Here is a 48,382-nt window from a genome sequence, read left to right as displayed (position 1 = left end):
GCGACCGGCAACGGAAGCGGCACGGCAAACCCCACCGGGAGCAAGACCAAATAGGGGCGACACGCCGGGCAACCGGCAGCGGTGTTTCCGCGTCGTCGCCCGGGTCGGTCGCGCGAGGCGTTCGGCAACGGACGTCCCAGAGGAATGGCCATCCATCGTCCCCGGCTTGCCGGGGGCGAGGACAGAACCCGGCTTACAGGCCGTCTGACCCGCATTTGTTGCCCGAATAGGGCAAATTCTCAACCTATTGTGGTTTTTAACCATCAGTGCACAATAGATATTGTGGCTAAGCTCTTCAGATTCCTCACCGAATCCCGCTTTTCGACATTGCTTCCCTGATTATCCCATGATATCCCATACTATCCCGTAAGCAGGGAACCGCAGGGGCGTGGGGCACCTGTCGTGGATTTAGGGGGACAGGGTCGTGGCCTTTCGGTCCGAAATCCTGATCAAGCTCGACAAAAAAGGCCGGGTCTTGTTGCCCGCCGCCTTCCGCGACGAGCTGCCGGCCGACGACCGCGGGGCTTTCGTCCTCTACCACTCACCCAACGTGCCGGGCGTCGTGAACGGAAACTCGCGCCTGGGCTTCGACGCCATGCTCGACCGGCTTCGCGTCGAGGCGCTGGGCCCCAAGGGCTCGCTCAAGGTGGCGCTCGACGACGAGGCCTTCGATCCCGCCGGCTATCTCTCGGCCAGTGCCCGCACCATTGCCATGGAGCCGGACGGCCGCTTCTCGATGCCGGCCGAATTCTCCCAAGCGCTCGGAGTCGACGACGGCGTCATGCTGGTCGGCAAGGGCGACAAGTTCCAGATGTGGAATCCCAAGCGCTGGCAGGCCCGCCGCGACGGCGATCGCGACAAGATGGCAGCCTTCGTGCGCGGCCTCGGTGGAGGCGACGCGTGAGCGGCGCCGGTGGCCATGTGCCCGTCCTCGCGCGCGAGGTGGTCGACGCACTTCAGCCGCGTGACGGCGGCCGCTATGTCGACGGCACCTTCGGCGCCGGCGGCTATACCGCTGCCATGCTCGATCGCGCCGACTGCCAGGTGATCGCCATCGACCGCGACCCCGACGCCATCGCCGCTGGCCAGGCAATGGCCGCGCGCTATGCGCCGCGGTTGCGCCTGATCGAAGGCCGCTTCGGCGACATGGCCGAGCTCTTGTCCGCGGAAGGCGTCGACGATGTCGATGGCGTGGCGCTCGATCTCGGCGTCTCGTCGATGCAGTTCGATCGTGCCGAACGCGGCTTCTCCTTCCGTGGTGACGGTCCCCTCGACATGCGCATGGAAAAGCGCGGCCCATCGGCGGCGGATCTGGTGAACGAGGCCGACGAGGCCGAGCTCGCCGACATCTTCTGGCGCTATGGCGAGGAGCGGCGCAGCCGCCGGGTCGCGCGCGCCATCGTCGAGGCGCGCAAGGTCAAGCGAATCGAGACGACCGGCGAACTGGCGGAGATCGTCCGCCGCGCCGTCGGTCCCTCGGCGAAGGACGAGAGCGACCCCGCGACGCGGGCCTTCCAGGCGCTGCGCATCGCAGTGAACGACGAATTGGGCGAGCTGGAGCGCGGCCTCGCCGCGGCCGACTCCGTGCTGGCGCCGGGCGGCCGCCTGGCCGTGGTGTCGTTTCATTCGCTGGAAGACCGCGCCGTCAAGGAATACGTACGCGCCCGCGCTGGCCGCACGCCCAGCCCGTCGCGCCACGCGCCGCCGCGCGCCGTCGAAGCCGAGGTTACGCTGCGCGACCTCACGCGCAAGCCGGTGCTGCCGACGGCGTCGGAAGTGGCCGCCAATCCGCGCGCCCGCTCGGCCCGCCTGCGCGTCGCCGAGAAGCTCGGCGTTCCCGGGGGGCGCGCATGATCCACCGCGGACTCGTCTTCTGGTCGATTGCCGCCGTCGCCACGGCGGTGGGCCTGTTCACCGTGAAGTACAAGGTGCAGGACCTCGAGGAGCGGATCGACCGCACCAACCACAAGATTGTGGAGAGCCAGCAGGCCACGCACATCCTGCGGGTCGAATGGGCTCACCTCAACGAGGCCGAGCGCGTCGAGAAGCTCGCCCAGAAATATCTCAAGCTCGAGCCGGCCTCGATCAAGCAGGTCATCCGGCTCGACTCGCTCAAACCCGAATCTGTCCCCCCGCGGCGCGATCCACCACTCCCTTCCCCCCCACGTACGGGCAACGACGTCCCCTCGTCGACTTTGCCCGGTGGTGGTCGCGTCGCAGCGGAGGCCGGCAGCCCCTCGCCGGCCTCCGCACCCCTTTCAGCACGTTCCACCGGACCCACGACGCCCCCTCGACCGGCCATAATCCAAGAGCCGGCTACATCGGGTCCGGTAGGCGACACCCAGGGTGTCGCAGCCTCGATCGACGAAATCCTCTCGCGAAATGATGGAGGACGCCGGTGAGGCTGTGGCGCAAGTCTGGCTCGCCCGAACCGGCCGCCGCGGCAAACGCGGCGGCCGGCGCGCGTTACGGCTCGCCGCAGGACCGCCTCAAGGGCGACGCCCAGGAGACGGCACGGCAGCGTCTTGTCATCGCCTCGGCGATCTTCGTGATTGCCTTCGTCGCCGTCGGCCTGCGGATGGGCTACGTCTCGCTGCTGCGCGACGGGGCCGAGCCGACCCAGCGTGTCGCGGCGCGCGGCGGCTCGATCCAGTCGGAGCGCGCCGACATCGTCGATCGCAACGGCGCCGTGCTCGCCACGTCGGTCCCGGTGATGTCGGCCTTCGTCAATCCGCGGCTGCTGCTCGAGCCCCAGGACGCCGCGCGCAAGATCGTCGGCGCCCTGCCGGAGCTGAAATACGACGACGTCCGGGAAAAGCTCGAGGGCGACAAGACCTTCGTCTGGATCAAGCGCGGTCTGAGCCCGCGCGAGCACAACCTCGTCAACCGTCTCGGCATTCCCGGCCTCGAATTCCAGGCCGAGGAGCGGCGCATCTACCCGCAGGGTTCGGCCGCGGCGCACATCATGGGCTATGCCAGCGTCGACAACGCCGGGCTCGCCGGCGTCGAGCGCTTCTTCGACCAGCAGCTTCAGAGCGGCGAGACCGTGCAGCTGTCGATCGATCTCCGCCTGCAGCGCATGGTCGAGCGCGAGATCGCGCGAGCCGCCCAGAAGTTCTCGGCGATCGGTGCCACCGCGATCGTCATGGACGCGACCAATGGCGAGGTCCTCGCCATGGCGTCGCTGCCGACGTTCGATCCCAACAGCACCAAAACCCTCACCAACGAGGCGCTGTTCAACCGCGCCACCCTGGGCGTCTACGAGCAGGGATCGACCTTCAAGATCTTCAATACCGCTATGGCGCTCGATACCGGCCGGGTGACGATGAGCAGCGTCTTCGACGCCTCGTCACCCATCAAGATCGACCGCTTCACGATCAACGACGACCATGCCCAGCGGCGTCCGCTGTCGGTGCCGGAAATCTTCAAGTATTCGTCCAACATCGCCTCGGCCAAGATGGCCGTCGAGATGGGGCCGGAGACCCAGCGCGCCTTCTTCGACAGGATCGGTTTCCTGAAGCCGCTGTCGACCCAGCTGCCCGAGGTGGCCAGCCCGCTCTATCCGCGGCACTGGATGAAGATCAACACCATGACCATCGCCTTCGGGCACGGCATTTCGGTGACGCCGCTGCACCTGGCGACAGGGTCGGCGGCCGTGGTGAACGGCGGCATCCTTTATCAGCCCAGCCTTGTGAAGCGGACCGCGGCGAGCGACCCGGGCCGGCGCGTGATCCAGACCAAGACGTCGCTCAGCCTGCGCCAACTCCTGCGGCTGAACGTCGTCGAGGGCACGGGCAAGAACTCGAACGTCGTGGGATATGAGGTTGGCGGCAAGACCGGTACCGCGGAGAAGCCGGCCCGCGGCGGCTACCGCCAAAAAGCCCTGATCAGTTCGTACGTTGGCATGTTTCCCATGAACGATCCGAAATTCGTCATTCTCGTCTCGCTCGACGAGCCCAAGGGGCTTCCGGAAACCGGCGGCTACGCCACGGCCGGCTGGGTGGCCGCGCCGTCGGTCAAGAACATCATCGAAGGCATCGTGTCGTTGTATGGCGTCCTGCCGGGCGACCTCAAGGAGGGTCTGCCGCCCCTCGAGATCGCCTCGACGCCGGTGCCTGCACCGGTGGTGCCGCCGCAGTTCGTGCCGGCGAATGCGCGTCATCGCGGCTCCGAGCAACGCAAAGCCTTGCCGGCGCGGCCCGGCACGGCGCAGACCGCAGCGGCACCCGCAGCGGGAGTGCGTCGCGTTGCGGCTGAGTGAGCTCATGCGCCGCAGCGCACATGACACCGCGTCCCTTCCCGCGCTGCCGCGCGATCCCGTTCTCGCCGGCCTGACCCTCGATTCGCGAAAGGTCCGGCCGGGCTATCTGTTCGCGGCATTGCCCGGCGCGAAACACGATGGTGCTGCTTTCGTTGCCGATGCGGTGGGCCGCGGCGCCACGACCATCCTCGCGGCTTCCGACGCGCCGTTGCCGGCGCTCGATCCCGGCATCGTCGTCGTCCGCGATGCCAATCCGCGCCGCCGTGTGGCGTTGATGGCGGCAGCGTTCGCCGGCCTCCAGCCTGCCACCATCGTCGCCGTCACCGGCACCAACGGCAAGTCTTCTACCGTCCATTTCGTGCGCCAGATCTGGGAGGCGCTCGGCTTCAAGGCCGCGAGCGTCGGCACGCTCGGCATCGTCTCGCCGGGGCTGACGCGCGAGGCCGGCCTCACGACTCCCGATCCGGTCCAGCTCCACGAGGATCTGGCGACGCTCGCCCGCGAGGGTGTCGCCCATCTGGCGATCGAGGCGTCGAGCCACGGCCTCGATCAGCATCGCCTCGACGGCGTCCGGCTCGCGGCGGCGGCCTTCACCAATCTCACGCACGAGCACCTCGACTACCATTCGTCGATGGATGCCTACTTCGCGGCCAAAGCACGGCTGTTCGACAGCCTGTTGCCGGATGGCGGTACAGCTATCGTCAATGCCGACAGCGACCGTGCCGAGGCGTTGGCCGCGATCTGCCGACGTCGCGGCATTCGCTTCTGGACCTACGGCGCCAGGGGACGAGAAATCCGCCTGGTCCGCGACGATCCGACCTCGACCGGCCAGCGTCTTGCGATCGAGGTTCTGGGCGCGCGCCATGAAATCGACCTGCCGCTGGTCGGCGGCTTCCAGGCCTCCAATGCGCTTGCGGCGCTCGGCCTCGTCGTGGCGACCGGTGGCGATCCCGCCCGGGCCGCGGCGGCGCTGGCGAAGCTCACCGGGGCACCCGGCCGCCTGCAGCTCGTCGCGCGCCATCGCTCCGGCGCGCCGATCTATGTCGATTACGCCCACAAGCCCGAGGCGCTGGAGACCGTGTTGCGCACGCTTCGCCCGTTCGCGCGCGGCAAGCTGGTCGTGGTGTTCGGCTGCGGCGGCGATCGCGATCGCGCCAAGCGGCCGGTCATGGGCGAGATCGCGACCCGGCTTGCCGACCTCGCGATCGTCACCGACGATAATCCGCGCAGCGAGGAGCCCGCGGCGATTCGCGCCGAGATCCTGCGCGGCATCGCAGCCGATCGCAGGAATTGGATCGAGGCCGCCGACGGACGTCACGCTGCCATCGAAGCGGGCATGGCCGCCCTCGGCAGCGCCGACGATCTGTTGCTGATCGCCGGCAAGGGCCACGAGACGGGACAGACCATCAAGGGCGTCACTCACCATTTCGACGATGCGGAGGTTGCCCGCGAGCTGGCGGGCGTTTCCGGGCCTGGGAAGGCGTTGACATGACCGCCCTCTGGACCTCCGATGAAGTGAGCAAGGCGTTGTCGCCGATCGTGGCCGTCGCACCCTTCGAGGCGGACGGCGTGACGTTCGACAGCCGCGCCGTCGGCAAGGGCGACCTCTTCTTTGCCCTCGGTGGCGAGACCACTGACGGTCACGGCTTCGTGGCCGATGCGCTCGCGCGCGGTGCCGCCGCAGCCGTCGTCTCGCGCGACGTCGAGGGTGCGCGCGGCACGTTGATCCGCGTGCCCGACACCATGAAGGCACTGGTCGACCTCGGTCGCGCCGGCCGCCGCCGCAGCAAGGCACGCATCGCCAGCGTCACCGGCTCGGTCGGCAAGACCAGCACCAAGGACGCCTTGCGCGCGATGCTGTCGGCCCAGGCGCCGACCTCGGCCAGCGTGGCGAGCTACAACAATCACGTCGGCGTTCCGATCAGCCTGGCGCGCCTGCCGCGCGAGGCGCGCTACGGCGTCTTCGAGATCGGCATGAACCATCCCGGCGAGATCGAACCGCTCGCCCGCCAGGTCGAGGCGCATGTCGGCGTCGTGACCAATGTGGGGCCTGCTCATATCGGTCACATGGGCAGCGAGGAGGCGATCGCCGACGAGAAGGGCTGCCTGTTTGCCGGCATGGCTGAAGGTGCAGTGGCCGTGCTCAATTGCGACAATCGGCACTATGCGCGACTGGTCGAGAAAGCCCGTCAATTTGGCGTTTCGCGCATCGTTGGCTTCGGTCGCAGCGACATTGCCGCCGCGCGGCTTGTCTCGTGTGACCTGCAGGATTCGGGCAGCGACGTTGCCGCCTTGATCCATGGGCGTCGGATCGAGTATCGGCTAGGCGCGGCAGGCGAGCATTGGGTGCTGAACAGTGTGGCGGCGCTCGCCGTCGCTGAGGCGCTCGGCGCGGATGTCACCAAGGCTGCGGCGACACTGGCCGAGCTGAAGGCGTCGCCCGGCCGCGGCGCGCGTCGCCAGCTGCAGTTCGGCACGGGCACGATCGAGCTGCTCGACGAGAGCTACAACGGCAATCCGGTATCGGTGCGGGCCATGCTGGCCGTGCTGGCGCGGACCGAGCCGAAGGCGGGCGGGCGGCGGATGCTGGCGCTGGGCGACATGCGAGAGTTGGGCGAGCAGGCCGATGTGCTGCACGCCGGTCTTGCCGACGCTGTGGCGTCGAGTGGCGCCGCGCAGGTGTTCCTGTGTGGGCCGCACATGCAGGCGCTCTGGCAGAAGCTGGCGCCGGCGCAGCGTGGCGCGCACAGGCCGGATTCGGTCGCGCTGGCAGGAGAATTCGCAGCGGCGCTCCACGCCGGCGATGTGGTCGCGGTGAAGGGTTCGCTGGGGTCGAAAATGAAGATCGTCGTAGACGCCATCGTGGCGGCAAGCGGCGGCGAGGTGGGACGCTAGGGATGTTCTATAACCTTCTCTATCCGCTGGCGGACGTCTTCAGTCCGTTCAATCTGTTCCGCTACCTGACGTTCCGGTCGATCGGCGCGTTCCTGACCGCGCTGGTGCTGAGTTTCCTGATCGGCGGCGTCCTGATCCGCTGGCTGCGCAGCAAGCAGCAGCAGGGTCAGCCGATCCGCGACGACGGGCCCGCCAGCCACCTCATGACCAAGAAGGGCACGCCGACGATGGGCGGCCTCCTGATCCTGATCACGCTCGCCGTCGCCACGCTGCTGTGGGCCGACCTCACCAACCGATACGTCTGGATCGTGCTCGGCGTCACCTTGGCGTTCGGCGCGATCGGCCTGTGGGACGATTTCCTCAAGGTGACGAAGCGCAATTCCAAGGGTGTACCGGGCAAGGTAAAGCTCGCCCTGTCGATCGTGGTTGCCGCCATTGCCACTTACCTCATCGCGCAACTCTCGCCGACACCGCTCCGGTACATGCTGGCGTTTCCGTTCCTGAAGGACGTGCTGCTGCCCCTGGGTATCGTAGGCTTTGTGGCCTTCGGTGGTCTCGTGATGGTCGGAGCCTCCAATGCGGTCAACCTGACCGATGGGCTCGACGGTCTGGCGATCGGCCCGGTTATCATGGCGTCGGCGGTGTTCGGCCTGATCACCTATGTGGTCGGCAACATCATCCTCACAAACTATCTCTATCTTCATCATGTCCCGCGTTCGGGCGAACTGGCGGTGCTGCTGGCGGCGCTGATTGGCGCCGGGCTCGGCTTCCTCTGGTTCAACGCACCGCCTGCAATGGTGTTCATGGGCGATACGGGGTCGCTCGCCATCGGTGGCGCGCTGGGCGCCGTGGCCGTCGTCACCAAGCACGAGATCGTGCTGGCGATCGTGGGCGGACTGTTCGTCCTCGAGACCGTCTCGGTGATCGTCCAGGTCCTGTCCTACAAATGGACGGGGCGCCGCGTCTTTCGCATGGCGCCGCTGCATCATCATTTCGAGCAGAAGGGGTGGGCTGAGCCCACCATCGTCTTCCGCTTCTGGATCATCGCCGCCATCCTGGCGATGGCCGGCCTCGCCACGCTGAAGCTGAGGTGATCGGATGATCGATCTCGCCGTCCTCAAGGGCTCGTCCTTCGTCGTGCTGGGGCTCGCGCGCTCCGGCCTGGCGACGGCGCGGGCGCTGACGGCGGCGGGCGTGGGCTGTGTCGCCTGGGACGACAACGCAGCGTCGCGCGCGGCCGCGGCGGCGGCCGGTGTGTCCGTGACGGATCCGGCATCGATCGACTGGCCGCGCACGGCGGCCCTGATCATCAGCCCGGGAATCCCGAGCCACCTGCCCGCACCGCATCCCGTGGCGGCGGCAGCGCGGGCGGCGGGCAAGAAGATCATCTGCGACGTCGAGCTGCTGGCCCGCGCCGCGCCCAAGGCGTGCTTCGTGGCCATCACCGGGACCAATGGCAAGTCGACGACCACGGCGCTGATCGGCCACATCCTGGCCCAGGCCGGCGTTCGTTGCGAAGTCGGCGGCAACATCGGCCGTGGCGCCCTCGACCTTGCGCCGCTGGGCGAGGGCGACGTCTATGTCCTCGAGCTCTCGTCGTATCAGCTCGAGCTGCTCGAAACCTTCCGCGCCAATGTCGCGGTTTGGCTGAACGTCACGCCCGACCATATCGACCGCCACGGCGACATGGCGGGCTATGTCGCGGCAAAGGAGAACATCTTCGCCCGCCAGAAAGTCGGCGACTGCGCGGTGATCGGCATCGACGACGAACCGTCGCGCGCAGTCCATGGCAGGATATCGTCGCGGCCGGGCATTGCTGCCGTACCGGTGGCATTCGACCGCCCGGTCGCCGGCGGTGTGTCGTTCCGCGCCGGCCGCCTGATCGACGCTGATGGTTATGCGGTCGACTTCTCCGATGTGCCGACCCTGCCGGGTGACCACAACGCGCAGAACGCGGCCTGCGCCTGGGCCGCCTGTCGCTGGCTCGACGTGCCGCGCGAGAAGATCGTCGAGGGCCTGCGCAGCTATCCCGGCCTGCCGCACCGCCAGGAGCGGGTCGCCGCCGTCGGCAATGTCGTCTACGTCAACGACAGCAAGGCGACCAACGCCGACGCCACGGCGCGGGCGCTCTCGAGCTATCGCGACATCTACTGGATCCTCGGCGGTCAGGCGAAGGAGGGTGGCGTGGCGCCGCTCGCCGCCTACTTCGACCGCATCCGCCATGCCTTCCTGATCGGTGAGGCGACCGACCTGTTTGCCGGCCAGCTCGAGGGCAAGCTGCCCTACAGCCGCTGCGGCGACCTGCAGTCGGCGCTCGATGCTGCGCACGTGCGCGCGCAACGTGAGGTTCCGGGACTTGGGGGAGGGCCGGCCGTGGTCCTGCTCTCGCCGGCCTGCGCGTCGTGGGACCAGTGGAAGAGTTACGAGCATCGCGGTGATGCGTTTCGCGCCATGGCGCGGGCGCTGCCGGGTGCCCAGCGTTTGGGGAAAGCGGCATGATCCAGGTTCCACGCGACGACCGCAGTGTCATCGGTCAATGGTGGTGGACCGTCGACCGCTGGTCGCTGGGCGCGATCCTGGCGATCATGGCCTTCGGCGTGCTGTTGACCCTCGCGGCGTCGCCGCCGGCGGCCGAGCGCATCGGTGCCGACTCCTTCATGTTCGCCAAGCGCCAGTTCATCTTCCTGCCGATGGCGCTCCTGGTGATGCTGGCGATTTCGCTGGCCTCGCCGCGCCACGTCCGGCGGCTCGCCCTGCTTGTATTCTGCGGCAGCGTGGTGCTGCTGGCCGCCACCTTCGTCATCGGCGTCGAGATCAAGGGCGCCCGGCGATGGATCTCCGTGCCCGGCCTCTCCAGCCTGCAACCCTCGGAATTCGCCAAGCCCAGCCTCGCGGTGATCTCGGCCTGGCTGCTGGCGCAGAGCCGCACCGAACGCCGGGCACCGGGCTACTTCCTCTCGACCCTGCTGGTGGGCGCGGTTCTCGCGCTGCTGATCCTGCAGCCCGACCTCGGCATGAGCATCGTCGTGGCCGCGGTATGGGGTGCGCAGCTTTTCGTCGTCGGCCTGCCGATGTGGATCGCCGGCTTCGGTGCGGTCGCCGCCGGCGGTGCCCTGGTCGGCAGTTACTTCATGTTCAGTCACGTCCGCAGCCGTTTCGACCGCTTCCTCGACCCATCGTCGGGCGACAACTACCAGGTCAACACCTCGCTCGAGGCCTTCATGAACGGCTCGCTGTTCGGGCGCGGCCCGGGCGAAGGCACGGTCAAGGCTCAGCTTCCGGATGCCCATACCGATTTCGTGATGGCCGTCGCCGGCGAGGAATTCGGCCTCGTCGTTTGCCTGCTGATCCTGGGCCTGTTCGCCTTCGTGACGCTGCGCTCGATGTCGCGCGCGTCGAAGGAGACCAGCCTGTTCATCACGCTGGCGGCCACCGGGCTTGCCGTGCAGTTCGGCCTGCAGGCCGCCATCAACATGGCCTCGACCATCCAGCTCATTCCCGCCAAGGGCATGACGCTGCCGTTCATCTCCTATGGCGGCTCCTCGGCGTTGGCCATGGCGATCTGTCTCGGCATGTTGCTGTCGCTGACGCGCGAACATGCCGGCCTCAGGGAGGCGGTGTGATGGCCGAGGCCCACATACCCCTGGGTCCCGTGGTGCTGGCGACCGGCGGCACCGGCGGCCACGTGTTCCCGGCCGAGGCGCTGGCCGGCGAACTCGAGGCGCGCGGCCTGCCGTTTGCTTTGGTGACCGATTCGCGCGGCCGTCAATGGCAGGGGGCGCTGTCGCGGCGGCCGATCCACTACATCCATTCCGCGAGCCCCACTGGCTCGCTGCGCCGACGTCTGGCGGCGCTTTTTGCGCTCGGCCTCGGTCTGTTCGACGCCTGGCGCGCACTGGGCCGCATCGGTCCGTCCGCCGTCGTGGGTTTCGGTGGCTATGCCTCGGTGCCGACCTTGATCGCGGCCCGACTGCGCAGGTTGCCGGCGATGCTTCATGAGCAGAACGCGGTCCTCGGCAAGGCAAACCGCCTCGTCCTGGGAGGTGCCGCGCGCGTGGCGACGTCCTTCGCCCGGACACAATATCTTGCGGACGACGATCGGCGCGCCTGCCTCGTCGGCAATCCGGTGCGTGAGCCGGTGCGTGCGCTGCGCAGCTCGCCCTACCGCGCGCCGGCTGAGGGCCGCGTCATCGACCTCCTCGTATTTGGCGGCAGCCAGGGCGCCGCGTCGTTCAGCCAGGTCGTTCCCGAGGCGATTCTGTCGTTGCCTGCGGCGTTGCGCGCGCGCGTCCGCCTGGTGCAGCAGTGTCGGCCGGAAGATATCGAGCGCGTGCGCGCACGCTATGCCGCAGCCGGCGTCGTGGCCGAGCTGGCACCTTTTTTCGCCGACCTGCCGGCCCGGTTGGCCGCCGCACACCTCGTGATCGGCCGCTCCGGTGCCTCGACCGTGGCCGAGCTGGCGACCATCGGCCGGCCATCCATCCTGATTCCCTATCCCCACGCGGCCGACGATCACCAGAGCGCGAACGCGCGCGCATTCGAGGCAACCGGCGCCTGTATCGTCATGCCCCATGTCTCGTTCACCGAGGCCGCGCTTGCGTCCCAGCTGACCGCGTTGTTCGAGTCGCCGCAGCGCCTGGCGGCGATGGCCGCCGCCGCTCACGCCGCGGGGCGACCCGACGCGACGGCGCGTCTTGCCGACCTGGTCATCGAGATGACCGGATTCTCTCTTTCCCCGTCAGGAGTCGCCGCATGAGGGCGCTGCCGCTGGATATCGGTCTCATCCACTTCGTCGGTATCGGCGGCATCGGCATGTCCGGCATCGCCGAGGTCCTGCACAACCTCGGCTACCGGGTGCAGGGCAGCGACATTTCCGAGAGCGCGAACACGCGGCGGCTGAACGAACTCGGTATCAAAGTGGCGATCGGCCACCGTGCCGACAACATCTCGAGCGCCCAGGTCGTCGTCGTCTCGAGCGCGGTCAAGAAGGACAATCCCGAGGTTCTGGCGGCGCGTGCGCGTCTCCTGCCGGTCGTGCGGCGTGCCGAGATGCTGGGCGAGCTGATGCGCCTCAAATGGTCGATCGCCGTTGGCGGCACCCACGGCAAGACCACGACGACGTCGCTGGTGGCTGCCATGCTCGATACCGGCGGACTGGATCCCACGGTGATCAACGGCGGCATCATCAACGCCTACGGCACCAACGCGAGGCTGGGCGCCGGTGACTGGATGGTCGTCGAGTCGGACGAGTCGGACGGCTCGTTCCTGCGCCTGCCGGCCACCATCGCGGTCGTGACCAATGTCGATCCCGAGCATCTGGATCACTACGGCACCTTCGACGCGCTGCGCGAGGCGTTCGTACGTTTCGTCGAGAACATCCCGTTCTACGGCTTTGCCGTGCTGTGCTCCGACCATCCCGAGGTCCAGGCGCTGATCCCGCGCGTCGCCGACCGGCGCATCATCACCTACGGCATCGGCGCCAACGCCGACGTGCGGGCGATCAATCTGAAGCTCGACCGCAGCGGCGCCGATTTCGATGTCACGATCGAGCACCGCACCACCAACGAATCGCGGACCATCAGCGGCCTGCGCCTGCCGATGTTCGGCCAGCACAACGTCCAGAACGCCCTTGCCGCGATCGCGGTGGCGCAGGAGATGGGCCTGTCGGACGACACCATCCGCCGCGCGCTGAGCACCTTCGCCGGCGTCAAGCGGCGCTTCACCAAGACCGGCGAGGCGCATGGCATCACCATCATCGACGACTATGGCCATCACCCTGTTGAGATTGCCGCCGTCCTGCGCGCGGCCCGCCAGGCCTATGGCGGATCCGGCCGGGTCATCGCCGTCATGCAGCCGCACCGCTATTCGCGGCTCGCCTCACTCAAGGCCGAATTCGCCTCCTGCTTCACCGATGCCGACGCGGTGATCATCGCCGACGTCTACGCCGCAGGCGAAGCACCGATCGAGGGCGTCAACCGCGACATGCTGGTCAGCCTGGTAAGCCGCGCCGGACACCGCGACGTCACGCCGCTCGGTGCGCCGGGCGATCTGCCGACTTTGATCTGGCAGGCGGCGCGGCCCGGCGACGTCGTGGTCTGCCTGGGCGCCGGCAACATCACCGCCTGGGCGCATGCCTTGCCCGGCCAGATCCAGCAACTCGCCGCCGAGCAGGCCGGCCCGCGCGCCATCGCCAACGCCAATGACCCAGGCTCGGCGGCATGATGGCGCTCGCAACCACCCACCCCCACCTGATCGACCGGCTGCCGAAGCCGCGCGGCCGGCTCGTGGCCGACGCGCCGCTCGGTCCGCAGACCTGGTTCCGTACCGGCGGCCCGGCGGAGGTGCTGTTCCGTCCGGCCGATGTCGAGGATCTGGCGTCGTTTCTGGCAGCACTTCCGGCCGACGTCGCGGTCACAGTGCTGGGCGTCGGTTCGAACCTTCTGGTGCGCGACGGTGGCGTGAAGGGCGTGGTGATCCGGCTGATGCGCGGCTTTACCGGCATTGCTGTCGAAGGCCATGAGCTGGTGAGCGGGGCCGGCGCGCTCGATCTCAACGTCGCTTTGACCGCGCGCGACCATGCCCTGGCCGGGCTCGAATTCCTGAGCGGCATTCCCGGAACGATCGGTGGCGCCGTCGCCATGAACGGTGGCGCCTATGGCGGTGAACTTTCGCACGTTCTGGTCTCGGCCGAGGCGGTCGACCGCAGCGGCACCGTCCATCGTGTCGGCGCCGCCGACCTGGGCTTCAGCTATCGTCACAGCACGGCGCCGGCCGACTGGATCTTCACGTCGGCGCGGTTGCGCGCTACGCCGGGTGACCAGCTTGCGATTGCGCGGCGCATCGCCGAGATCGACGCTGCCCGTACCGAATCCCAGCCGCGCAGCCGCACCGGTGGCTCGACCTTCGTCAATCCCGAAGGCCACAAGGCATGGGAACTGATCGACGCAGCCGGCTGTCGCGGCCTGCGCGTCGGCGAGGCGCAAGTCTCGGAAAAGCACTGCAACTTCCTGATCAATCTCGGCACGGCGACGGCGGCCGACATCGAGGCGCTGGGCGAGGAGGTGCGCCGGCGCGTCCTCGCGCACAGCGGCGTGCAGTTGGAATGGGAGATCAGGCGCATCGGGGTGCCCGCATGAAAAGGACGGTCGCTGTCCTGATGGGCGGCTGGTCGCCCGAGCGCGAGGTCTCGCTGGTGAGTGGCAAGGCTTGCGCCGAGGGACTGCGCGAAGGTGGCCACAAGGTCATCGAATACGACGTGAAGCGCGACCTGCGCGCATTGGTCGAATTCCTGCGGCCGGCTGCAGGGGGCGGTCCTGACGTCGTCTTCAACGCCCTACATGGCCGCTATGGCGAGGATGGCTGCGTCCAGGGCGTGCTCGAGATCATGGCCGTGCCCTATACCCATTCGGGTGTGCTGGCCTCGGCAATTGCCATGGACAAGCCGATGGCGCGCCACGTCTTCACGTCGCTCGGCCTGCGCGTCGCGGATGGCAAGGTGATCGAGCGCAGGGCGCTCGCCGCAGGCGATCCGATGCCGCGGCCCTATGTCGTGAAGCCGATCGACCAAGGTTCCAGCGTCGGCGTTCACATCGTGCGCGACGGCGATAATCTTGCTGCCGTCGAGGCCGCTGAAGCCACCTTCGGTGAGCGCGTGCTGATCGAGAAGTTCGTGCCCGGCCGCGAACTCACGGTGGCGGTGATGGGCGATCGCGCCGTGGCCGTGACGGAACTGCGCCCGCGGACGCGCTTTTACGACTACGAGGCCAAGTACACTGACGGCATCACCGAGCATCTCGTGCCGGCGCCGGTGCCGGCCGAGATCTACGATCTCGCCAAGGAATGGGCGCTCATGGCGCATCAGGCGCTCGGCTGCGACGGCCTCACCCGCACCGACCTGCGCTGGGACGATTCGCAGCCGGGAACCTCCGGCCTGGTTGTCCTCGAACTCAATACCCAGCCCGGCATGACGCCGCTGTCGCTGGCGCCGGAGCAGGCGAAGTGGGCCGGCATCTCGTGGTCCGACCTCATGACCTGGATGGTCGATCATGCGAGGCACCCGTCGTGAGTGCCGCGCCGAAGAAAGCGACAGCCAATGCGGCGGCCCCCCGGCGCGACTACGACCGCCGCAAGAAGCGCGGCCCCATCCGCCGGACCGGCCGGCCGCTGTGGCGGCAGCCCATGCTGCTCGGCCTCGCCGTGCTGCTCCTGGGCGGCGGTGCCGGCGGCGGCTGGTGGGCGTGGCGCGAGGGCTGGCTGGTCGAGGTCCAGAACCGGATCGATGCGGCTTCGCGCAGCATCGTCGGCGCCATCACGCCCTTCAAGCTTGCCGATGTTACCGTCGAGGGCCGCGACTATGTCGAGCGCAGCGCCATCCTGGCGGCGCTCAACGTCAAGCCGGGCGATTCGCTGCTGGGCGTCGATCTCCAGGCATCCCGTCAGCGCCTCGAGGCTATCGACTGGGTGGCCGGCGCCACTGTCGAACGGCGCCTCCCGGACACGCTGTATGTGACGCTGCGGGAACGCCGCGCCGTCGCCCTGTGGCAGAACGGCCAGGAATACACGTTGATCGACAGGAACGGCCGGACCGTGCGCGCCAGCCGCATGCCGCCTGGCGCCGAGTCGCTGCTGTTGCTGGGCGGAGCGGGCGCTCCCGAGCATGTCGGCGAACTGCTGCTGCTGCTTGCCTACGAGCCGGCACTCACCCGCCAGCTGCGCGCCGCCGTCTGGGTCGGCCAGCGGCGCTGGAACTTGGTGCTGAACAACGGCGTGGAGATCTGGCTGCCCGAGGAGGACGCGGTCGCCGCCCTCCAGCAGCTGGCCAAGCTCGAGGAGCGGCACAAGCTGCTGTCGCGCGAGTACGGCGTCGTCGATCTCAGGCTGCCGGACAAGCTCTATCTCAGGAAGCGTGGTCCGGGCGATGCGTCATCCGGGCCGGTGTGACGTCCAATGAAACCTAAAGTGTACGCGTAGAGACGGGGGACATCGTGGCGAAGGCAAGAAATGGCGTCATTGCGGCGCTCGACATCGGAACCAGCAAGGTCGTCTGCTTCGTGGCGCGAGTCGACGGGCAGGGGCTGCGGGTCGTCGGCATCGGCCACCAGGCCGCCCAGGGCATGCGCTCCGGCAATATCATCGACATGGAGGCCGCTACCCGCGCGATCTCCTCGGCGGTGTCGACGGCCGAGGAGATGTGCGGCGAGCACGTACGCGAGGTGATCGTGGGCGTGAGCGGCGGCTCGGCCGCCTCGCACAACCAGAGCCTCGAGGTCGCGATCGGCCATCACGAGATCGGCGAGCGCGACGTTCGCCGGGTGCAGACCCACATTCATCTGCCGGCCGAGACCGCCGACCGCGACATCATCCATTCCGAGGCAATCGGCTACAGTGTCGACGGCATCCCGGTGCGCGATGCCCGCGGCATGTTCGGCGAGCGCCTGGGCGTCGATGTGCATCTGGTCACGGCGACCAGTGGTGCCATGCGCAACCTTCAGGTCTGCGTGCGGCGCGCCCATCTCGAGATCGCCGAGCGTGTGGTGGCCGCGCACGCCGCCGGCCTCAGTTCGCTGGTGTCCGACGAGCGCGATCTCGGCGTCACGCTGATCGACATGGGTGGCGGCACGACCTCGATCGCCGTCTTCTATGAAGGTCATTTGGTCCATGTCGACTCGATCCCGGTCGGCGGCGAGCATGTCACCCGCGATATCGCTCGCGGGCTTTCGACTCCGCTCGCCCATGCCGAGCGCATGAAGACCCAGATCGGCCGCGCCGTCGCCAAGCCCAACGACGAATACGACATCATCGACGTGCCGCTGATCGGCGAGGAGGATCGCACGCGTCCGAATCACATTCCGCGCTCGATCCTGGTCGGCATCATCCGGCCCCGCGTCGAGGAGACGTTCGAACTGGTCCGCAGCCGCCTCGAGGCCAGCGGTGTGGATAAGTTGGCCGGCGGTCGGGCCGTTCTGGTCGGTGGTGGTTGCCAGCTCGATGGCGTGCCCGAGGTCGCGGCCGCCATTCTCAACAAGAAGGTCCGTACCGGGGCCCCCCTGCGCCTTGCCGGGCTGGCCGATTCGACCGGTGGGCCTGCCTTTTCGGCCGCTGCGGGGCTGCTCTCTTTTGCACTGCACCATCACGCGGCCGCCCAGTCCCAGCCGGCCTCAGCGGAAGCACAGGCAAGCCGGATTGGTCGCATTGGCAGTTGGATTAGAGAGAACTTTTAGGCAATATGTTGTGTGGGATATGGCAATCCCCAACAGGCTGTAGTCAACGATAAGAAAAAGCCCGGTGGCGGTGAAGGGTCTTTACCAAAAAGGGTCCGCGTCGCTACTCCGAGCAGATACCCCCCTCGTTTGCGTGGAGAAAGCCGAATGACAATCAACCTCAGCCTCCCTCAAAAGGAGTCGGAGATTAAGCCGCGTATCACCGTCGTCGGTGTCGGTGGCGCGGGCGGAAACGCCGTCAACAACATGATCAGCGCCGCGTTGGAAGGCGTCGAGTTCATCGTCGCCAATACCGACGCGCAGGCGCTCGGCCAGTCGCTCGCCGACCGGCGGGTGCAGCTCGGCATCACCATCACGCAGGGCCTGGGCGCGGGCGCGCGCCCCGAAGTCGGACGCCAGGCGGCCGAGGAAGCCTTGCCCGAGATCCTCCAGCTTCTCGATGGTGCCAACATGGTGTTCGTCACCGCCGGCATGGGCGGTGGCACCGGCACCGGCGCGGCACCCGTGATCGCCGCTGCGGCGCGCGAGCAGGGCATCCTCACCATCGGTGTCGTGACCAAGCCGTTCCACTTCGAGGGACGGCGCCGCATGCAGTCGGCCGAACAGGGCATCCTGGAACTGGAGAAGGTGGTCGACACGCTGATCGTCATTCCCAACCAGAACCTGTTCAAGATCGCCAACGAGAAGACGACCTTCGCCGACGCCTTCAAGATGGCCGACGACGTGCTGCACATGGGCGTGCGCGGCGTCACCGATCTCATGGTCATGCCCGGCCTCATCAACCTCGACTTCGCCGACATCCGCACCGTGATGGGTGAGATGGGCAAGGCGATGATGGGCACCGGTGAGGCCGAGGGCCCCGACCGCAGCCGTGTCGCCGCCGAGTCGGCGATTTCCAACCCGCTGCTGGAAGACCATTCGATGAAGGGCGCCCAGGGCGTTCTCATCAACATCACCGGCGGCCTCGACATGACCCTGCACGAGGTCGACGAAGCAGCCAACCGCATCCGTGAGGAAGTCGACGCCGACGCCAACATCATCTTCGGCTCGACCTTCGACGCCACGATGCAGGGCCGCATGCGGGTGTCGGTGGTCGCCACCGGGATCGCGGCGATGGCGGCGCAACAGCCGGCGCCGAACTACCTCTCGCTCGACATGAACCGTCCGATGCAGACCGGTCAGCCGGCGCTCAGCCGCCCGGCCACGCCGCCGGTCGGCCGCGTTGCCATGCCGACCGCGGCGACGGCGGCTCCCGCCGCGCCGATGCCTGCGGCACCGATCCCCGCGGCTCCCGTGGCGGCAGCGCCCATGGCACCGCCGCCGGTTGCTGCTGCCGCGCCGCCGGCACCGCCGATGATGGCGCCCGCGCCGATGGCCGCGGTTGCCGAGGCCGCCCCTGCACCGATCGCCGAGGCGCCTATTCCGGCGCAGATCATGGCAGCGCCGCCGGTCGAAGCTCCAGCGGCGCCAATGGCTCCGGCCCCGGCACCCATCGCGGCGCAAGCCCCGGCGCCTGCCGCTCCGATCGCGGCAACAGCTCCGGCGCCCGCACCTGCCGCCCCGCCGGCCCAGCGACCGCTGGTCGACGAGAACGATTGGCGGGTCAGCCGGCCACCGATGAAGGCCGCGGTTCGCGCAGCCGAGCCGACCACGCGGCCGATGGCCGCGCGTCCGGCCGGCGGCGACAGCCGCTCTCCCAACCTCTTCCAGCGCATCACGGGCGCGTTCTCGGCGCCCAAGCCCGCGACCGCCGCGGCTCCCGTTGAGCCGCCGGCAGTTCGTGCGGCGCCGGAAAACGTCGTGGCCGTCGCGCCGAAGCCGGTTGTCCGGGCGGCACCGGTCCAGACCTCCATCAGCCTCGACGTCACCGAGCGGACCAAGCCCGCGCGGGATGACGACGACCTGCAGATTCCCGCGTTCCTGCGTCGGCAAGCCAACTGACGCAAATTTTCGCGTTCTCCACGCATCCTATCGAGGGGCCGTTCGGCCCCTCTTTTTTTGGCTTCCACGTGATATAACCCGGCGGCACTCTGGTTTGACGGATGGGACATGGCGAAAGCGGGCGTAGGCATCACTCGGCATGCGGTTGTGGGACTGGCGCTGGCGTCGATGGCGCTGGGGCTGCCCGGCTGCGGCTCGTCGGACGACGACAAGAACTACGTCGAGAGGCCGGTGGAGCAGCTCTACAACCAGGCGCTCGATCAACTGGGTGCCCAGGAGTACAAGCTGGCCGCCAAGGGATTCGAGGAAGTCGACCGCCAGCATCCCTATTCGGTGTGGGCCACCAAGGCCCAGATCATGGCCGCCTTCACCTACTACCAGTCGAACAAGTACGACGAGGCCATCATCGCGCTGGATCGCTTCATCCAGCTCCATCCGGGGCATCGTGACCTTGCTTACGCCTACTATCTGAAGGCGCTTTGTTACTACGAGCAGATCTCTGACATCGGCCGCGACCAGCGCGTCACCCAGCAGGCGCTCGAAGCGCTGGCGGAGGTCGTCAAGCGCTTCTCCGGCTCGCCGTACGCGCGCGATGCGCGCCTCAAGGTCGAGCTCGCCATCGACCATCTCGCCGGCAAGGAGATGGCCGTCGGTCGATACTATCAGGCGAACCAGCAGTATGTCGGTGCGATCAACCGCTATCGTGTCGTGATCGAACGCTACCAGACCACCACTCATGTGCCGGAGGCGCTCCATCGTCTCGTCGAGAGCTATCTGGCGCTCGGCGTGAAGAACGAAGCCAAGGAAAATGCCGCCGTGCTGGGATTCAATTTCCCGGGCAGCGAGTGGTACCAGGACAGCTACTTCCTGATGACCGGCGAGGGCGAAAGGCCGCCCGACGAGAAGAATCGCTGGTTCTTCGGACTCTTCTGACCGGGCATGCTGGTTTCGCTTTCGATCCGTGACTTCGTCCTGATCGAGAAGCTCGACCTCGGTTTCGCACGTGCCGGCCAGGGCGGCCTGGGCGCACTCACGGGTGAAACCGGCGCCGGCAAATCGATCCTGATCGACGCTCTCGGCCTCGCCCTGGGCGCGCGCGCCGATTCCTCCGCCGTACGGCGCGGCACGGCGCAGGCCTCTGTCGCTGCCTCCTTCGACCTGTCCAAGGGCCATCCCGCGCATGCGATCCTGGCCGAACAGGGCCTCGGCGACGAGGACATCCTGACGCTGCGCCGCATGGTCGGCGCGGACGGCCGGGGACGCGCCTTCGTCAACGACCAGCCGGCGTCGGTCGCGCTGCTGCGCCGGCTCGGCGATACGCTGGTCGAGATCCAGGGGCAGATGGAGCAGCACGGGCTGCTCGATGTCGTCACCCACCGCGCCTCGCTCGACGCCTTCGCCGGGCTGGAAAAGCAGGCGGAAGCCGTCCGCGCGGCGTGGCGAACCTGGCGCGCGGCCGAGCAGGCGCGCGCCGACGCCGAGGCGGCCGCGGAGGCGGCGCGGCGCGACGAGGACTTCCTGCGCCATGCCGTGAAGGAACTCGAGACCCTGGCGCCCAAGGCTGACGATGAGGAGACACTGGCGTCGGAGCGGCAGTTGCTGCGTGCCGGTAGCGCGCTCGGCGAGGCGGTGGCGCAGGCGCTGGCTGAACTGGAGCAGGGCCGAGGCACGATCGCTTCGCTCAGCACGGCGCATCGCCTGATCGAACGCAACGTCGACAAAGCCGCCGGTCACCTCGATGCGCCGTTGGCGGCGCTCGACCGGGCGCTGAGCGAGGCGACCGAGGCACAGGCCCAGCTCGAGGCGGCGCGCGATGCGCTGGAATTCGATCCGGCGCGGCTGGAGAAGATCGAGGAGCGTCTGTTCGGGCTGCGGGCCGTAGCGCGGAAGCACAACGTCGCGGTGCCGGAACTGGCCGCGCTTGCCGGGAAGATGGCGTCCCAGCTTGCTGCGCTCGACTCCGGCGAGGCCAGCCTGAAGAAGCTCGCCGCCGCGGCCAAGGCCGCGCGTGGGGCCTATGTCGCGGCGGCCGAAATGCTGGCGGCGGCACGCCGCAAGGGAGCCAGCCGGCTCGACAAGGCGGTGGCCGGCGAGCTTGGCCCGCTCAAGCTCGAGAAGGCGAAGTTCGTCACCGAACTGGCGCCGCTGCCGGAGGCCGAATGGTCGGAAGCGGGGACCGATCGCGTGCAGTTCACCGTCGCCACCAACCCCGGAACGCCGCCGGCGCCGATCGCCCGGATCGCGTCGGGTGGCGAGCTCTCTCGCTTCCTGCTGGCGCTCAAGGTTTGCCTGGCCAAGGTAGGCGATGCCGCCACCATCGTGTTCGATGAAGTCGACTCCGGCATCGGCGGTGCCACCGCCGCGGCCGTGGGCGAGCGCCTGAAGCGGTTGGCCAGGGACGTGCAGGTGCTGGTGGTGACGCATTCGCCCCAGGTCGCCGCCATCGCCGACCGGCACTGGCTGATCCAGAAGACGACGACGCGGAATTCCGCCAGCACCGACGTGCTGGCGCTCGATTCCAAGGGTCGTCGCGAGGAGATCGCGCGCATGCTGTCGGGCGCCGAGGTGACGGCAGAGGCTCGCGCCGCCGCCGACCGCCTGCTGGCGACCGCGGGCTAGGAGGGGCGATGTCGCGGGCGGCCAAGGTCGTGGCGGCGCTACAGGTCGACGAGATGACCGAGCGTCAGGCGCGAGCTGAGCACAAGCGGCTCGCCGACGAGATCGCGCACCACGACAAGCTCTATCACGAGAAGGACGATCCCGAAATCTCGGACGCCGAATACGATCGGCTGCGCCAGCGCCTGAAGGCGATCGAGGCGCGCTTCCCGCAGCTCGTCGACATGTTCAGCCCGACTCAGAAGGTGGCGCCGACGCCGACCACCGCCTTCGCCAAGGTCCGTCACGCGAAGCCGATGCTGTCGCTCGACAACGCTTTCACCGATGAGGAGCTGCAGGGCTTCCTGGATCGCGTGCGGCGGGGACTGGAGCGCGAGACCGACTTGAAGCCAGACGCCGAGATCGCGCTCTCCTGCGAGGCGAAGATAGACGGGCTCTCGATCAGCCTGCGCTACGAGGACGGCGTGTTTGTCCAGGGCGCCACGCGCGGCGATGGCAGCACCGGCGAGGACGTCACCGCCAATCTCAAGACCATCAAGGACATCCCGCAGAAGCTCAAAGGCAAGGACGTGCCCAAGGCCTTCGACGTGCGCGGGGAAGTCTACATGGAACGCAACGCGTTCATGGAATTGAATGCCCGCCAGGTTGCGGCGGGCGAGAAGGCCTATGTCAATCCGCGCAACACGGCCGCCGGTTCCTTGCGCCAGCTCGATCCGGAGATCACCGCGCGCCGGCCGCTGCGCTTCTTCGCCTATGCCTGGGGTGAGGCCGAGCCACGCGCCTGGAAGACCCATAGCGAGTACCTCAAGCTCCTGAAGGAGTGGGGCTTCAAGATCAATCCGTTAACCAAGCTCTGCCGCACTGCCGACGACGTGCGCGCCTTTTACAGGAAGATCGGCGAGGAACGGCCGTCGCTGCCCTACGACATCGACGGCGTCGTCTACAAGGTCGATCGCATCGACTGGCAGGAGCGGCTGGGCTTCGTGAGCCGTGCGCCGCGCTGGGCCATCGCCCACAAGTTCCCGGCTGAGCAGGCGCGCACGCGATTGAAGGGCATCTTCATCCAGGTTGGCCGGACCGGCGCACTGACCCCGGTGGCGGATCTCGAGCCGATCAATGTCGGCGGCGTCGTCGTGGCGCGCGCCACGCTTCACAACGCCGACGAGATCGAGCGGCTCGACGTGCGCGAAGGCGACATGGTGATCGTTCAGCGCGCCGGCGATGTGATTCCGCAAGTGCTGGGCTTCGTTCCCGAAGAACGCCCGAAGAAGACCGAGAAGTTCCATTTTCCCACCAAGTGTCCCTGTCCACTCAAGACGCCGGTCAAGAGCGAGGAGGGCGGTGTGGTGCGGCGTTGCTCGGGTGGGCTGGAATGCCCGTTCCAGCAGGTCGAGCGGTTGCGCTATTTCGTGTCGCGCAATTGCTTCGATATCGAGGGGCTGGGGGGCACGCATATCGAGAATTTCTTCAACGACGGGCTGCTCAAGATTCCCGGCGATATCTTCCGCCTCCCGGGCAAGAAGGACCTGATCAGGAAGCGCGAGGGCTGGGGCGACTTGTCGGTCAACAACCTCATCAAGGCCATCGAAGACCGCAAGACGATCTCCCTCGATCGCTTCATCAATGCGCTCGGCATCCCGCTGATCGGCGAGGCCACCGCAAAGATCATGGCCCAGGAATACGGCGACGTGGACGACTGGCTGGCCGAGATGCTGAAGGCCGCCAAGGAGCGCAAGAAGGCGCCCGACGACGTGAAGAAGGAAAAAGCGGTGGCCGAGGTGGGCGAGAGCTACGGCCGGCTTTGCAATGTCGAGCAGATTGGCGTCACCACGGCCGATGCGATCGCCGCCTTCTTCAGCGAGGGCCACAACGTCGAGATTATCAGGGATCTGCGCAAGCAACTCACCGTCGAGGCGGTGAAGCGGCGGGCCGTGGCGGCCGATGCGCTGCTCAAGGACAAGATCGTGGTCTTCACCGGTGAACTGAGTTCGATGACCCGCGATGCCGCCAAGGCACGGGCCGAGGAGCTGGGCGCCAAGGTCACCGACTCGGTGTCGAAGAAGACCAGCCTCGTCGTGGTCGGCGAGAACGCCGGCTCCAAGGCACGCAAGGCGGCAGAACTCGGCGTCCAGACGATGACCGAGGAAGAGTGGGTGAAACTGTCCCGCTGAGTATTGGCGGCGGTGCCTCCAGCGCAATTCCGACCGACGCGGCACAGAGGGTGCAAAAGGTCGTCACGTATTGATGATCGGTCTCACAACCTCCGATTTCTTCCTCAGCGCCGGGCACAATGCTAGAGCATCTATTGGTCTACGGAGTGCGCGCGACGGCGCTCAATTGACGTTCCGGCTGGAGTTGTTCGAATGGATTTGGCCCGTTTCCCGCGTCGCAGCTACACCCATGCCCCCACGCCGATAGAGCTGCTGCCGCACTTTACCAAGGCGCTGGCCGCGAGCTGCCCCGGTGGCGTCGGTCCGGAGATCTGGATCAAGCGCGACGACCTGCTGGGCCTCTTTCCCGGCGGCAACAAGACCCGCAAGCTCGAGTTCCTGGCGGCGGATGCGCTGGCACAGGGTGCGGATACGCTGATCACCTGCGGTGCGCCGCAGTCCAATCATTGCCGCATCACCCTCTCTGCCGCGATCAAGGAAGGGCTGAAATGCCGCTTCGTGATCGAGGAGCGCGTCCCTGGCAGCTACAGCAAGGAGGCCGGCGGCAACAATTTCATGTTCGAGCTGATGGGCGTCGAAGCCATCACCGTGGTGCCCGGTGGCTCGGACATGGGTGCGGCCATGTCCAGGGTTGCCCAGGAAGTCGCCTCGCTCGGTCGCAAGGGCTACATCATTCCGGGTGGCGGTTCGAACGCGATCGGCGGGCTGGGCTATGTCGCGTGCGTGCAGGAAATGCAGCAGCAATGGCTGGACATGGGGCTGGCGCTCGATGCGGTCGTGGTTGGCTCGGGCAGTTCGGGGACCCATGGCGGCATGGTGGCGGGCTTCTTCGGCAACAACATCAAGATCCCGCTGATCGGCATCGGTGTCAGCCGCGATCCGGCCGACCAGGAGCCGCTGGTTCACAAGGAGGCGCAGGCGGTGGCCGACCTGCTCGGGATCGGCAAGGTGCCGCGCGAAGCGGTGAAGAGCTTCGGCGGCTACTGGCAGCCGAAGTACTCCGTGCCCAATTCCAAGATGGTGGAAGCCGTTCAGATGCTGGCGCGGACCGAAGGCATCCTGCTCGATCCGGTCTATACTGGAAAGATCATGGCAGGCCTCATGGGACTCGCCCGACAAGGCCACTTCAAGCCCAACGCCAAGGTGCTCTTCATGCACACGGGCGGGCTGCCGTCTCTCCATGTCTATGAAGATGTCGTGCTTGGCCGAACTGTCTTGCCGGATTAGGGCTTATAGCGCGCGGGTCGCCTCGGCGAGCCAGGCGCGCGTTGCCTCGTCGACGTCGGGCCCCACCGCCTCGCGCACGCGCCGGTGATAGTCGTTTAGCCAGGCCCGCTCGGGGCCGGTCAGCAGGCCGGGCTCGATGCAGGCCAGGTCGATCGGCGCCAGGGTCAGCGTCTCGAACTCGTAGTAGCGGCGGTCGGCGCCCTCGATCGTGGCCTCTCGTACGGCGACCAGGTTCTCGATGCGTATGCCGTAGGCGTCGGTCTTGTAGTAGCCCGGCTCGTTGCTGACGATCATGCCGGGCAACAGGGCCACGGTGCTGGCCATCTTGGAGATTCGGTGCGGGCCCTCGTGGACCGAGAGATAGGCGCCGACGCCGTGTCCGGTGCCATGGTCGTAGTCGAGGCCGGCCTGCCAGAGGTGATAGCGCGCCAGCGCGTCGAGCTGCGAGCCGGTGGTGCCGGCCGGGAAGCGCGCGGTCGCCAGCGCAATATGGCCCTTCAGCACGCGCGTGAAGCGGTCGCGCATTTCCGGGCTCGGCGTTCCGATGGCGACCGTCCGCGTGATGTCGGTGGTGCCGTCGCGATACTGCCCGCCGGAGTCGACGAGGTAGAGGCTGCCCGGTTGCAGGGCCCGTTCCGATGCCTCGGAGGCGCGGTAGTGCACGATCGCGCCGTTGGGCCCCGCACCTGAAATGGTGTCGAAGCTGAGATCGCGCAGCTTGCCGGTCTGCAGTCGCTGCGCCTGCAGCCGGTCCGACACTTCGATTTCGCGCAATTTGCCGGCCTTCGATTCGCGCGCCAGCCAGCCCAGGAAGCGGCTGACCGCGGCGCCGTCGCGATGGTGCGCGGCGCGGATGCCGGCGAGCTCCACGGCGTTCTTGCAGGCCTTGGGCAGTGCCACCGGATCGGCCTCGCGTACGAGGGCCGCGCCGGCCTGCTGCAGGCGGGTCGCCGCCCAATGCGGCGCCGTCGAGCTTTCGATCAACACCCGCTTGCCCATCTTGCCCAGCGTGTCGAGCGCGCTGCCCAGTTCCTCGGGCGGCGCCAGGGTGACGGCATTGCCGAGCCACGCCAGCGTTCGGTCGGGAACCTTGCGGCGGTCCATGTAGAGATCGACATGGCCGTCGCCGTGCAGCAGCGCGAAGCCCAGCGCGAACGGCGTGCGCGGGACGTCGCCACCGCGCACGTTCAGCAGCCAGGCGATCGAGTCCGGCGCGGTGACCAGTGCCACGTCGGCACCCTTCGAGGAGACGATTGCGGCGATACGTGTGCGCTTGGCGTCGCTGCTTTCGCCGGCGAACTCGACGGGATGAGGCAGCACGGGCGCCAGCGGCGCCGGCAGCCGGTCGCGCCACACCGCGTCGACGGGGTTGGAGTCCATCGGGACGAACGAGCCGCCGGCACGCTCGCAGGCACGGGCGAAGCGCTCGTGACCATCGACGGTCTGCAGCCAGGGATCGAAGCCCAGCTTGCCGCCCTTGGGCAGGTGCCTGGCGATCCAGGCCTCGGGCGACTCTTCCGGGATCTGATGGGGAACGAAGGCGGCGGTATCGACCTGGGCGCGGACGGCCAAGGTATAGCGGCCGTCGATGAAGATCGCCGCGCGATCGGCCAGCACGATGGCGAGGCCTGCCGAACCGCTGAAGCCGGTGAGCCAGGCGAGGCGCTGCGAGCGGCGCGGGACATACTCGCCTTGATGTTCGTCGGCACGCGGCACCACGAAGCCGTCGATGCCGCGGCGCGCAAGTTCGGCGCGCAACAGCGCCAGGCGCTCCGTCGGCGCCGGCACGGTGTCGAGCCCGTCGTCGGCCCGGGCCAGTTCTGCCCGCCAGGCGGTCAGCGCCTTGGTCAATTCGGGGTCGGAATCGGGGGTGATGAGTTCGACCCATTCCGGGCCGGCCAGTCCTTCGGGGGCGGCGGCCACACCGCGCATCAGGGAATCGAGGGCGGACGGGTCTGCTTCGTGGCCGCGTCGGCGGAGGAGCTGAAGAACGTCGTCAGGGGCTGAACTCATGGTGCGCCGAACCCTACGCGGGGCGCCCAACCGAGGCAAATTGAGCAATATTTGTTCTTTCGCGACTGCGAAATGCTAAATTATTGTGCCTCATGCGCCCAGCGCATGGCAGGAGTTCCGCCTCCAGACTTATCGTTGTAACTCAAGGCTCTATATTTGCTTAGTGCGATGCAGCATCGCGTACCGCGTCGCACCATAGAAGGAGAGTACCATGATGACCCAGCCGATTCAGATGTTTGAAAGTCTGACCAGCGAAACTACGCCGGCGGGGAGGAACGACACAGCGAAGGCCGGCTTTACCCTCGCCGACCGCCGCATGATCGAATTGCGCGCGCGTTATGCCCGCGCCGAATTCGTCGCCAACGCCCTCGGCGACGCCCTGTTGTGGATCGGCCGCCAGTACGGCCGCCTCGTCGCGGGGATCAAGGCAGACCTCAAGCTGCGGGCCGCCGAGGCCCAGCTGTTCCGGATGAGCGACCGCGAACTGGCCGACCTCGGGCTCGCCCGCGGCGACATTCCGTTCGCCGTCCGCGAGGCCGCGGAAGGTATTGCGCCGCAGATCGATGCCGTCACCGGCAGCGTGGTTGCGGCCAACCAGAACCTGCACCGCGCCGCATAAAGACCTTCAGCGTAGCGTAAGCGTACAAAGGGCCGGCGAAAGCCGGCCCTTTTTCGTTGCGGCCTTCCCGCTGTCAGTCACGACGCAGCAGCAGGCTGCGCCACCAGGCACCACCGGTCTCGAGATCGAGGCGTCGTTCGAAGGTGAGGCCTCGGCGTGCATAGGTCGACAGGACGAGGGCAGCCTGCTCGACGAGCAAGCCGCTCAGCAGCACGCGGCCACCGGGGCGCACCGCCGCGGCGAACGACTCCGAAAGGTCGACCAGTGGCCCGGCGAGGATGTTGGCGACGATAAGGTCGTACGGCGCGTGCGTGGTGAGTTCCGGTGCTGCGAGGCCTGACGACACGACGAAGCGGCAGAGATCGCCGACTCCATTCAGGCCAGCATTTTCCTCTGCCACCGCGACCGCCTCGGCGTCGTTGTCGCCACCCAGCACCGGGCGTTGCCAAAGCTTGGCCATGGCGATGGCGAGGATGCCGCTGCCGCAGCCGACATCGACCGCGTTGGCGGTTTCCGACGGGTCGAGCGTCGCCAGCAGTTCCAGGCAGCCGCGCGTGGTCGCATGCGTGCCGGTGCCGAAGGCGAGGCCGGCGTCGATGCGCAGCGGCAGCAGCCCGGCTGGCCGGCCCTCGGCCACATGCGAGGGATGGACCCAGAACGGCCCCACCGCGAAGGGCCGGAATGAGCGCTGGTTCTCCGCTACCCAGTCGATGTCGGGCAACTCTTCCCAAGTCCAGTCCGGTTCGGCGATGCCGAGCGCTTGCGCGGCTGCGGCGATCGCCGCTTCGACCAGGCCCGCGTCGCCGTCGCCGAAAACCTCGATACGCCAAGGTCCATCACGCGAGACCTCGCAACTCGTGATGATGAATCCTTCCTCGCCCAGCTGCTTCTCAAGCAGTGCCTCCCAGGCCGCGCGCTGCGCCGCCGGGGTGACGAAGCCTGCCTTTTTCACGGCACTCATGCCGGCAGGAAGAGCATGCGTTCCGGCGGCAGGGCGACGCCGACCATATCGCCCACGGTGCGCAACTCGCCGCCTGACTGGAAAGGCACCTCGACCAGGATCTCGCTGCCGCCGATCCGCACGCTGTAACGCACGGTGGCACCCAGGAATTCGCGGTGCGTGACCGGGCCGCGCAAGGTGGCCCCGGCGACCGACGACAGGGTGGCGTGCTGCGGCCGGAAGACCAGCCGCTTCCCGGCCGGCACCGAGATGCCGTCGCCGTCGCCCAGGATGTTGGCCGAGCCCAGGAAGCTCGCGACAAAGAGATTGGCCGGGCTCTCGTAGAGCTCCATCGGCGTGCCGACCTGGCGGATGGTGCCGGCGTCCATGACGGCGATGCGATCGCAGATGGTGTTGGCCTCTTCCTGGTCGTGGGTGACGAAGATCGTGGTGAGGCCGAGGCGCTGCTGCAGCGCCCGAAGCTCGCGGCGCACGCTCACCCGCATCTTGGCGTCGAGGTTCGAGAGCGGCTCGTCGAGCAGCAGGACCTTGGGCTCGATGGCGATGGTGCGGGCCACGGCCACGCGCTGCTGCTGGCCGCCCGAGAGCTGGGCCGGACGGCGGCCGGCAAAGGCAGCGAGGCCGACCAGGTCGAGCGCCTCGGCCACGCGGCGGTCGATCTCGGCGCGCGGCAGGCGGCGTTCCTCGAGGCCGAAGGCGACATTCTTGGCCACCGTCATGTGCGGCCACAGCGCATAACTCTGGAACACCATGCCGACATCGCGCTTCCAGGGCGGCAGCGGCGCCACGTCCTGGCCATCGAGCAGCACTTGGCCGGTCTGGGCCTGGGCGAAGCCCGCGATCAACCGCAGCAGGGTGGTCTTGCCGCAGCCTGACGGCCCGAGGAAAGCAAAGAACTCGCCCGGCCGGACCGTGAGGTCGACGTTCTTCAGCACGTGCGTCGCCCCGTACGAGAGGTTGATGCCCGCGATCTCGATGCCCACGGCCTTTGCCGGTTTCGACATGCTCATGCCTGTCATATATCGAGGCCGCGCACGCGTTGCGAGCGGTCGGCGGCGAGTTGAGCCAAGCCCATACAGATCGCAACGATGACCACGGCGATCACGCCCAATGCCGCCCCCGCGCCGCGTCCGGCCGGCGTCTGCATCAGGACATAGAGGCCGTAGGCCAGCGGCGCGTCGGAGTTGGACTGCACCAGCATGAGCACCGCGGAGAGTTCGACCGCGGCAGTGGCGAAGCTGGTGACGAAGCCCGCGAGAAGTCCGCCGGTCATCAGCGGGATCACGACGCGCCGCACCGTGCGTGCCTTGGTAGCGCCGAGATTTTCCGCCGCCTCCTCGAGCGATACCGAGATCTGCTGCAGGGCGGCGTAGGCGGCGCGCAAGGCGTAGGGCAGGCGCCGGATGGCGATCGCCAGCACGATCACGATCCACAGGGTGGCGAGCGGGGTGCCGTCGGGCAATTTCACACCGTAGAAGGCGCGCAGATAACCGATGCCCAGTACGATGCCGGGCACGGCGAGTGCGGTGCTGGCCGCCCAGTCGAGCCATTGCCGGCCGGCCAACTTGGTGCGCAGCACCAGGTATGCGATGGCGCCGCCGATCACGATGTCGATTCCCGCGGCGAGGCTCGAGTAAAGCAGCGTGTTCTTGATGTAGACCGAACTGTCGCCCAGCACGCGGGCGTAGTGGGCGAGGGTGTAACCGTCGGGCAGCGGGCTGAACGACCACACGGTGGCGAACGACAGCAGCAGCAGACCGACGTGCGGCGCAAGCACCAGCGCCAGGATCAGGATCACCACGGCATAGGCCAGGAACGACTCGCGCGGCTTGAGCTTGCGCCGGGCGAGGCCGCCGCCGCCGCGCTGGGTGGTGGCGTAGTCCTTGCCCTTCAGCACCAGCGCCGAGGCCCACATGGTGGCGACGGCAACACCGATCAGCACCACGGAAATGACATAGCCCATCGGATCGTCAATGCCGATCGAGGTGATGCGCAGGTAGGCCTGCGGCGCCAGCATCTCCTTGACGTTGAGAAGCAGCGGCGTCGCCACGTCGTCGAACACTTTCACGAACACCAGGCTGGCGCCGGCGATGTAGCCGGGCAGGGCGAGCGGCAGGGCGATGCGGCGAAACAGCCTGAGCCCGTGCGACCCGAGATTCTGTGCCGCTTCCTCCATGGAGCGGTCGATGTTGCGCAGCGCCGCCGAGAGATTGACCAGGATGAAGGGAAAATAGTGGATGGCCTGCAGGAAGATGACGCCGTTCAGCCCTTCCATGAAGCCGATCTTGAAACCGAACCACTCGTCGAGCAGCAGGTTCACGCTGCCGTTGCGGCCGAACAGGAGCTGCATGGCGACGGCACCGACGAAGGGCGGCATGACCAGGGGCAGGAAGCCCAGGGTCTGCACCAGCATGGCGCCGCGAAACTCGAAACGCGTCGTCAGGTAGGCAAGGGGCAGCGCGAGCGCCGAGGCCCACACCACGGTCATCGCCGACACGTAGACCGAGTTCCAGAACGAGCGCACGAACAGCTCGGTGCGCGCGAAGTCGAGGAAGTTGATCAGCGTCAGCGCGCCGCCGCCCTTCTCGGTGAAGGCGACATAGATCACCGTCGTCACCGGCACGACCAGGAACAGTCCGAGGAAAAGTGCGATCGCCAGGGCCAGGGCGGCCTGGCCGAGCGACCGCGTGCCCGCGAGGGTCCTCAACGGGCGAGCTTCAGCGCCTCGTCGGCCTTGGCCTTGGCGGCGGCGTACTTCTCCTTGGCGAAGGCCGCCCACTGCTGCTCGAGTTCGGCCTGGCGCGCCGACTTCTCCTTGCCGCCACTGAAGGCGGCGCGAATCTCGGGCGAAGCGGCCTGTGCCGCGGTGATGGGCATGACAGCGATCAGGTCTCGGGCCTCCTTGGCGAGGGCGCGGGCCTGGGCGTTGTCCTTCTTGGCCAGCGCCGCGTCGACCTCGTGCAGCGCCTTGGTCGCGGCCTTCAGCGGCTCGAGCTGGAAGGTGATGAGCTGGTCGAACAGCGTGTCGACCGCTGCGCTGCGGCTCTCGGACAGTTCGGCGTTGAAGGTGAGCAGTCCCTGCAGATTCTTGTCCTTGAAGGGATTGGGATAGTCGGCCGGCGCCTTGGCATAGGTCTCGGGCCGGACCGGCAGGCGGCGGATCGTGGGCTCGAGCAGCGCCTCCTGGCCGGTGGGCGAGAGCAGGAACTCGATGAAGGCCTCGGCGCCCGCCTTGTTGGGGGCGTTGGCAACAATGCCGACATTGGCCGGCACCAGCGTTGTCACCGAGGGATAGACGAACTTTACCGGGAAGCCCGCACCCTGGGAGGAGAAGGCGAAGAAGTCGATCACGATGCCGTAGCCGACCTGGCCCGAGTTGACGGCCTCCGGCACGCCGAACGACCGGTCCGTCACCTGCCGCAGGTTGCCCGAGATCTCCTTGGTGGTGCGCCAGCCTTTGTCCCAGCCTTCGCCCTGCAGGATGGTCTCGATGGTGAGATGTGTCGTCCCCGAGCGCGAGGGCGCCGAGATCGAGACATGGTCGAAGTAGGGTGCGGTGGTGAGGTCCTGCCACTCCTTGGGCGTCGGCAGCTTGTTGGCCTTCACGTAGCGCTCGTTCCACATGATGCCGTAGCCCGAGGCGGCGAAGCCGGAATAGAAGCCGTCCTTGTCGTTCACCGGATAGGAGCCGACCTTCTCGGCGATGCCCGCGGCCTTGGGCTTGTAGGGGCTGAGCAGTTTCTTAGCCTTCAGCACCTCGAAGGCGTCGGGCGCCGAGGCCCAGAACAGGTCGACCTGGTTGTTGGCCTTGGTCTCCTCGACGAACTTCACGCCGGCATTGGTGTTGCGGTTCTGCACTTCGAGCGTGGCGCCAGGCACAGCCTTCTCGAAGGCCTTCTTGAGCGGATCGGTCACGTCCTTGGAGAAAGAGGTGACGACCGTCACTTTGCCGGTCTGCGCGAACGCGGCGCCGGCGGCGAGGATGAGGCCGAGGGTGAGGCCCACAGTGAAGGTGGACAGACGGACCATGATGTTTCTCCCGTACATATCTTGATCAGGCGGCTTCGATGAAGCTGTCGAGCACTTTCTTGGGGCCGGCCTTTTCGAAATCGATGTCGAGCTTGTTGCCGTCGACGGCGACGATGCGGCCGTAGCCGAACTTCTGGTGGAACACGCGTTGGCCGACGCCGAGGTCGGGCTTGTCGCCCTCGACCGCGCGGCGATCGTCGAACGTCTCGTCGCGATAGCGCGTGCGCCTGGCGCCGCCGGTGCCGAGGTTCTCGTAGTCGAAGCCGCTCGCCTGGTCGCGCAGGCCGCCGTGATGCCCGGCCGAGTAGGTGGCGTAGAGGCCGGCGTCGCTGCTCTCGGCGAGGTGGCCGGTCGGCAGTTCGCGCAGGAAACGTGACGGGATGGCAGCCTGCCACTGATTGAAGATGCGCCGATTGGCGGCAAAAGAGACATAGGCCCGCTTGCGCGCGCGTGTCAGGCCGACATAGGCCAGGCGCCGTTCTTCCTCGAGCCCGGCCAGCCCCTTGTCGTCGAGCGCGCGCTGGTTGGGAAACAGGCCTTCCTCCCAGCCCGGCAGGAACACGGTGTCGAACTCCAGACCCTTGGCGGCGTGGAGCGTCATGAGGCTCACCATGTCGGTGTCGCTGCGGTCAGCCATGTCGGTCAGCAGGGCCACGTGCTCGAGGAAGGCCGGCAGCGAGTCGAATTCCTGCAGGGCGTTGGTCAGTTCCTTCAGATTCTCCAGCCGGCCCTCGGCTTCGACCGAGCGGTCGAGCCGCAGCATGTCGGTATAGCCAGACTCGTCGAGCAGGGTCTCGACCACCTCGACGTGGCTCATGCCGTCGAGCATGGCCCGCCAGCGCTCGAAGTTGCGGATCAGGTCGCCCAGCGACTTGCGCGGCCGGGCCTTCAGTTCGTCGGTCTCGAGCGCGCGCCGGGTGGCCTCGAACAACGAGATCTTCTGGCTGCGCTGGATCTGCCGCAGCGTGCGTAGCGCCGATTCGCCCAGGCCCCGGCGCGGTGTGTTGTAGATGCGCTCGAAGGCGAGGTCGTCGTCGTGCTGCACGGTGACCCGGCAGTAGGCCAGCGCGTCGCGGATCTCCTGGCGCTCGTAGAAGCGTGGGCCGCCGATCACGCGGTAGGGCAGGCCCATGGTGATGAAGCGTTCCTCGAACTCACGGGTCTGGAAGCCGGCACGCACCAGGATGGCGATCTGCGCCAGCTTGTGCTTGTCGCGCTGCAACGCCTCGATCTCCTCGCCGATGCCGCGGGCTTCCTCGTCGCCGTCCCACACGCCGCGCACCGCGATGCGTTCGCCTTCCTTCATCTCCGTCCACAGCGTCTTTCCGAGGCGGCCCTCGTTGTGGGAGATGAGGTGCGAGGCGGCAGCCAGGATATGCGGCGTCGAGCGGTAGTTGCGCTCCAGCCGAACGATGGTGGCGCCGGGGAAATCCTTCTCGAAGCGCAGGATGTTGCCGACCTCGGCGCCGCGCCAGCCGTAGATCGACTGATCGTCGTCGCCGACGCAGCAGACGTCCTCGGTGCCCTGCGCCAGCAGCCGGAGCCACAGATACTGCGCCACGTTGGTGTCCTGGTATTCGTCGACCAGGATGTGGCGGAAGCGGCGATGGTATGTCGCCAACACGTCGGGGTGCTTCTGCCACAGGGTGACGCAATGCATGACGAGGTCGCCGAAATCGACGGCATTCACCTCGGCGAGGCGCTCCTGGTACTGGCGATAGATCTCGGCCGCCTTGCCGCCGGCGAACTCGCCGGCCTCGTCGCCCGAGACCTTGTCGGGCGTCAGCGCCCGGTCCTTCCAGCGCTGGATGATGCCGCTCAGCACCCGCGCCGGCCATTTCTTGTCGTCGATGCCCTCGGCCTGCAGCAGCTGCTTGATCAGCCGGGTCTGGTCGTCGGTGTCGAGGATGGTGAAATTGCTCTTGAGTCCCACCAGCTCGGCATGGCGGCGCAGCACGCGCACGCCGATGGCGTGGAAGGTGCCGAGCCACATGCCGTCGGCCGCACCGCCGATCAGGCTCGCCACGCGGTCGAGCATTTCGCGCGCTGCCTTGTTGGTGAAGGTGACCGCCAGGATCTGCGAGGTCCGTGCCCGGCCGGTGATCAGGAGGTGGGCGATCCGCGAGGTGAGCACCCGGGTCTTGCCGGTGCCGGCGCCGGCCAGCACCAGCAGCGGCCCGCCCTGGTGGGTCACGGCCACCCGCTGCTCCTCGTTCAGCCCGTCGAGATGGGCCGTGGACGCAACGGCGCGGCGCGCCGGCTCGGGCTGGGCCGGGGCGGGATCGTCGGTGATTTCGAACGGGTCGGCGGGGGGCGCCATGCACCGTCATATAGCAATCGGCGCGGCAGACGCCTATCTTCCTGACTGTGGACGCGCCCACTGTAAATTTAGGGGTGTACGAATGGCCCGAGGGTTGAACGGTTCCTCGAACGGCACAGGACACTGGCCGACCGGCCAAGAAGGCGTCGAGGCGCGGATTCCCGGGCACTCGTCCAACGTGCCGCTGGCCATCGCCGAAGTGTTGCCCGCCGTCGTCGGGCTCAAGACCACCATTCCCGAGAACCGCCGCTCGGCCCAGACGCTCGGCTCCGAACGTGAAGGCCACGGCATCGTGATCGACCACGAAGGCCTGATCGTCACCATCGGCTACCTGATCATGGAAGCCGACACCGTCACCATCACCGACATCGAGGGCGTCGAGTGGCCGGCCCATATCGTGGGCTACGACTATGAAAGCGGCTTCGGGCTTGTGCGCGCCGACGCGCCGCTGCCCGTCAAGCCGATGCGGTTCGGCGATTCCGACGCGCTGTCGCTGCGTAGCGAGGCCGTCGTCGTGGGCTATGGCGGCGAGAAGGCGACGCTCAAGGTCAAGGTTGCCAGCCGCCGCGAGTTCGCGGGCTACTGGGAATACCTGCTCGACAACGCGATCTTCACCGTCCCCGCCTATCCACTGTGGGGCGGATCGGCGCTGGTCGGCGCCGACGGCGCACTGCTGGGCGTCGGTTCGCTGCTGGTGCAGGAAGCGCTGGGCCCGGGTGCGCCGGCTTTTCCCGGCAACATGTACGTGCCGATCAACCGGCTGAAGCCGATCTTCTCCGAACTGGTCGCCAATGGCCGGCTGTCGACACCGCCTCGGCCCTGGCTCGGGATCTATACCGTCGAGCACATGGGCCAGCTCGTGATCGGCGGCATTTCCGACGGTGGGCCGGCCGATCGTGCCGGCCTGCAGCGCGGCGATATCCTGCATGCCCTGAACGACGAGGTGCTGGACGACGTTGCCGACTTCTACCGCAAGCTGTGGGAAAGCGGCCCCGCCGGCACGACGATCAGGCTGCGCATGGAGCGCGACAACGACTCCTTCGAGGTCGCGGTCCGTTCGGGCGACCGGGGTCGCTATCACAAGTACGGGTCGGACTGATACTCCGCCCTGTGAATAGTCCGGCGCGTCGCGCTTTGACTTGAGCCGCGCGCGCTGCATAGGTTCCTTGCAAGCATCGAAAGCGCAAGGAGATACACCAATGGCCAGGGCCTTCGCCTCGCAGGCGGACATGGTGGACAAGAAGATCACTTTCAGTCGCCTGTCCGAGCACGCCTATGCGTTCACGGCCGAGGGCGATCCCAACACCGGAATCGTGGTCGGCGACGATGCCGTGATGGTGATCGATGCCCAGGCGACGCCGAAGATGGCGGAGCAGGTAATCGAGCGCATCCGCACCGTCACCGACAAGCCGATCAAATACGTGGTGCTGTCGCACTACCATGCAGTCCGCGTGCTGGGCGCCAGCGGCTACAATCCCGAGCACATCATCTGCAGCGAGGCGACGCGGGAGATGATCGTCGAGCGCGGTGCCCAGGACTACAAATCCGAGCTCCAGCGCTTCCCGCGGCTGTTCCAGGCGGCGGAGACCATTCCCGGCCTCACGTGGCCCACAATCACCTTCAACGACCGCATGACCCTGTGGTTGGGCAAGCTGCAGGTCGACATCATCCATGCCGGGCGCGGCCATACCAAGGGTGACACGATCGTCTGGTTGCCCGAGGAGCGCACGCTGTTCAGCGGCGACCTCGTCGAGTACGGCGCCACGCCCTATTGTGGAGATGCACACTACAAGGACTGGCCCGAGACGCTGCAGAAGCTGCGCGATCTCAAGGCCGAGGCGCTGGTGCCGGGGCGCGGCGATGCGCTGATCGGCGAGGGTGCCGTGGAAGAGGGCATCGCCGGCACGCAAGGGTTCCTGGCCGATCTCTACAAGGCCGTATCGGCCAGTGCGGAGGCCGGAGATTCGCTGAAGGATGCCTATGACAAGGCGATGGCAGCGCTGCAGCCGCGCTACGGCAACTGGGTGATCTTCGAGCACTGCATGCCGTTCGACGTGTCGCGCGCCTACGACGAGGCCAAGGGCCTCGACCATCCGCGCATCTGGACCGCCGAGCGCGACATCGAGATGTGGGCGGCGCTGGAAAAGGCGGGCTGATCATGTCGTCATGGGAGCGCGCCACTCCAGTGGCGCATCTTCCGCATGACCTTGAGCGCCACTGGAGTGGCGCGCTCCGATGAGTTCGTACCAGTACCGCCACTATCCTTATCGACGACCGCCAGAACTGGACGGCAAGGGCAAGCGCCGTCAGGTCGTGATCGTGGGTGCGGGGCTTGCCGGTCCGACGCTGGCGCTGGCTCTCGCGGCGCGCGGCGTGGCGTCGGTGCTGCTCGACGAGGACGACACGGTCAGCAACGGCAGCCGGTCGATCTGCCAGGCCAAGCACAGCCTGGAAATCTGGGACCGCTTCGGCATCGCCCGGCGCATGGTCGACAAGGGCATCACCTGGGAACAGGGCGAGGTCTATCTCCAGGACAGGCCGATCTACCACTTCAACCTGGCGCCCGAGCCCGGCCATAAATTCCCGGCGTTCGTGAATCTGCAGCAGTACTACGTTGAGGAATATCTCTTCGATCGCTGCCTGGAAGAGAAACTGATCGACCTGCGTTTCTGCAACAAGGTCGTGGGCATTCGCCCTGGCCCGGAGTCGGTGTCGCTCGATATCGAGACGCCGGACGGCCGCTATGCGCTCGAAGCCGAATGGCTGGTCGCCTGCGACGGCGTGCGCAGCGCGGTGCGGCACCTGCTCGACCTGCCCTTTCCCGGCGAGGTCTTTCACGACCAGTTCCTGATCGCCGACATTCGCTTCACCAGCGAACTACCGAAGGAGCGGCGCTTCTGGTTCTACCCGCCGTTTCACCCGACCAATTCGGTACTGCTGCACCGCCAGGCCGACAATGTGCTGCGTGTCGACTTCCAGCTCGGCCGCGATGCCGATCCGGAAGAAGAGAAGAAGCCGGAGAATGTCGACCGTCGCCTGCGTCAGATGTTCGGTCCCGACGCCACCTGGGAGCACGAATGGACCAGTGTCTATACCTTCACCTGCCGCATGATGGAGCGCTTCGCCGAGGGCAGGGTGATCTTCGCCGGCGATGCCGCCCATGTCGTCTCGCCATTCGGCGCCCGCGGCGGCAACGCGGCGGTGGCCGACGTCGACAACCTCGCCTGGAAGCTGGCGCGCGTGCTCGCGGGCAGCTCGCCGGCCTCGCTGCTCGACAGCTACTGCAGCGAACGCCGCGCCGCCGCCCGGGAGAACATCCTGAATTCGACACGCAGCACCGACTTCATCACGCCGAAATTCCCGGCATCGCGTGCTTTTCGCGACGCCACGCTGGCATTGGCCCGTGACTTCCCGTTCGCCCGTACCCTGGTGAACAGCGGCCGCTTGTCGGTACCGACCGTTCAGCCCGGATCGCCGCTCGACACGCCGGATGGCGACAGCGACTGGCTGCGGGGGCCGGCACCGGGTTCGGCGATGGTCGACGCTCCGGTTGTCAACGGCGCGGGCGGCTTCCTGGTCGATCATGTCGGGCAGGAATTCACGCTGATGTCCTTCGCCCCGCGCGCCGCCGACCTGCCCGGCCTGCCGGAAGGCGTCGCCGGCCTGATGGTCGCACGCGGGAGTGCGGCACCGGCCGGCTGGACCGCGTTGCACGATCGCGATGGGCTGCTGCGGCAGCGCTACGATGGCCGGGCCGGGACGGCCTATCTGATTCGCCCGGACCGCTATGTCGCGGCGCGCTGGCGGCGGCCCGATGCGAGGGAGCTGGCGACGGCGCTGCGGCGCGCGACCGGCCACGGTTGAGGGAGAGGACAATGGCGGATGGGGCTTCCGGCGCGCTTCGGCGTACGCTCAACCTCGCGCGGCCCGACGAGGTCTACAACGCCATTGTCGATGCCCACAGGAATCTTGACGACGAGCAGTGCCGGGCTTTCGACGCCGGGCTGATCCTGTTGCTCGTCAATCACGTCGGCGACGCCGACGTCATCCGCGAGGCCTTGGCGGCCGCCCGTCTGTCGTTGAATGGAGGTTCTCGTGCCAGCTAAGCCTGCGTCGGTCGTCGTTCGGCCGGCGACCGTAGACGATGTCGATCTCCTTCATCGCTTCTCGATCGACCTCGCGACCTACGAGGACGAGCCCGATGCCGTCACCTCGACGCCGCAGACCTTGGCCCGCGACGGCTTCGGTGTCGATCCGAAGTTCGCGGCCCTGATCGCCGAGCGCGGCGGCACACCGGTGGGTTTCGCGCTCTATACCTTCAACTATTCCGTCTGGACCGCGGCGCGTGGCATTTTTATCGAAGATATCTGGGTCGTGCCGGAAGAGCGCCGCGGCGGCGTCGCGCGGGCGCTGATGGTGGCGCTGGCACGCGAGTGCGCCGCCAACGGCTTCAAGCGCATCGACCTCAATGTGCTCGACTGGAATCCGGCGCGCGGCTTCTACGAGCGCATGGGCTTCCGCTGGATCCGCAACTGGCTGCCCTATCGGCTGAGTGGCGAGGCGCTGGCGAAGCTCGCCACTTCTTCGCCCTCTATTTCTTCGAAAGACCCATGACCCGGCCGGCCTTGGCCGGCTTGGGCAGCAGGCGGTGCGTCGCCCACAAGGTCTCCAGCCGTTCGGCCACCGGCACCGGCCAGGGCGCGGAGCGGCGCGAGGCGTAGTCGATGTTCATGACGATGGTTTCGTTGGTTGCTGCCAGGTAGCCCTGCTCGGCATGGAACATCTCGTGGAAGAGATGGACCTTCTTGGCGTCGCGCTCGAGGAGCTGGGTGGCGAAGCGCATAGGCGCGCCTTCCTTCATCTCGCGGTCGTAGGTGACATGGGTTTCGAGCACGAAGGTCATGCCCAGCTTGCCGTCGACGTAGCGGCGGCCGAGACCCATGTTGCGCATGAAGGCGCCGGACGCCTGGTCGAACGCCGTGACATAGAAGGCCACGTTCATATGGCCGTTCCAGTCGACCCATTCCGGCAGCACGGTGGAGCGGTGGGTGTCGAGCGGCGCTGAGGTGACGAGGTCGGGCAGTTCGTAAGGCAGTGAATCGAGCATGTACTCTACTTCTTCTTGATGCCGATGAGTCGGCCGGCCTGTTTCGGTTTGGGCAGGGCCGCATGCGCCGCCGCCATCTTCTCGATCCGCTCGAGGGCGAAGTCGGGCCACGGTGCGGAGCGGCGGCTCGCATAGTCGATGTTCATCAGCATCAGCTCGTTGGTGGCGGCGAGATAGCCTTCGCCGGCGTGATACATGGCGTGGATGTAGTGCAGGCGCTTGGCGTCGTGGTCGAGAATCTGGGTGGTGACACGTAGTTCGTCGCCCTCCTTGACCTCGCGGTCGTAGGTGACGTGGGCTTCCAGCACGAAGGTCATGCCGATCTTGTCGCGGGTGTACTCGAAGCCACAGCCGAACTGCTGGCAGAGCGTGTCGGTCGCCTGGTCGAAGGCCACGACGTAGTAGCCCACGTTCATGTGGCCATTCCAGTCGATCCACTCGGATTTCACCGTGGCGCGGTGGCGGTCGAGGGGGGCGCCAGGATCGAGTTCGATCATGGGGTACGGAGCTAATTTCATGCGGGCGGACCGTAGCGAAAGGGCCCTCTGCACCGCAAGTTCTCTTCACATCGTTTCAAGGAGAGTCTGCATGGCCAAGAAGCCGAAAGCCGTGGTCCTGGGTGTCGGAGCGGAACGCGGCGTGGGTGCGGGCCTCAGCCGCCGCTTTGCGAAAGAGGGTTATCACGTGCTGGTCGCCGGACGTACGGCGGCCAAGATCGAGAAGGTCGCCGAGGCTGTTCGTGCCTCAGGCGGCTCGGCAACCGCCGTCGTGACCGATGGCACGAAAGAAGCCGACGTCGTTGCCCTGTTCGACCGCGCCATGGCCGACGATGCCGAGGGAGCGCCGGCCGACCTGCTGGTGTTCAATATGGGCAACAACCAGGCCGTCGATTTCCGCGAGATGACGGCGCAGCATTTCGAGGACTCCTGGCGGGTCGGCTGCTTTGCCGGCTTCCTCTTCGCCCGCGAGGCGGCGCGCCGGCTGGCGCCGCTCGGCCGCGGCACGGTGATCTTCACCGGCGCCTCGGGCTCGCTGCGCGGCCGGCCGCGCTTTGCCGCCTTCAACGCCACCAAGGGTGGACTCCGCCTCATGGTGCAGTCGATGGCGCGCGAGTTCGGCCCGCAGGGCCTCCACGTCGCGCACGTCATCATCGACGGCGGCATCGAGGGCGAGCGGCTGCTGTCGCGCATGCCCGACCGCAAGGAGAAGGCCGGCCCCGACGGGCTGCTGGGCATCGAGGCGATCGTCGAGAATTACTGGCATATCCATCGCCAGCCGCGCAGCGCCTGGACGCACGAGCTCGATATCCGGCCCTACAAGGAGACCTTCTAGCCCGCCACCGGCTTGCCCGTCCGCGCGCCCTCGTACCAGCGCGACATCAGCTCGATGGCGAGCCAGGTCAGGATCGAGCTGGCGAGCAGCGCGTACAGCGCATTCTGCCAGCCGACCAGATCGACGATCAGCGCGAACAGCGCCGGCGAGAAGGCATTGACCAGCAGGATCGGCGTCGCGATCAGCCCCAGCACCGCGCCGTAGCCCTGGGTGCCGAACAGGGCGAGCGGCACGGCGCCGCGTACGATCGTGATCACACCTTGCGAGGCTCCCAGCAGCAGGGTGAAGGTGACGAGCAGCCAGAACTCGCCGCGCGCCAGCATGAGCAACAGCAGCGCTGGCGGCAGGACGCCGATGGCGATGCGCGCCACGGTCATGGCCTTGAGGTTCTTTCCGAAGAAGATCTCGACCAGACGGCCGCCGAACTGGCCGTGGCCTTTGAGCGATGCGACCCACACCGCCGCGGCGCCGGCCAGGCCCGCGGCTTCGAGCAGCGGCACGAGCTGCAGCGACACGACGCCGAACACGAACCCGTTGAGCGACATGATGAGGGCGAACAGGGCGATGCCGACCTTGCGTCGCCGCCCTTCCAGTGCCGGGCCGTCCTGCGCTCTTTCGGGCGCCTTTGCCGCCGCGGCGTCCATCGTGGACTCGCGGCGCGAGAGGCCGAGCCAGTTGAGCGGCAGGCAAACGACGAGGTTGATGGCGGCGAAGATCAGCAGCGTCCCGCGCCAGCCGTAGGCCTCGTTGAGGTAATGGCCGATCACCCAGAAAACCGTCGAGGCGTAGGCGCCGTAGAGGGTGAGGTAGGAGATGGCAGCCCGCCCGCGGCTCGGCACGGCCTGCACCAGGGCAGCGAACGCCGCGTCGTAGAGGCAGCAGCGCATGCCCACCCCGATCACCAGCCAGGCCACCATATAGGAGGCGACGTCACCAACCTGGGACAGGCCGAGCAGACCGATGGACACGATGACGGTACCGATGGACATCACCGAGCGGGCGCCGATGCGGTCGATCAGCCGCCCGACCCAGGTCGAGATCAGGCCCATCGTCACCAGCGCGACGCTGAAGCCGAGGAAGATCGTGCTGATGCTCCACCCGGTCTCGGCCGCGATCGGCTTGGCCAGAACGCCCAGGCAGTAATAGCTCGTGCCCCAGGCCGTGATCTGGGTGATGCCCAGCGCATTGACGGAGATGACCAGGGGGTCGTTGCGCCAGCTCATCGGGGGCGCTCCGGAATCTCCGACGGATCGCGGAAGATGCGCTTTCCGAGACGTTCGCCCGTTGCGACCATGTCGTCGGCGCCGGTCGACGGGCCGCCGATGCGCAGCACGGCGTCGCACTTGCCGATCAGCTCGCGGGCAATGGGATGGAAGATCTCGTCGAACACGGCGTCGCCGATCTTCTTCGAGCCCGCGTGCTTCAGGAGCGGCAAAGCGAACCATTCGCCAAGGACCGGCAGATGGCCGAGCCGGAAGACGGCCAATGCCGTGTCCTCCATGGCATCGACATTGCGCTGGATCAGGACGGGATCGTCGTTGGTGCCGGATCGATAGGGCCCGGCGACCAGGATCATCATCTGCGCGCTCATTGCGGGATCTCCAGCAACTCGCGCGCCACCAGGTCGGGCGCGGAGAGGATGCAGTTGTGGCCGGCCTCGATCGGCCTGAAGCGGATGTGCGGCATCGTCTGCACCTTCTCATGCATGCCGGCCGACACCGGATAGCGTGGCTTGGTGCAGGCTATGTAGGTCATCGGCCGGCCGTTGCCGGCGGGATGGAACAGGCGGATCGGCTTGGTGTAGCAGGCGACCGGATGCGGCGTGAGATGGCGGTGCGTCCAGGCGGCGAGCTCGGGATCGTCGATGATCAGGCTGCCGACCGGCGCGAAGGGCAATACCTCGGTGCCGTTCACGATCTTCACCAGTTTCTTCCGCTTGGCCACGATCTCCGCCGGAATGCGGCCGAAGATCGACTGGCCGTCGGTCGGGATGCCGCCGTCGATGATGACGAGATGGCCGATCCGCTCGGGCACACGGTCGGTGACGAGGCCGGCGATCAGGCTGCCGAAGCTGTGACCGACCAGCACGACATCGCGCAGGCCTTCGTTCTCGAGATAGCCGATCGTGTCGGCCAGCAGCACATCGTTGTCGACGTCCGGCGACAGCTCGGCGGCGCGTTCGCCGACGCCGCGAAAGGGCAGGGCGTGGACGTCATGTCCGGCGGCGGCGAGACGCTCGACGACGAATTTCCACGTCCAGGCGCCCATCCAGGCGCCGGGGAGGCAAACGAAAGTAGCCATTGCGCCCGCGTCTTAGCACATCGCCGTGCGCGTGCTAGCGTCCGGCGAAACAGGAGGATCCCATGGCTGCCACCAACCGCCGCGTATTGCTGAAGTCGCGCCCCGAGGGCGAACCGACCCACGCCAATTTCGACGTCGTCGAGCATCCGATCCCCGAACCCAAGGACGGCGAGTATCTCTCGCGCATCATCTGGATGTCGCTCGATCCCTACATGCGCGGCCGCATGGCCGAGACCAAGGGCTATGCCGCCAACGTCAACCTGGGCGATGCCATGGTCGGCGGCACGGTCGGCCAGGTCGTGAAGTCCAAGAATCCCCGGTTCAAGGAAGGCGACTACGTCGTCGAGTATGCCGGCTGGCAGAGTTATGCCGTGTCCGACGGCGCGATGAGCATGAAGCTCGATCCCAACGCGGCGCCGCTGTCGCTGGCGCTCTCCGTGCTCGGCATGCCCGGCATGACCGCTTGGTGGGGCCTGATGATGATCGGCAAGCCCAAGGCGGGCGAGACCGTGGTCGTCTCGGCAGCGTCGGGTGCCGTCGGCTCGGTGGTCGGCCAGCTCGCCAGGCTGCACGGCTGCCGCGCCGTCGGCATCGCCGGTGGCAAGGACAAGTGCGACTATGTCGTGAAGGACCTGGGTTTCGACGCCTGCGTCGACTATCGCGCGGCCGGCGCCAACCTCTTCAAGGAGATCCGTGCCGCGGCGCCCAAGGGCATCGACGTCTATTTCGAGAATGTCGGCGGCGCGGTGCAGGCGGCCGTCGTGCCGCAGCTCAATGACTTCGCGCGTGTGCCTCTGTGCGGGCTGATCTCGCAGTACAACGAGATGCAGATGAACCCCGGTCCCGACTGGCGCCTGCTGCTTATCAAGCGCGCCACCGTGACGGGTTTCATCGTGTCGGATCACTTCGGCCAGATGGAGGGCTTCTGGAAAGAGGTGCCGGCGGCGGTGAAGGCCGGCAAGATCAAGTATCGCGAGGACATCGTGAAGGGCATCGAGAACGCACCCGAGGCCTTCATGGGGCTGCTGAAAGGCAAGAACTTCGGCAAGCTGCTGGTGCAGGTCGCCGAAGATCCGACCCGGAAGTAACTAGGCCCGCTTCTTCAGCGCCAGGCCCATCGTGACCCAGCCGGCACCGATGAAGATCAGGTCGATGCCGAGGAAGACTCCGAGCACGAACAGGCTCGAGGCCGGCCACTGGGCGATGATCATGCAGCCCAGGGCGAAGGTGATGACTCCCGACAGCGCAACCCAGGCCCACGGTCCCCCGGCGCTCTTCATGTTGAAGGCGAGGAAGATGCGGAGCACGCCGCCGACCGCCAGGGCGATACCCAGCATCAGGGTGAGGTAAACGGCGGCAAGCAGCGGGTTCATGATGGCGATGATGCCGGCGGCGACATAGAGCACGCCCAGCAGCAGCCAGAACAGGAACTTGCCCCAGCTCTTGACGCCGAAGGCGGCGATGATCTCGGCGGCGCCGCCCATCAGCATCATGATGCCGACGACCAGCACGGCCGTCTCGGTGGCGCTAACGACGCTGCCCAGCGCAATAACGCCGGCGATCAGGAAGACGATGCCGAGGGCGACGATCCATCCCCATTTGGCGCGCAGCATCTTGAGGCCGTCGGCCAGGCTGTGGGGTCCCGATTTGTCTGCCGTCATGGACATCGCGTCCTCCTTCAGTGCGAAACGCACGCGCTGAGAATACACTCGGCCAATGACTCTGTCGCCGGTTGTGTGGGAAACTCGGCGCCTCACGGAGACAACGGATACAAATGACCGACACGCCCAAGAGGGAACCGGCGCCACCGCGCCCCGCCACCACAGTCCTGCTGCTCCGGCCTTCCAGGCGCGGCGACACTTCCTCGCCGCTCGAGGTCTTCATGGTGGTGCGTCATCACCAGATCGATTCCTTCTCCGGCGCGATCGTGTTCCCCGGCGGCAAGCTCGAGGACGCCGACGGCGACAAGCGCCTGCGCGCCCGCTCGGGCGGTCCCGACAGGATCAGTGACGATGAACTGAAGTTCCGCATCGCCGGCGTGCGCGAGGCGTTCGAGGAATGCGGCGTGCTGCTGGCCCGCAAGCGTGGGCAGAAGGCGCTGATTGCCGCCGCCGACCTCAAGCCGATCGAGGATCGCTGGCGTGCCAAGCTCGCCAAGGACGAGGCCAGCATCCTCGACCTGGTCGAAGCCGAGGATCTCGAACTCGCGACCGAACTCATGACGCCCTTCGCGCACTGGATCACGCCGACCTTCGTGCCCAAGCGCTTCGACACCTGGTTCTTCCTGGCCGAGGCGCCGGAGGATCAGGTGGCGCTGCATGACGGCTCCGAATCGACCGATTCGGTCTGGATCGGCGCGCAGGAGGCGATCGACGAGGCCACGGCTGGCCGGCGCACCCTGGTCCATGCCACGCAGAAGAACCTCGAGCTGCTGGCCGAGGGCGGCACCGTGGCTGGCGCGCTCGCCCAGGCGGCCAAGCGCAAGGTCATCACCGTCCAGCCCTGGGTCGAGACCAAGGACGGCAAGCGCTACCTCCACATCCCGCCCGATGCCGGCTATCGAAATCTCGTCCGCGAGATGCCGCCGCAGCCAGGTGCGGTTCCGCAGACCGGAAGATAGTTCCGCGCTATTGGCAGCCATGACGAAAACCGGCTCGCGCGCTCCGGGCCGGCGCGCTAAGAGCGAATGAACAAGCGTTCATGAGCCGGCGGGCTCCCGCCGGGTAATCGGAGGAAGGACAAGAATGGTCGGAATCGTCGCCTTCGGCGCCTATGTGCCGCGCCTGCGCCTCAACCGTCAGGCGGCGTACGACGCCAACAAGTGGTTCGCCCCCGGCCTGCGCGGCCTCGCCAAGGGTGAGCGTTCGATGGCCAACTGGGACGAGGATTCGATCACCATGGCGGTCGAGGCGTCGCGTGATTGCCTGACCAGCCACAAGGCCGAAGACGTCCGCAATATCTACTTCGCCTCGACGACGCACCCCTTCAAGGATCGCCAGAATGCCGGCGTCATCGGCACCGCGCTCAACGTCGAGCAGAATCTTTCGGCCACCGACATCGGTGGTTCGCTGAAGGCAGGCACTTCGGCGCTGATCGCCGGCCTCAACGCCTCGAAGGACGGCGCGCCGTCGCTGGTGGCGGCGGCCGATAAGCGCATGGCCCGCGTCGCCTCGGCCAACGAGCTCAACTACGGAGATGGCGCGGCGGCGTTGCTGTGCGGCACAGAGAACGTGATCGCCAAACTGGTCGGCCATCATTCGGTGTCGATGGACTTCGTCGATCACTTTCGCGGTGACGAGGCCGAGTTCGACTACGGCTGGGAAGAGCGTTGGATCCGCGACGAGGGCTACTCGAAGATTGTGCCGCCGGCGATCAAGGCGGCACTGGCCGCCTGCAATCTTAAGGGCAGCGACATCACCCACTTCATCATGCCGAGCCTGATGCCGGCGGTGCCCAAGTTGATGGCCAAGATGGCAGGGATCGGCGAGGGCGCCGTTCGCGACCTGTTGGGCGCCTCGCTCGGCGACACGGGTGCCGCGCACGCGCTGGTCATGCTGGTCGATGCGCTGGAAAGCGCCAAGGCCGGCGACAAGATCATGGTCGTGGCCTTTGGCCAGGGCGTCGACACGCTGGTCTTCGAGGTCACGGCGGAGAAGGACAAGCTGCCCAAGCGCAAGGGCCTGTCGGGCTGGATGGCGCGTCGCAAGGAAGAGAAGAACTACATGAAGTTCCTCGCCTTCAACGACATGCTGCCGATCGAAAAGGGCATGCGCGCCGAGTTCGACAAGAAGACCGCGCTCTCGGTTCTGTGGCGCAAGCGCGACATGATCTACGGCCTGGTTGGCGGCAAATGCCGCGTCTGCGGCACGGTGCAGTTCCCGCGCAGCCAGGTTTGCGTCAATCCCAACTGTCATGCCATCGAGAGCCAGGATCCTTACGCGATGGCCGGCCTCGAATGCGCGGTGATGTCGTTCACCGCCGACTCGCTCACCTATTCGCCGGATCCGCCGGCCTACTACGGCATGATCACCTTCCCCGAGGGCGGGCGCTTCATGGCCGACTTCACCGACAGCGACAAGGATCAGGTCAAGGTCGGTGCCAAGATGCGCATGACGTTCCGTATCCGCGACAACGACGAGATGCGCGGCGGCTTCAAGCGTTACTTCTGGAAGGCGGCGCCAGTCTGATCGATCTCATGATTCCTCTCCCCCGCTAGGGGGAGAGGAGTAAGATACTCGTAGAATTCCAACCCCACTATCAGGAGGCCTGCCATGGCTCGGGGCATCAAGGACAAGGTCGCAATTCTCGGCATGGGCTGCTCGAAGTTCGGCGAACGCTGGGACAGCGGCGCCGAAGAGCTGATGCTCGA

General features: G+C 67.1%; 41 protein-coding genes, 1 other RNA gene and 1 pseudogene. 31 read left to right on the top strand and 12 right to left on the bottom strand.

What is annotated here, in order from left to right; genetic code table 11:
* The 21 genes from rnpB to EPO55_RS03810 form a co-directional block, all read left to right on the top strand.
* Positions 1 to 212: RNase P RNA component class A (gene rnpB / locus EPO55_RS03910), an RNA gene on the top strand; the annotation flags it as partial.
* Between the two features lie 212 nt (positions 213 to 424).
* The gene (locus EPO55_RS03905; protein ID WP_296335120.1) at positions 425 to 904 is read left to right on the top strand and encodes a hypothetical protein; all 480 of its coding nucleotides are present in this window, start codon (positions 425 to 427) and stop codon (positions 902 to 904) included.
* Positions 901 to 1,854, top strand: a complete 954-nt coding sequence (gene rsmH / locus EPO55_RS03900; protein ID WP_363718483.1) for a 16S rRNA (cytosine(1402)-N(4))-methyltransferase RsmH — start codon at positions 901 to 903, stop codon at positions 1,852 to 1,854. The genes EPO55_RS03905 and rsmH overlap by 4 nt, the downstream gene beginning before the upstream one ends.
* A complete protein-coding gene (ftsL, locus tag EPO55_RS03895) occupies positions 1,851 to 2,402 on the top strand; it encodes a cell division protein FtsL (protein WP_296335119.1) in 552 nt (183 codons plus the stop codon). Before rsmH ends, ftsL begins: the two co-directional genes overlap by 4 nt.
* The gene (locus EPO55_RS03890; RefSeq protein ID WP_296335118.1) at positions 2,399 to 4,261 is read left to right on the top strand and encodes a penicillin-binding protein 2; all 1,863 of its coding nucleotides are present in this window, start codon (positions 2,399 to 2,401) and stop codon (positions 4,259 to 4,261) included. The genes ftsL and EPO55_RS03890 overlap by 4 nt, the downstream gene beginning before the upstream one ends.
* Positions 4,262 to 4,265: 4 nt before the next feature.
* Entirely contained in the window at positions 4,266 to 5,753 is a 1,488-nt protein-coding gene (locus tag EPO55_RS03885) for a UDP-N-acetylmuramoyl-L-alanyl-D-glutamate--2,6-diaminopimelate ligase (RefSeq protein WP_296335117.1), read from the top strand.
* Positions 5,750 to 7,156, top strand: a complete 1,407-nt coding sequence (gene murF / locus EPO55_RS03880; protein WP_296335116.1) for a UDP-N-acetylmuramoyl-tripeptide--D-alanyl-D-alanine ligase — start codon at positions 5,750 to 5,752, stop codon at positions 7,154 to 7,156. The genes EPO55_RS03885 and murF overlap by 4 nt, the downstream gene beginning before the upstream one ends.
* Before the next feature lie 2 nt (positions 7,157 to 7,158).
* Positions 7,159 to 8,250, top strand: a complete 1,092-nt coding sequence (gene mraY / locus EPO55_RS03875; protein WP_296335115.1) for a phospho-N-acetylmuramoyl-pentapeptide-transferase — start codon at positions 7,159 to 7,161, stop codon at positions 8,248 to 8,250.
* Between the two features lie 4 nt (positions 8,251 to 8,254).
* The gene (gene murD / locus EPO55_RS03870; RefSeq protein ID WP_296335114.1) at positions 8,255 to 9,655 is read left to right on the top strand and encodes a UDP-N-acetylmuramoyl-L-alanine--D-glutamate ligase; all 1,401 of its coding nucleotides are present in this window, start codon (positions 8,255 to 8,257) and stop codon (positions 9,653 to 9,655) included.
* Positions 9,652 to 10,779 carry a putative peptidoglycan glycosyltransferase FtsW gene (locus tag EPO55_RS03865; protein WP_296335113.1) on the top strand — a complete coding sequence of 376 codons (1,128 nt, stop codon included), beginning with the start codon at positions 9,652 to 9,654 and terminating at the stop codon, positions 10,777 to 10,779. The genes murD and EPO55_RS03865 overlap by 4 nt, the downstream gene beginning before the upstream one ends.
* Positions 10,779 to 11,912, top strand: coding sequence for an undecaprenyldiphospho-muramoylpentapeptide beta-N-acetylglucosaminyltransferase (gene murG / locus EPO55_RS03860; RefSeq protein ID WP_296335112.1), 1,134 nt, complete (start codon positions 10,779 to 10,781; stop codon positions 11,910 to 11,912). The genes EPO55_RS03865 and murG overlap by 1 nt, the downstream gene beginning before the upstream one ends.
* Complete coding sequence (murC, locus tag EPO55_RS03855; RefSeq protein WP_296335110.1) at positions 11,909 to 13,378, top strand: UDP-N-acetylmuramate--L-alanine ligase; 1,470 nt, start codon at positions 11,909 to 11,911, stop codon at positions 13,376 to 13,378. Before murG ends, murC begins: the two co-directional genes overlap by 4 nt.
* The gene (gene murB, locus EPO55_RS03850; RefSeq protein WP_296335121.1) at positions 13,378 to 14,292 is read left to right on the top strand and encodes a UDP-N-acetylmuramate dehydrogenase; all 915 of its coding nucleotides are present in this window, start codon (positions 13,378 to 13,380) and stop codon (positions 14,290 to 14,292) included. Before murC ends, murB begins: the two co-directional genes overlap by 1 nt.
* A complete protein-coding gene (locus EPO55_RS03845; RefSeq protein ID WP_296335108.1) occupies positions 14,289 to 15,221 on the top strand; it encodes a D-alanine--D-alanine ligase in 933 nt (310 codons plus the stop codon). Before murB ends, EPO55_RS03845 begins: the two co-directional genes overlap by 4 nt.
* A complete protein-coding gene (locus EPO55_RS03840) occupies positions 15,218 to 16,096 on the top strand; it encodes a cell division protein FtsQ/DivIB (protein ID WP_296335107.1) in 879 nt (292 codons plus the stop codon). The genes EPO55_RS03845 and EPO55_RS03840 overlap by 4 nt, the downstream gene beginning before the upstream one ends.
* 44 nt (positions 16,097 to 16,140) lie before the next feature.
* Positions 16,141 to 17,376: a cell division protein FtsA gene (gene ftsA / locus EPO55_RS03835; RefSeq protein ID WP_296335106.1), complete on the top strand. Its 1,236-nt coding sequence runs from the start codon at positions 16,141 to 16,143 to the stop codon at positions 17,374 to 17,376.
* A 147-nt stretch (positions 17,377 to 17,523) separates the two neighbouring features.
* The gene (gene ftsZ / locus EPO55_RS03830; protein WP_296335105.1) at positions 17,524 to 19,317 is read left to right on the top strand and encodes a cell division protein FtsZ; all 1,794 of its coding nucleotides are present in this window, start codon (positions 17,524 to 17,526) and stop codon (positions 19,315 to 19,317) included.
* Positions 19,318 to 19,425: 108 nt separating this feature from the next.
* Positions 19,426 to 20,250 (top strand): outer membrane protein assembly factor BamD, encoded by an 825-nt coding sequence (locus EPO55_RS03825; protein ID WP_296335104.1) that lies wholly within the window; start codon positions 19,426 to 19,428, stop codon positions 20,248 to 20,250.
* Between the two features lie 6 nt (positions 20,251 to 20,256).
* Positions 20,257 to 21,936 carry a DNA repair protein RecN gene (gene recN / locus EPO55_RS03820; protein ID WP_296335103.1) on the top strand — a complete coding sequence of 560 codons (1,680 nt, stop codon included), beginning with the start codon at positions 20,257 to 20,259 and terminating at the stop codon, positions 21,934 to 21,936.
* Between the two features lie 8 nt (positions 21,937 to 21,944).
* On the top strand, positions 21,945 to 24,104 hold the full coding sequence (ligA, locus tag EPO55_RS03815) for an NAD-dependent DNA ligase LigA (RefSeq protein WP_296335102.1): 2,160 nt from the start codon (positions 21,945 to 21,947) through the stop codon (positions 24,102 to 24,104).
* A gap of 192 nt (positions 24,105 to 24,296) precedes the next feature.
* Complete coding sequence (locus EPO55_RS03810) at positions 24,297 to 25,331, top strand: D-cysteine desulfhydrase (protein WP_296335101.1); 1,035 nt, start codon at positions 24,297 to 24,299, stop codon at positions 25,329 to 25,331.
* A 3-nt stretch (positions 25,332 to 25,334) separates the two neighbouring features.
* Here EPO55_RS03810 and EPO55_RS03805 read toward each other — a convergent pair whose 3' ends face one another.
* The gene (locus tag EPO55_RS03805; RefSeq protein WP_296335100.1) at positions 25,335 to 27,263 is read right to left on the bottom strand and encodes an aminopeptidase P family protein; all 1,929 of its coding nucleotides are present in this window, start codon (positions 27,261 to 27,263) and stop codon (positions 25,335 to 25,337) included.
* 538 nt (positions 27,264 to 27,801) lie between these two features.
* Between EPO55_RS03805 and EPO55_RS26120 the strand changes: the two are divergent.
* Positions 27,802 to 27,888: pseudogene (locus tag EPO55_RS26120) on the top strand (DUF1127 domain-containing protein); the annotation flags it as partial.
* A gap of 148 nt (positions 27,889 to 28,036) precedes the next feature.
* On the opposite strand, the gene EPO55_RS03795 reads toward EPO55_RS26120, so the two are convergent.
* Genes EPO55_RS03795 through EPO55_RS03775 form a run of 5 tightly spaced genes read right to left on the bottom strand, consistent with a single transcriptional unit; the run spans position 28,037 to position 35,273 of the window.
* Entirely contained in the window at positions 28,037 to 28,924 is an 888-nt protein-coding gene (locus EPO55_RS03795; protein ID WP_296335098.1) for a 50S ribosomal protein L11 methyltransferase, read from the bottom strand.
* The gene (locus EPO55_RS03790) at positions 28,921 to 29,928 is read right to left on the bottom strand and encodes an ABC transporter ATP-binding protein (protein WP_296335097.1); all 1,008 of its coding nucleotides are present in this window, start codon (positions 29,926 to 29,928) and stop codon (positions 28,921 to 28,923) included. The genes EPO55_RS03795 and EPO55_RS03790 overlap by 4 nt, the downstream gene beginning before the upstream one ends.
* Positions 29,929 to 29,939: 11 nt before the next feature.
* The gene (locus tag EPO55_RS03785; RefSeq protein ID WP_296335095.1) at positions 29,940 to 31,631 is read right to left on the bottom strand and encodes an iron ABC transporter permease; all 1,692 of its coding nucleotides are present in this window, start codon (positions 31,629 to 31,631) and stop codon (positions 29,940 to 29,942) included.
* The gene (locus EPO55_RS03780) at positions 31,628 to 32,953 is read right to left on the bottom strand and encodes an extracellular solute-binding protein (RefSeq protein ID WP_296335094.1); all 1,326 of its coding nucleotides are present in this window, start codon (positions 32,951 to 32,953) and stop codon (positions 31,628 to 31,630) included. The genes EPO55_RS03785 and EPO55_RS03780 overlap by 4 nt, the downstream gene beginning before the upstream one ends.
* 25 nt (positions 32,954 to 32,978) lie before the next feature.
* A complete protein-coding gene (locus EPO55_RS03775; protein WP_296335093.1) occupies positions 32,979 to 35,273 on the bottom strand; it encodes a UvrD-helicase domain-containing protein in 2,295 nt (764 codons plus the stop codon).
* A gap of 82 nt (positions 35,274 to 35,355) precedes the next feature.
* On the opposite strand from EPO55_RS03775, the gene EPO55_RS03770 reads away from it, so the two are divergent.
* The 5 genes from EPO55_RS03770 to EPO55_RS03750 all read left to right on the top strand — a co-directional run bounded on the left by EPO55_RS03770 (position 35,356) and on the right by EPO55_RS03750 (position 39,887).
* Positions 35,356 to 36,372 carry a S1C family serine protease gene (locus EPO55_RS03770; protein WP_296335092.1) on the top strand — a complete coding sequence of 339 codons (1,017 nt, stop codon included), beginning with the start codon at positions 35,356 to 35,358 and terminating at the stop codon, positions 36,370 to 36,372.
* A 100-nt stretch (positions 36,373 to 36,472) separates the two neighbouring features.
* On the top strand, positions 36,473 to 37,429 hold the full coding sequence (locus tag EPO55_RS03765; protein WP_296335091.1) for an MBL fold metallo-hydrolase: 957 nt from the start codon (positions 36,473 to 36,475) through the stop codon (positions 37,427 to 37,429).
* Positions 37,430 to 37,508: 79 nt separating this feature from the next.
* Positions 37,509 to 39,137 (top strand): FAD-dependent oxidoreductase, encoded by a 1,629-nt coding sequence (locus tag EPO55_RS03760; protein WP_296335090.1) that lies wholly within the window; start codon positions 37,509 to 37,511, stop codon positions 39,135 to 39,137.
* 11 nt (positions 39,138 to 39,148) lie between these two features.
* Positions 39,149 to 39,379 carry a DUF2783 domain-containing protein gene (locus tag EPO55_RS03755; protein ID WP_296335089.1) on the top strand — a complete coding sequence of 77 codons (231 nt, stop codon included), beginning with the start codon at positions 39,149 to 39,151 and terminating at the stop codon, positions 39,377 to 39,379.
* Positions 39,369 to 39,887, top strand: coding sequence for a GNAT family N-acetyltransferase (locus EPO55_RS03750; protein WP_296335088.1), 519 nt, complete (start codon positions 39,369 to 39,371; stop codon positions 39,885 to 39,887). The genes EPO55_RS03755 and EPO55_RS03750 overlap by 11 nt, the downstream gene beginning before the upstream one ends.
* Here EPO55_RS03750 and EPO55_RS03745 read toward each other — a convergent pair.
* Together EPO55_RS03745 and EPO55_RS03740 are read right to left on the bottom strand one after the other, a co-directional pair.
* Positions 39,865 to 40,380 (bottom strand): thioesterase family protein, encoded by a 516-nt coding sequence (locus EPO55_RS03745; protein ID WP_296335087.1) that lies wholly within the window; start codon positions 40,378 to 40,380, stop codon positions 39,865 to 39,867. The two genes, EPO55_RS03750 and EPO55_RS03745, sit on opposite strands and share 23 nt — an antisense overlap.
* 5 nt (positions 40,381 to 40,385) lie before the next feature.
* Complete coding sequence (locus tag EPO55_RS03740) at positions 40,386 to 40,898, bottom strand: thioesterase family protein (RefSeq protein ID WP_296335086.1); 513 nt, start codon at positions 40,896 to 40,898, stop codon at positions 40,386 to 40,388.
* Between the two features lie 70 nt (positions 40,899 to 40,968).
* Here EPO55_RS03740 and EPO55_RS03735 point away from each other — a divergent pair, with 70 nt between their 5' ends.
* On the top strand, positions 40,969 to 41,712 hold the full coding sequence (locus EPO55_RS03735) for an SDR family NAD(P)-dependent oxidoreductase (RefSeq protein WP_296335085.1): 744 nt from the start codon (positions 40,969 to 40,971) through the stop codon (positions 41,710 to 41,712).
* Here the strand turns inward: EPO55_RS03735 and EPO55_RS03730 are convergent.
* Genes EPO55_RS03730 through EPO55_RS03720 form a run of 3 tightly spaced genes read right to left on the bottom strand, consistent with a single transcriptional unit; the run spans position 41,709 to position 44,013 of the window.
* Positions 41,709 to 42,935: an MFS transporter gene (locus tag EPO55_RS03730; protein ID WP_296335084.1), complete on the bottom strand. Its 1,227-nt coding sequence runs from the start codon at positions 42,933 to 42,935 to the stop codon at positions 41,709 to 41,711. The genes EPO55_RS03735 and EPO55_RS03730 overlap by 4 nt on opposite strands.
* Entirely contained in the window at positions 42,932 to 43,303 is a 372-nt protein-coding gene (locus EPO55_RS03725; RefSeq protein WP_296335083.1) for a DUF4406 domain-containing protein, read from the bottom strand. The genes EPO55_RS03730 and EPO55_RS03725 overlap by 4 nt, the downstream gene beginning before the upstream one ends.
* The gene (locus EPO55_RS03720) at positions 43,300 to 44,013 is read right to left on the bottom strand and encodes an alpha/beta hydrolase (protein ID WP_296335082.1); all 714 of its coding nucleotides are present in this window, start codon (positions 44,011 to 44,013) and stop codon (positions 43,300 to 43,302) included. Before EPO55_RS03720 ends, EPO55_RS03725 begins: the two co-directional genes overlap by 4 nt.
* A gap of 62 nt (positions 44,014 to 44,075) precedes the next feature.
* Between EPO55_RS03720 and EPO55_RS03715 the strand changes: the two genes are divergently transcribed.
* Positions 44,076 to 45,101, top strand: coding sequence for an NADP-dependent oxidoreductase (locus EPO55_RS03715; RefSeq protein ID WP_296335081.1), 1,026 nt, complete (start codon positions 44,076 to 44,078; stop codon positions 45,099 to 45,101).
* Here the strand turns inward: EPO55_RS03715 and EPO55_RS03710 are convergent, their stop codons facing one another.
* On the bottom strand, positions 45,102 to 45,680 hold the full coding sequence (locus EPO55_RS03710) for an HdeD family acid-resistance protein (protein WP_296335080.1): 579 nt from the start codon (positions 45,678 to 45,680) through the stop codon (positions 45,102 to 45,104).
* A 107-nt stretch (positions 45,681 to 45,787) separates the two neighbouring features.
* On the opposite strand from EPO55_RS03710, the gene EPO55_RS03705 reads away from it, so the two are divergent.
* A complete protein-coding gene (locus EPO55_RS03705; protein WP_296335079.1) occupies positions 45,788 to 46,633 on the top strand; it encodes an NUDIX hydrolase in 846 nt (281 codons plus the stop codon).
* A 124-nt stretch (positions 46,634 to 46,757) separates the two neighbouring features.
* Positions 46,758 to 48,200 (top strand): OB-fold domain-containing protein, encoded by a 1,443-nt coding sequence (locus tag EPO55_RS03700; RefSeq protein WP_296335078.1) that lies wholly within the window; start codon positions 46,758 to 46,760, stop codon positions 48,198 to 48,200.
* Positions 48,201 to 48,382 lie beyond the last annotated feature (182 nt).

The organism is Reyranella sp., from assembly GCF_004296935.1.
GTDB lineage: Bacteria > Pseudomonadota > Alphaproteobacteria > Reyranellales > Reyranellaceae > Reyranella.
This window is presented reverse-complemented; position numbering and strand designations above follow the sequence as displayed.

Bases quoted from the DNA above. Each gene is read 5' to 3' on its own strand.
- ftsL (WP_296335119.1), top strand. From the start codon at position 1,851: ATGATCCACCGCGGACTCGTCTTCTGGTCGATTGCCGCCGTCGCCACG.
- EPO55_RS03885 (WP_296335117.1), top strand. From the start codon at position 4,266: ATGCGCCGCAGCGCACATGACACCGCGTCCCTTCCCGCGCTGCCGCGC.
- murF (WP_296335116.1), top strand. From the start codon at position 5,750: ATGACCGCCCTCTGGACCTCCGATGAAGTGAGCAAGGCGTTGTCGCCG.
- mraY (WP_296335115.1), top strand. From the start codon at position 7,159: ATGTTCTATAACCTTCTCTATCCGCTGGCGGACGTCTTCAGTCCGTTC.
- murD (WP_296335114.1), top strand. From the start codon at position 8,255: ATGATCGATCTCGCCGTCCTCAAGGGCTCGTCCTTCGTCGTGCTGGGG.
- EPO55_RS03865 (WP_296335113.1), top strand. From the start codon at position 9,652: ATGATCCAGGTTCCACGCGACGACCGCAGTGTCATCGGTCAATGGTGG.
- murG (WP_296335112.1), top strand. From the start codon at position 10,779: ATGGCCGAGGCCCACATACCCCTGGGTCCCGTGGTGCTGGCGACCGGC.
- murC (WP_296335110.1), top strand. From the start codon at position 11,909: ATGAGGGCGCTGCCGCTGGATATCGGTCTCATCCACTTCGTCGGTATC.
- murB (WP_296335121.1), top strand. From the start codon at position 13,378: ATGGCGCTCGCAACCACCCACCCCCACCTGATCGACCGGCTGCCGAAG.
- EPO55_RS03845 (WP_296335108.1), top strand. From the start codon at position 14,289: ATGAAAAGGACGGTCGCTGTCCTGATGGGCGGCTGGTCGCCCGAGCGC.
- ftsZ (WP_296335105.1), top strand. From the start codon at position 17,524: ATGACAATCAACCTCAGCCTCCCTCAAAAGGAGTCGGAGATTAAGCCG.
- EPO55_RS03825 (WP_296335104.1), top strand. From the start codon at position 19,426: ATGGCGAAAGCGGGCGTAGGCATCACTCGGCATGCGGTTGTGGGACTG.
- recN (WP_296335103.1), top strand. From the start codon at position 20,257: ATGCTGGTTTCGCTTTCGATCCGTGACTTCGTCCTGATCGAGAAGCTC.
- ligA (WP_296335102.1), top strand. From the start codon at position 21,945: ATGTCGCGGGCGGCCAAGGTCGTGGCGGCGCTACAGGTCGACGAGATG.
- EPO55_RS03810 (WP_296335101.1), top strand. From the start codon at position 24,297: ATGGATTTGGCCCGTTTCCCGCGTCGCAGCTACACCCATGCCCCCACG.
- EPO55_RS03805 (WP_296335100.1), bottom strand. From the start codon at position 27,263: ATGCGCGGTGTGGCCGCCGCCCCCGAAGGACTGGCCGGCCCGGAATGG.
- EPO55_RS03795 (WP_296335098.1), bottom strand. From the start codon at position 28,924: ATGAGTGCCGTGAAAAAGGCAGGCTTCGTCACCCCGGCGGCGCAGCGC.
- EPO55_RS03790 (WP_296335097.1), bottom strand. From the start codon at position 29,928: ATGTCGAAACCGGCAAAGGCCGTGGGCATCGAGATCGCGGGCATCAAC.
- EPO55_RS03780 (WP_296335094.1), bottom strand. From the start codon at position 32,953: ATGGTCCGTCTGTCCACCTTCACTGTGGGCCTCACCCTCGGCCTCATC.
- EPO55_RS03775 (WP_296335093.1), bottom strand. From the start codon at position 35,273: ATGGCGCCCCCCGCCGACCCGTTCGAAATCACCGACGATCCCGCCCCG.
- EPO55_RS03770 (WP_296335092.1), top strand. From the start codon at position 35,356: ATGGCCCGAGGGTTGAACGGTTCCTCGAACGGCACAGGACACTGGCCG.
- EPO55_RS03765 (WP_296335091.1), top strand. From the start codon at position 36,473: ATGGCCAGGGCCTTCGCCTCGCAGGCGGACATGGTGGACAAGAAGATC.
- EPO55_RS03760 (WP_296335090.1), top strand. From the start codon at position 37,509: ATGAGTTCGTACCAGTACCGCCACTATCCTTATCGACGACCGCCAGAA.
- EPO55_RS03755 (WP_296335089.1), top strand. From the start codon at position 39,149: ATGGCGGATGGGGCTTCCGGCGCGCTTCGGCGTACGCTCAACCTCGCG.
- EPO55_RS03745 (WP_296335087.1), bottom strand. From the start codon at position 40,380: ATGCTCGATTCACTGCCTTACGAACTGCCCGACCTCGTCACCTCAGCG.
- EPO55_RS03740 (WP_296335086.1), bottom strand. From the start codon at position 40,898: ATGAAATTAGCTCCGTACCCCATGATCGAACTCGATCCTGGCGCCCCC.
- EPO55_RS03735 (WP_296335085.1), top strand. From the start codon at position 40,969: ATGGCCAAGAAGCCGAAAGCCGTGGTCCTGGGTGTCGGAGCGGAACGC.
- EPO55_RS03730 (WP_296335084.1), bottom strand. From the start codon at position 42,935: ATGAGCTGGCGCAACGACCCCCTGGTCATCTCCGTCAATGCGCTGGGC.
- EPO55_RS03725 (WP_296335083.1), bottom strand. From the start codon at position 43,303: ATGAGCGCGCAGATGATGATCCTGGTCGCCGGGCCCTATCGATCCGGC.
- EPO55_RS03720 (WP_296335082.1), bottom strand. From the start codon at position 44,013: ATGGCTACTTTCGTTTGCCTCCCCGGCGCCTGGATGGGCGCCTGGACG.
- EPO55_RS03715 (WP_296335081.1), top strand. From the start codon at position 44,076: ATGGCTGCCACCAACCGCCGCGTATTGCTGAAGTCGCGCCCCGAGGGC.
- EPO55_RS03710 (WP_296335080.1), bottom strand. From the start codon at position 45,680: ATGTCCATGACGGCAGACAAATCGGGACCCCACAGCCTGGCCGACGGC.
- EPO55_RS03705 (WP_296335079.1), top strand. From the start codon at position 45,788: ATGACCGACACGCCCAAGAGGGAACCGGCGCCACCGCGCCCCGCCACC.
- EPO55_RS03700 (WP_296335078.1), top strand. From the start codon at position 46,758: ATGGTCGGAATCGTCGCCTTCGGCGCCTATGTGCCGCGCCTGCGCCTC.